Annotated in this window: 47 protein-coding genes (1 of these 47 cut by a window edge); 31 read left to right on the top strand and 16 right to left on the bottom strand. The window is 65.3% G+C overall.

Annotation, left to right across the window (positions count from 1 at the left end):
* The 4 genes from ACFVIV_RS12230 to ACFVIV_RS12215 all read left to right on the top strand — a co-directional run.
* Window positions 1-250: the 3' portion of a cupin domain-containing protein gene (locus ACFVIV_RS12230; protein WP_379195413.1), read on the top strand. The gene continues 110 nt to the left of window position 1, outside the view; the window shows 250 of its 360 coding nt (coding positions 111-360); its start codon lies beyond the left edge, outside the window; it ends in the stop codon at window positions 248-250.
* Between the two features lie 197 nt (window positions 251-447).
* On the top strand, window positions 448-855 hold the full coding sequence (locus ACFVIV_RS12225; protein WP_379195411.1) for a hypothetical protein: 408 nt from the start codon (window positions 448-450) through the stop codon (window positions 853-855).
* Between the two features lie 9 nt (window positions 856-864).
* Window positions 865-1572 carry a VIT family protein gene (locus ACFVIV_RS12220; protein ID WP_379195409.1) on the top strand — a complete coding sequence of 236 codons (708 nt, stop codon included), beginning with the start codon at window positions 865-867 and terminating at the stop codon, window positions 1570-1572.
* 59 nt (window positions 1573-1631) lie between these two features.
* The gene (locus ACFVIV_RS12215; RefSeq protein ID WP_379195407.1) at window positions 1632-2459 is read left to right on the top strand and encodes a hypothetical protein; all 828 of its coding nucleotides are present in this window, start codon (window positions 1632-1634) and stop codon (window positions 2457-2459) included.
* A gap of 78 nt (window positions 2460-2537) precedes the next feature.
* Here ACFVIV_RS12215 and ACFVIV_RS12210 read toward each other — a convergent pair whose 3' ends face one another.
* The 3 genes from ACFVIV_RS12210 to ACFVIV_RS12200 all read right to left on the bottom strand — a co-directional run bounded on the left by ACFVIV_RS12210 (window position 2538) and on the right by ACFVIV_RS12200 (window position 4855).
* Window positions 2538-3107, bottom strand: a complete 570-nt coding sequence (locus ACFVIV_RS12210; RefSeq protein WP_379195405.1) for a TetR/AcrR family transcriptional regulator — start codon at window positions 3105-3107, stop codon at window positions 2538-2540.
* Between the two features lie 129 nt (window positions 3108-3236).
* Window positions 3237-3839: a TetR/AcrR family transcriptional regulator gene (locus ACFVIV_RS12205; protein ID WP_379195403.1), complete on the bottom strand. Its 603-nt coding sequence runs from the start codon at window positions 3837-3839 to the stop codon at window positions 3237-3239.
* An 8-nt stretch (window positions 3840-3847) separates the two neighbouring features.
* Window positions 3848-4855, bottom strand: coding sequence for an NAD(P)-dependent oxidoreductase (locus ACFVIV_RS12200; RefSeq protein WP_379195401.1), 1008 nt, complete (start codon window positions 4853-4855; stop codon window positions 3848-3850).
* Window positions 4856-5407: 552 nt separating this feature from the next.
* Between ACFVIV_RS12200 and ACFVIV_RS12195 the strand changes: the two genes are divergently transcribed.
* Together ACFVIV_RS12195 and ACFVIV_RS12190 are read left to right on the top strand one after the other, a co-directional pair.
* Window positions 5408-6475, top strand: coding sequence for an alpha/beta hydrolase (locus ACFVIV_RS12195; protein WP_379195399.1), 1068 nt, complete (start codon window positions 5408-5410; stop codon window positions 6473-6475).
* A 214-nt stretch (window positions 6476-6689) separates the two neighbouring features.
* Complete coding sequence (locus ACFVIV_RS12190) at window positions 6690-7184, top strand: hypothetical protein (RefSeq protein ID WP_379195397.1); 495 nt, start codon at window positions 6690-6692, stop codon at window positions 7182-7184.
* A 132-nt stretch (window positions 7185-7316) separates the two neighbouring features.
* Here the strand turns inward: ACFVIV_RS12190 and ACFVIV_RS12185 are convergent, their stop codons facing one another.
* A complete protein-coding gene (locus ACFVIV_RS12185; RefSeq protein WP_379195395.1) occupies window positions 7317-9536 on the bottom strand; it encodes a SulP family inorganic anion transporter in 2220 nt (739 codons plus the stop codon).
* 416 nt (window positions 9537-9952) lie between these two features.
* Here ACFVIV_RS12185 and ACFVIV_RS12180 point away from each other — a divergent pair, with 416 nt between their 5' ends.
* From ACFVIV_RS12180 to ACFVIV_RS12170, 3 genes are read left to right on the top strand one after another with little or no spacing between them, the layout of a single operon-like run.
* Window positions 9953-11209, top strand: a complete 1257-nt coding sequence (locus ACFVIV_RS12180; protein ID WP_379195393.1) for a CaiB/BaiF CoA transferase family protein — start codon at window positions 9953-9955, stop codon at window positions 11207-11209.
* Window positions 11210-11214: 5 nt separating this feature from the next.
* A complete protein-coding gene (locus tag ACFVIV_RS12175; RefSeq protein WP_379195391.1) occupies window positions 11215-12006 on the top strand; it encodes an enoyl-CoA hydratase/isomerase family protein in 792 nt (263 codons plus the stop codon).
* A 48-nt stretch (window positions 12007-12054) separates the two neighbouring features.
* Complete coding sequence (locus ACFVIV_RS12170) at window positions 12055-14298, top strand: acyl-CoA dehydrogenase family protein (protein WP_379195389.1); 2244 nt, start codon at window positions 12055-12057, stop codon at window positions 14296-14298.
* A 198-nt stretch (window positions 14299-14496) separates the two neighbouring features.
* On the opposite strand, the gene ACFVIV_RS12165 is transcribed toward ACFVIV_RS12170, so the two are convergent.
* Entirely contained in the window at window positions 14497-15954 is a 1458-nt protein-coding gene (locus ACFVIV_RS12165; RefSeq protein ID WP_379195387.1) for a GDSL-type esterase/lipase family protein, read from the bottom strand.
* Between the two features lie 133 nt (window positions 15955-16087).
* On the opposite strand from ACFVIV_RS12165, the gene ACFVIV_RS12160 reads away from it, so the two are divergent.
* The gene (locus tag ACFVIV_RS12160) at window positions 16088-16927 is read left to right on the top strand and encodes a hypothetical protein (RefSeq protein WP_379195385.1); all 840 of its coding nucleotides are present in this window, start codon (window positions 16088-16090) and stop codon (window positions 16925-16927) included.
* Window positions 16928-17248: 321 nt separating this feature from the next.
* Here the strand turns inward: ACFVIV_RS12160 and eccB are convergent, their stop codons facing one another.
* Entirely contained in the window at window positions 17249-18733 is a 1485-nt protein-coding gene (gene eccB, locus ACFVIV_RS12155) for a type VII secretion protein EccB (RefSeq protein ID WP_379195383.1), read from the bottom strand.
* A 127-nt stretch (window positions 18734-18860) separates the two neighbouring features.
* Here eccB and eccE point away from each other — a divergent pair, with 127 nt between their 5' ends.
* From eccE to eccCa, 4 genes are all read left to right on the top strand, one after another.
* On the top strand, window positions 18861-19922 hold the full coding sequence (eccE, locus tag ACFVIV_RS12150; RefSeq protein ID WP_379195381.1) for a type VII secretion protein EccE: 1062 nt from the start codon (window positions 18861-18863) through the stop codon (window positions 19920-19922).
* 159 nt (window positions 19923-20081) lie between these two features.
* Window positions 20082-21566 (top strand): type VII secretion integral membrane protein EccD, encoded by a 1485-nt coding sequence (gene eccD, locus ACFVIV_RS12145; RefSeq protein WP_379195379.1) that lies wholly within the window; start codon window positions 20082-20084, stop codon window positions 21564-21566.
* On the top strand, window positions 21563-22930 hold the full coding sequence (gene mycP / locus ACFVIV_RS12140; RefSeq protein WP_379195377.1) for a type VII secretion-associated serine protease mycosin: 1368 nt from the start codon (window positions 21563-21565) through the stop codon (window positions 22928-22930). Before eccD ends, mycP begins: the two co-directional genes overlap by 4 nt.
* Window position 22931: 1 nt before the next feature.
* A complete protein-coding gene (gene eccCa, locus ACFVIV_RS12135) occupies window positions 22932-26972 on the top strand; it encodes a type VII secretion protein EccCa (protein ID WP_379195375.1) in 4041 nt (1346 codons plus the stop codon).
* 74 nt (window positions 26973-27046) lie between these two features.
* Here the strand turns inward: eccCa and ACFVIV_RS12130 are convergent, their stop codons facing one another.
* From ACFVIV_RS12130 to ACFVIV_RS12105, 6 genes are read right to left on the bottom strand one after another with little or no spacing between them, the layout of a single operon-like run.
* The gene (locus tag ACFVIV_RS12130) at window positions 27047-27550 is read right to left on the bottom strand and encodes a YbaB/EbfC family nucleoid-associated protein (protein WP_379195373.1); all 504 of its coding nucleotides are present in this window, start codon (window positions 27548-27550) and stop codon (window positions 27047-27049) included.
* A gap of 19 nt (window positions 27551-27569) precedes the next feature.
* On the bottom strand, window positions 27570-28370 hold the full coding sequence (locus ACFVIV_RS12125; RefSeq protein ID WP_379195371.1) for an ESX secretion-associated protein EspG: 801 nt from the start codon (window positions 28368-28370) through the stop codon (window positions 27570-27572).
* Window positions 28367-29278: a PPE domain-containing protein gene (locus ACFVIV_RS12120; RefSeq protein WP_379195369.1), complete on the bottom strand. Its 912-nt coding sequence runs from the start codon at window positions 29276-29278 to the stop codon at window positions 28367-28369. Before ACFVIV_RS12120 ends, ACFVIV_RS12125 begins: the two co-directional genes overlap by 4 nt.
* Window positions 29279-29329: 51 nt before the next feature.
* Window positions 29330-29635 (bottom strand): PE family protein, encoded by a 306-nt coding sequence (locus tag ACFVIV_RS12115; protein ID WP_379195367.1) that lies wholly within the window; start codon window positions 29633-29635, stop codon window positions 29330-29332.
* Window positions 29636-29658: 23 nt separating this feature from the next.
* Window positions 29659-30843, bottom strand: coding sequence for a hypothetical protein (locus ACFVIV_RS12110; protein ID WP_379195365.1), 1185 nt, complete (start codon window positions 30841-30843; stop codon window positions 29659-29661).
* A gap of 5 nt (window positions 30844-30848) precedes the next feature.
* Complete coding sequence (locus tag ACFVIV_RS12105; RefSeq protein WP_379195363.1) at window positions 30849-31160, bottom strand: type VII secretion target; 312 nt, start codon at window positions 31158-31160, stop codon at window positions 30849-30851.
* Between the two features lie 314 nt (window positions 31161-31474).
* Here ACFVIV_RS12105 and ACFVIV_RS12100 point away from each other — a divergent pair, with 314 nt between their 5' ends.
* Genes ACFVIV_RS12100 through ACFVIV_RS12045 form a run of 12 tightly spaced genes read left to right on the top strand, consistent with a single transcriptional unit; the run spans window position 31475 to window position 47421 of the window.
* On the top strand, window positions 31475-31771 hold the full coding sequence (locus tag ACFVIV_RS12100; RefSeq protein WP_379195361.1) for a WXG100 family type VII secretion target: 297 nt from the start codon (window positions 31475-31477) through the stop codon (window positions 31769-31771).
* A gap of 54 nt (window positions 31772-31825) precedes the next feature.
* The gene (locus ACFVIV_RS12095) at window positions 31826-32119 is read left to right on the top strand and encodes a WXG100 family type VII secretion target (RefSeq protein WP_379195359.1); all 294 of its coding nucleotides are present in this window, start codon (window positions 31826-31828) and stop codon (window positions 32117-32119) included.
* Between the two features lie 44 nt (window positions 32120-32163).
* Window positions 32164-33018, top strand: a complete 855-nt coding sequence (locus tag ACFVIV_RS12090; RefSeq protein ID WP_379195357.1) for an ESX secretion-associated protein EspG — start codon at window positions 32164-32166, stop codon at window positions 33016-33018.
* A complete protein-coding gene (locus ACFVIV_RS12085; RefSeq protein ID WP_379195355.1) occupies window positions 33018-33983 on the top strand; it encodes a hypothetical protein in 966 nt (321 codons plus the stop codon). Before ACFVIV_RS12090 ends, ACFVIV_RS12085 begins: the two co-directional genes overlap by 1 nt.
* Window positions 33984-34039: 56 nt before the next feature.
* Window positions 34040-37165 carry an amino acid adenylation domain-containing protein gene (locus tag ACFVIV_RS12080; RefSeq protein WP_379195353.1) on the top strand — a complete coding sequence of 1042 codons (3126 nt, stop codon included), beginning with the start codon at window positions 34040-34042 and terminating at the stop codon, window positions 37163-37165.
* The gene (locus ACFVIV_RS12075; RefSeq protein WP_379195351.1) at window positions 37158-38705 is read left to right on the top strand and encodes a hypothetical protein; all 1548 of its coding nucleotides are present in this window, start codon (window positions 37158-37160) and stop codon (window positions 38703-38705) included. Before ACFVIV_RS12080 ends, ACFVIV_RS12075 begins: the two co-directional genes overlap by 8 nt.
* The gene (locus ACFVIV_RS12070; RefSeq protein ID WP_379195349.1) at window positions 38695-40206 is read left to right on the top strand and encodes a hypothetical protein; all 1512 of its coding nucleotides are present in this window, start codon (window positions 38695-38697) and stop codon (window positions 40204-40206) included. Before ACFVIV_RS12075 ends, ACFVIV_RS12070 begins: the two co-directional genes overlap by 11 nt.
* A 23-nt stretch (window positions 40207-40229) precedes the next feature.
* Entirely contained in the window at window positions 40230-40577 is a 348-nt protein-coding gene (locus tag ACFVIV_RS12065) for a hypothetical protein (protein ID WP_379195347.1), read from the top strand.
* On the top strand, window positions 40570-40923 hold the full coding sequence (locus ACFVIV_RS12060) for a YbaB/EbfC family nucleoid-associated protein (protein ID WP_379195345.1): 354 nt from the start codon (window positions 40570-40572) through the stop codon (window positions 40921-40923). Before ACFVIV_RS12065 ends, ACFVIV_RS12060 begins: the two co-directional genes overlap by 8 nt.
* The gene (gene eccA, locus ACFVIV_RS12055; protein WP_379195343.1) at window positions 40920-42725 is read left to right on the top strand and encodes a type VII secretion AAA-ATPase EccA; all 1806 of its coding nucleotides are present in this window, start codon (window positions 40920-40922) and stop codon (window positions 42723-42725) included. The genes ACFVIV_RS12060 and eccA overlap by 4 nt, the downstream gene beginning before the upstream one ends.
* Before the next feature lie 33 nt (window positions 42726-42758).
* Entirely contained in the window at window positions 42759-43076 is a 318-nt protein-coding gene (locus tag ACFVIV_RS12050; protein ID WP_379195341.1) for a hypothetical protein, read from the top strand.
* Between the two features lie 46 nt (window positions 43077-43122).
* On the top strand, window positions 43123-47421 hold the full coding sequence (locus tag ACFVIV_RS12045; protein ID WP_379195339.1) for an ADP-ribosyltransferase domain-containing protein: 4299 nt from the start codon (window positions 43123-43125) through the stop codon (window positions 47419-47421).
* Between the two features lie 92 nt (window positions 47422-47513).
* Here ACFVIV_RS12045 and ACFVIV_RS12040 read toward each other — a convergent pair whose 3' ends face one another.
* The gene (locus tag ACFVIV_RS12040) at window positions 47514-49289 is read right to left on the bottom strand and encodes an FUSC family protein (RefSeq protein WP_379195337.1); all 1776 of its coding nucleotides are present in this window, start codon (window positions 49287-49289) and stop codon (window positions 47514-47516) included.
* Between ACFVIV_RS12040 and ACFVIV_RS12035 the strand changes: the two genes are divergently transcribed.
* Both ACFVIV_RS12035 and ACFVIV_RS12030 read left to right on the top strand, forming a co-directional pair.
* A complete protein-coding gene (locus ACFVIV_RS12035) occupies window positions 49267-50148 on the top strand; it encodes a BTAD domain-containing putative transcriptional regulator (RefSeq protein WP_379195335.1) in 882 nt (293 codons plus the stop codon). The genes ACFVIV_RS12040 and ACFVIV_RS12035 overlap by 23 nt on opposite strands.
* 228 nt (window positions 50149-50376) lie before the next feature.
* Window positions 50377-50742, top strand: coding sequence for a hypothetical protein (locus tag ACFVIV_RS12030; protein WP_379195333.1), 366 nt, complete (start codon window positions 50377-50379; stop codon window positions 50740-50742).
* Between the two features lie 58 nt (window positions 50743-50800).
* On the opposite strand, the gene ACFVIV_RS12025 is transcribed toward ACFVIV_RS12030, so the two are convergent.
* The 3 genes from ACFVIV_RS12025 to ACFVIV_RS12015 all read right to left on the bottom strand — a co-directional run bounded on the left by ACFVIV_RS12025 (window position 50801) and on the right by ACFVIV_RS12015 (window position 53425).
* On the bottom strand, window positions 50801-51868 hold the full coding sequence (locus ACFVIV_RS12025; protein WP_379195331.1) for a lipase family protein: 1068 nt from the start codon (window positions 51866-51868) through the stop codon (window positions 50801-50803).
* A gap of 255 nt (window positions 51869-52123) precedes the next feature.
* A complete protein-coding gene (locus ACFVIV_RS12020; protein ID WP_379195329.1) occupies window positions 52124-52456 on the bottom strand; it encodes a WhiB family transcriptional regulator in 333 nt (110 codons plus the stop codon).
* A gap of 162 nt (window positions 52457-52618) precedes the next feature.
* Window positions 52619-53425, bottom strand: coding sequence for a hypothetical protein (locus ACFVIV_RS12015; RefSeq protein WP_379195327.1), 807 nt, complete (start codon window positions 53423-53425; stop codon window positions 52619-52621).
* A 325-nt stretch (window positions 53426-53750) separates the two neighbouring features.
* Between ACFVIV_RS12015 and ACFVIV_RS12010 the strand changes: the two genes are divergently transcribed.
* The 3 genes from ACFVIV_RS12010 (at window position 53751) to katG (ending at window position 57630) form a co-directional block, all read left to right on the top strand.
* Window positions 53751-54386, top strand: coding sequence for a TetR/AcrR family transcriptional regulator (locus tag ACFVIV_RS12010; RefSeq protein WP_379195325.1), 636 nt, complete (start codon window positions 53751-53753; stop codon window positions 54384-54386).
* A gap of 260 nt (window positions 54387-54646) precedes the next feature.
* Window positions 54647-55336, top strand: coding sequence for an MIP/aquaporin family protein (locus tag ACFVIV_RS12005; protein ID WP_379195323.1), 690 nt, complete (start codon window positions 54647-54649; stop codon window positions 55334-55336).
* A 71-nt stretch (window positions 55337-55407) separates the two neighbouring features.
* Window positions 55408-57630 (top strand): catalase/peroxidase HPI, encoded by a 2223-nt coding sequence (katG, locus tag ACFVIV_RS12000; protein ID WP_379195321.1) that lies wholly within the window; start codon window positions 55408-55410, stop codon window positions 57628-57630.
* Window positions 57631-57671 lie beyond the last annotated feature (41 nt).

The raw sequence follows: 57671 nt of genomic DNA, 5'->3' as shown, positions 1-57671 counted from the left end.
GGTGCTATGGGAGGGTCCCACCGGCGCCATGGGCGGCGTCTGGCAGGTCGAACCCGGAGTCTTCACCTGGGAATTCCCTGCGGATGAACTATTCGTAGTTCTCGACGGTAAGGCCACTATCGAAGTCGAGGGCGGCCCTGTTTTGACGCACGGCCCCGGTGACATGGCGATCTACGCCGCAGGTGACCGCACGGTCTGGAGAGTTCATGAGACTCTGCGCAAGGTCTTTCACATTTCTGCGTCGCGCTAGCCGGAGTGCGCGCAAACCGAATTTGCGGGTGCAAAGTGATGGGAATTACTATGTTTCACAAGGTCGCAAGCTTCGCGGGGATCGGTAAGAGGGCTGCGGCAGGTGCGGCGCTATCTATTCTGATAGCAGCCGCGACTTCGGTGGCTGTCGTTGCTCGAGCAAACGCAGAGCCCGTAGGGGGTGGATGTTACGGCGGGATGTTGAACCAAGACTTCCATGACCCCGACCCGGCCTTCTCCCTGGGAAGCTTCGGCGGGCTCGCGACCCGGGTCAGCTACGAGGGAACACTGCAGCCTTGCGCCAGTCCTGTGCTGCCCGGAATTACCGCAGGATCTATCAACCTCACCGGCCCCGTGAATAACGGCGATTCGCTCGATTATCCCTTCGGAGGTGCGATCTCCTGGTCGAATGGGCAGCGCAGTGAAGTCGCGGCGCGCGTCTACGGCGGGGCCGGTCAAACCAAACCAATTGACCTCAGAGTCCTCAACGGGCCGGGTGCGGGAAAACAGATGCGAATGATTATCGAGGCATCCTACCCGAATAGCTCGAATCAGAGAAATGCGGGTCCTTTCCTGTTCCCGGTCATCAGCGCATTGTTCGAATAGCGGAGTCGTATGTGCATTCTGCATGTCGGTGAGGCGCATACGGCCGGGGTCGCGACGCGGCTGAACTGGCTGCGTGCGGCTGTGCTCGGCGCGAATGACGGCATCATCTCCGTGGCGGGCATCGTGGTGGGGGTCGCCGCTGCGACAGCATCTCGGGGTCCGATCCTCACTGCCGGTATCGCCGGCCTCACCGCCGGTGCGGTTTCCATGGCATTGGGCGAGTACATCTCGGTCAGCACCCAGCGCGACAGTGAATGCGCACTGTTAGCGAAGGAGCGCAGGGAACTGGAAGAACAGCCCGAGGCGGAGATGGACGAGCTCGTGGCCATCTACCGCGACAAAGGCCTCACCGCGGAAACCGCGCGGCGCGTGGCCGAGGAGCTGACCGCGCGCGATGCTCTCGCCGCGCATGCGGAAGCGGAACTGGGCATTGATCCGGACGAGCTGACCAACCCCGTGCATGCCGCCCTGTCGTCGGCGCTGTCCTTCACCATGGGCGCGTTGCTGCCGCTGTCGGCGATTCTGCTGACCACTCCAGCCCTTCGAATCCCGATAACTTTCGCTGCTGTGCTGGTTGCATTGGCGGCAACCGGCTGTGCCGGCGCATACCTCGGAGGTGCGTCACCTCTGCGGGCGACTATCCGAGTGATTGCCGGCGGTGGAATCGCTATGGCGATTACCTATCTGATCGGCCATCTTGTCGGGATTGCCCTCTGACACGTGCCGTGGCGCGTCCTTGCGCTGGAGACAGCCTTCTGTTCGCTAGTCTGCCTCCCATGACGCGTGCATGGCGTATGAGCGGCATACTCGCCGCGGCGTTCGCGATGATCGTGATCGGATCTTCCGCTGTTGCCGTGGCCGAACCCGATCGATCGGATCCGGAGCCGGGATTTTGTGAAGGCGCTGAGCGAGATGCATCGCTGCTGCGTGATCAGGAAGGCGTGCTTGCTCGTCTAGGTCGGCTCACCACATTGAACAATTGGGGCGACGTGCTCGCACTCGCCGCGGCGGGATGGAGCCTGCCGACGCATCTGCATGTCAACTTCGAGAATCTGGGTCTGGCGATCGCCCGACCGAACGCCCTCATCGAGACGCAGGCCCGGGCGGGCAATCCCGGTATGGTGGTGTACCGGGCGCTGGCCGACACTCCATTGCCCGAGCATATTGATCCGTACACCCCGAACTTCCCCTATGTGCTGATCGGCTGGGCGCACGGATTGCAGTACACGCCCGGGGTATATCCGACTTCACCGGATTTTTGCATCAGCAAGGAAGACTGGTTCGTGCACGAACAGGGTGTTCATACGATCCCGGATTGGGGATTCGTGGCCGAGCCCCCGCAGGAGGACTATCTCGGTCAGAGCCCGGGTGATCTGTTTCCCTTGCCCACCAAGGCTTTCGGCCCAACGCATGGCCGTTTCTGGGATGTGCACCTGTGGCTGAATCCGGAGGGCGGTGTGCCAGGGACGGGTATCGAGCGGCCTTATGATCGCATTCCTGGTGCGGCGATGCCCGAGGATGCATTCTTCTTCCCGGACAAGCGGGTCTACGAGGACGATTCAACGCCCGGTTCAGCCGTGGATCACCCTGCGCACCATCATTGATCGCGGTGATGTGCCCGCCGATGTGATGGATGAATGTCGGGCATGCGCGGCCTGTGCGGCGAGACGAAACGCAGGCCGTCAACGCAGGGTGTGTCGCAGGACGCGTTCGACCGCGTCGGCGGTAGGCGGCGTATCGGCCACCGCCTGGATGAATATTCCGTCGATAGCTGCAAGCGTCGCCTTCAGCGCTACTTGGTCGGTGGTCCAGCTCGCGACGATAGGGCGCATGACTGTGATCCAGCGATACGCAGTCGGACGCAACTGAGATTTCCGGCCTGCGAGCAGGTAGAGCTCATAATCGACGATGAGTCGTTCGCGATTCTCTCGCGTGTAGTTCTCCGCGAACTCCGCGAACTCCCGCACCCCGGGTGCATCTCCGAGCCGAGCGGCAATTTCGTCGGAGAACTGCTGCAGGCCGGTCTCGATCACCGCATTGAACAGGTCGCGGATGGTCGGAAAGTAGTACGTGCCCGCTGTAGCGGGCAAGCCTGCCTCCTTGGCAACCGCCCGATGCGTGAGTGCTGCCACGCCCTCGCGCTCGGCGACCCGCAAGGCGGCGTCCAGTAACTGCTGTCGCTTGCGCTCTCCGCGGGCGAATCGCCCGTCGACTCTCGGTGCCAGCATTTTCTGGTGTGCTTCCGCCGCCATGGTGACTCCTGCTCGTCGACCTCGTCGCAAACTAATTGAACGTATGTCAGACTATCGCACATCATGACGGTTGCCAGGGGATCGCAGCGCTTCGGGGCGCGCTCGGGAGAACGCGAAATCGGCACGTAACTATGGGCTTCGATTGAGCAGCCATCCCAGCAGGGCGGCAAGGTCGTCGATTTCGATCTGACGTGGCGTGGTGCGCGGCTCCGCGAGCAGAGGTAGTCGCATGCCATCCAGGGTCGCCGCCAGCAGACGTGCGGCTCGATCCGGTGCGGGCGCGCCGGCCTCGGCGAGGGCGGTGGCCAATATGTCGACGAGCGACTGCTCCCACTTGCGACAGATCGGCGCGAGTTCGGGCTCCCTGGCGATCTCCAGGTAAGTGCTGAACATCGTGAGAATCCACTGGTCGGGATCGTAGAGCAGATTCAGCAACCATTTCGACAGGTGCACCGGCGAAATGGTTGCCAGATCCGACTGTGCGCGCAACTCATCGAAGGCACGGCTGGTCGCGATGGCGTCACGCTTCGCGACTTCCCCGCACAGTTCTCGAATCAGATGGGTTCTCGTCGGAAAGTGGTACGTGACCGAGGCGATCGAAACGCCGGCCGCTTCGGCGACGGCACGGATGGTCACTGAGGGGATGCCCGTACGAATCACCCGAATCGCCGCCGTCATCAGCAACTCATATCGTTGCTTGCCGCGCGCACGCCTACCGTCGCTCTGTGCCACGCAACGACTCATTGCGCGCGGAACTGCTCGATCAAGCTGGCGTACCCGTCGTCGGATCGACCGCTGTCCATCGCCGCCACGGCCAATCGGTGAAAGTGGGCCGGCAGTGAGGGCTCGATTCCGCGACGATGCCCCTCCTGCAGGACGTGCTCGATGCTGTTGAGGTGGAAAAATACTTCTCCATGGGTGGGCGGGAATGTTCCCGTATCGATGTCTGCCGCGAAATCCTCGATCACGTGGCTCAACGCGCTGATCCAACCGGTGGCCAACGGAATGAACTCGGCGGCGTTCACTCCGGCGCTTTCCAGCAATGACTGGCTGTAAAGGTAGCCATTGAGGGTTCCCCACATCATGTTGAGCAGTGCGAGGTTGTAGACCGAAGCGATCGCCGGGTCGGGGCCCAGATATCGACTTCTGCCCGCCAGCGCGGACAACGTCGATTCGTGGGCTCGATATGTCGATTCAGAACCTCCGCTGTAGAGGATCAGCGCTTCGGCCCGGGTCGCGGCATTCTCGAACTCGCCGGGTGAGACCAGGACGGCGGCATTGAGATAATCCAGACCTCGTTGCTCGGCCAACGCGGCTGCTTCCTCGGCATCTGTCGAAGTTCCGGAGACGATATCGATCAGGCATACGCCGGGCCGCTGCTCACCGACTCCATTCAGTAGCCGGCGAATCGAATCATAGTTCGGCACGGACATGACGATGAGCTGCCCAGCTCGCATGGCCGCCTCGACCGTTTCAGCTCGCTCGACGCCGCGAGGCGGCTCCGCCGCCGAGTTTTCGTCCCACACCGAGACCTGGTGTCCGAGTGCTGCGAATGCTCCTGCGATGGCTGATCCCACCGCATCCAATCCGAGCACAGTTACCGGTACCGTCACCTGTCCATCCTTCCTTTTTCTATCGGAAATCAACGATTCGACAGGATCGGCGGTGACTACCGCCACGACGCCGATTCCGGCTGCACAGCACAGCACGCTTCTTCGGCTGATCATCGAATCTCGCTCCCGATTCACTGATTAACAGTACGTATGTATGTATTTGTTCTCGGGTGATGATCACCTCGAGCCGGAAGTCGCTGGAGAAGTTTTCTGATTCCAATCGAGGTGTCGCGAACCGATCGATCGGCGGGGCATGCCGAGTATGCCCCGCCGATCATGGTGATACCCGTAACAGGCACTTCTGAGTTGGCAGCTCTCGGATTTCGATGCCGTCGCCCAGGGGCTGATGCCAGGCAGTGGGTGCGCTGGATGGCCACGTGAGCGAATGTTGCGGATACAGAACACAGTGTTGCATATTGGTATGCATTCCGCAACGCTGATCTGTGTGGCGATTCCAACAGCTCCTCAGTTGTAACACTGAGTTTCGCAGGCTGACCGCATGCTTCACGCCGCGCCGAAGCGAGATGTCATCCCTGGTTAGTGTTGCTCATCCGGCAAGTATCGTTGCAGTATAGTGTCATCCTGCGGCGCGTCATGTCGCCGTCTGTCCCTGTGCCGCCGATCCGTCATCACGTGCAGTGATCGGAGCGCGGATTGCTCGCTGATATCTAGAGATGTGACGAACTGATGAGAAATGGAAGACCTCCCGGCCGACGATCCCGATCGGATCGGCGGAAGGCGGCGGTATTGGTCGCGGCTGGTGTGCTCATGTCCCTCGGGGGTGGTGGAGTCGCGTCCGCCGTGGACGATTCGACAACTTCTCCGCAAAGGTCGTCACCCACCGGATCGCATATTGTCGAGGCCCGCACCAACGATGGCCGCAACTTCTGCGTAGATGTTTATTCGGCGGCGATGAACAGGATTGTCCAGGTCGAAGTGCAGCGTGCGCGAGCAGCAGGTCCGACGCCCATGTTGTATCTGCTGAACGGCGGTGGCGGTGGAGAGGATGCCGCGACCTGGCAACGCCAGACCGATGTTCTCGAGTTCCTCGCCGACAAGCAGGTTAACGTCGTCCAACTGGTTGGCGGGAAGTTCTCGTATTACACGGACTGGCGGGCGCCGGACCCCGTGCTCGGGGTGAACAGATGGCGTACCTTCCTGACCGAGGAGCTGCCGCCGCTCCTCGACGCTGAGTTCCGGGGTAACGGGCTGAACGCGATTGCCGGCGTATCGATGTCGGCGACATCGGCGCTCCAGCTCGCGATCGATCGGCCGGATCTCTATCGCTCGATTGCCTCCTACAGCGGATGTGCGCAAATCAGCGACCCCTATGGTCACTCCTTGGTCGCAACGGTGGTCGGCGTCGGTGGCGGCAATGTGGAGAATATGTACGGTCCGATCACGCATCCCGACTGGGCGGCAAACGATCCTTTCGTCCACGCCGACAGGCTGCGCGGGAAGAACATTTTCATCTCATCCGGAAACGGGTTGCCGGGAGGGCACGACACCCTTGGCGACCCGCACCTCATGGCTCCGGGTCCGGGCGGCTTGGCGAATCAGGTCGTCCTCGGCGGAATCATCGAGGCGGCTGCACACACTTGCGCCGTAAATCTCCGGAACCGCCTGCACGGCTTAGGAATTCCGGCCACTTACGACATCGACGGGAACGGTTCACACTCCTGGGGCTATTGGCAGGACATGTTCAAGCGATCCTGGCCAGTGCTCGCCGCCGGGCTGGGCCTGCCGATCCGATGATTTGCGGCACATGAACGGATGATCCGTCCCGATAGTGAGACGGCAGATCCCGGGCTCAATGCAGCATCAAGCGTATTTCGCGACCCGCTTGCACCGATCCTGTCTCAGTTTTGTCTTACATTGACTCATTACTGTATCGACAGCCCATGTTGGTTCGCGAGAGCGATCGACCCGGCCTATCGAATACCCACACACAACGAAGAAGAGATGAGTCATGTCCTACACACTGAAGCGCAAAGTACTGGCCGCGACGATGGTGGCCGGAGCCAGCCTGTCGGTCCTGTCCCTGCCTGTCGCGGCCAATGCGGCTCCGGGCAACGGTGGTTGTTACGGCGGCACTATCACTTCCGCCTCCTCCAATCCCTTCGCTCGTGTCTTGAGCGGTTCGTTCAACAACTGCACGATTCCCCTGATGCCCGGCGTCAGCGCCGGAACAATTCAGGCCGAATACCGGGGTGATCCGGGCCAGCAATTCTTCGGCCTGACGGATCAGCCCGCGGACGGCGTCATTACATGGTCGAACGGCGAACAGAGCCGAATCGCGGGTACGGTTGGTGCCCGAGTCAATATCTTTGCCTTCCAGACCCACGACATCTTCGACATCGTGAGCGGAGCCGGCGCCGGACGGAAGGTCACCATCACCTCCGTCCCCATCGACTCCCAGAGCCCCATTGCCGCGCGATCGGTGATTTCTGTGAACGTCGCTTGATTGCGTCGGCCGCCTCGGACTCGGATCAGCTCGTCGTTCCGCTCCACCCTCGATATGGGGGAGGGGAGCGACGACCTGTGCTTCCGGCGGACCCCGACGTGGCGGCTGCGAAATCCGGTACTGCGGGCGCGATCAGACTGAGTTCTCCGCTGCCGAACGGTTGTCGATCGGCTCGGCGATGCCGTCCGGATGAATCTCCAGAACGCGGGCCGTTGCGATATCGAAGAACAGCCCGTGCACGGCGAGCCCTCGCTCGTCGATGGCGCGCCGCACGACGGGATGCCGGCGTAGCGTCTCGACCTGCACCGCGACGTTCACCATGCCGAGCTGGTTCAGCTCGTCGTATCCGGCCGCGGCCGCGGCCGCGCCCACCGGATGTCCGATGAGGTAGCGCTCGACGCTGGGCAGCGCGTTGTCGAGCCAACTGTCGAGACTGGGGCCAGCCGAATCGCCGGCGAGCAGTGCCTGCATTGCGCCACACCCGGAGTGTCCGCACACCACCACGTTACGGACTGCCAGTTTGTCCACCGCGAAGGCCAATGCGGCCTCCATGGACGAGTCGGAGCCGTTGTCCGGCACGAGATTGCCGACGTTGCGTACGGTGAACAAATCTCCGGGACCACTATTGGTGATCACGTTGGGGACGATCCGTGAGTCGGCGCACGTGACGAACAGCGAGTCCGGATCCTGCCGGTGCTCGTCCAGATGCGGGCGCACGACGTGGGCATGGGTGTCGTGATACTTCGCGACTCCGGACGAAATGCCGTCGTTGGGACGATTGCGCCACGGTTCGAGGACCTCTTCGATGAGGCTTCTCAGTCGGCCGCGACGGGGCGGACCGGTCATGACATGCGCCCGCCGGGCGGTACCGAGCTCGACGAATTCGACCGTCCCAGAGGTCACCGTGTGCTGTCGGGCCCAGTCCTCGATCGCCTCGTACACAGCGTGATCGAGAAAGTCGACCGTCAGCTCGACCACTACGTCAACGCCGGGCGGAATCTGCGCGAGCTTCTCGGTCAGCTTGGGCAGGGCCAGGAAGGTGCTGGTGCCGTCCACGTACACGCGCCAGTTCCCGGAGTCGACGGCTTGCACCGTGGTCACGGACACTCGCACCACTCGCCACAGCAGCAGTGCGAAGGCCAGCGCCAATCCGATCAGCACGCCTTCGAGAAGATTGAGAAATACGACACCGCAGGCGGTTATCGCATAGACGGCCAGATCTCCGGTGCGACGGGCCAGGCGTATGTGGGCGAGCTTCACCAACTGGATCCCGACCACGATGAGCAACCCGGCCAGCGCTGCTTTCGGGATCTGCTGTACCACCGAGACGAGAGCGATCGCGAATATCAGGATCCAGACCCCGTGCAGTACTGCGGAGGCTCGGCTTCGCCCACCGGCCTGTACGTTGGTGGCGCTGCGCACGATCACGCCGGTGACCGGCACACCGCCGAGGAGTCCCGATACGACGTTCCCGACGCCTTGCCCGACCAGTTCGCGGTCGAAGTTCGTACGGGGCCCGGAATGCATCTTGTCGACGGCGACAGCCGACAACAGGCTCTCCACGCTCGCGATGAGCGCAACTGTGATCACGGTGAGAACCAGCGGCCCCCATTGTCCATCGGGCAACTGCGGCAGGCCGATGGCGCTGAACAAGGAACCATCGATGACCACCCGCGCCGGATTCGCGGGTAGCGCCAGCGACGCGAGCGTGGCAATGAGAATGGCCACGAGCGGGCCCGGGATCATGCGTGCCCGGCTTGGTGCGAACCGCCAGGCGAGCATGATGGCAATGACGATGAGGCCGATGAGGAAGTCGTCACCGCGCAGATTCATCAACTGCTCAGGGAGTTCCTTGATATTGCTGATAGCCGAGCTGCGCGACGAACCGCCCAGCAGTACGTGAACCTGCTGTAGCGCAATGGTAATGCCGATGCCGGCCAACATGGCGTGCACGACCACGGGCGCGATGGCCAGCGCGGCCCGCGCGATCCGGCTCGCACCGAACAAGATCTGCAACACACCGGCGGCGGCGGTGATGAAACAGGTTGTCTTCCAGCCGAATTGGTGGATCGACTCGGCGACGATCACTGTGAGGCCGGCGGCGGGACCGCTGATCTGAACCGGTGACCCACCCAGTAACCCCACGACGATGCCGCCGACGGCGGCGGCGATGAGGCCGGCGGCGATCGGTGCGCCGGATGCCAAAGCGATTCCGAGCGAGAGGGGTAGGGCCACCAGGAACACTACGATGGATGCTGGTAGGTCGTATCGCGCAATCGAATGGAGCCGATCGGCCCAGATGTCCTTCGATGAGCCGGCGCCCTGGCGTGCGCGATCCGCATCGACTGGCATTTCTCTCCTCGCATAGTCGCTGAATTCGGCCTCGGGTCGCGGCCGGGAGCGCTGGGCGGCGGACCTCATCCGGAAGCCCGAGCGAACAGGCCTCGCCGGCTCGCAGCGCGGGTGTGGCAACAGTACGTCGTCATGACTTGAAACTGCAACAATTTTCGGCGGCTTACCCGGCGATAAGGTCGATACGCGCTAGAGGCGTGATTCGAATGTCGATCATTGTGTTGCTAATATGGAACACGCGTAGGTTCTTGATTCCTTCGGATCGCATGCGCTGCTGCGGATTTCGCGTGTGTCCCTCCGACACATGCCCTCACAGGAAGGTGCCAGCTGTGTACACACACCAACATGATCGATCGAACGCAGATCGACGGATGAATTCCGCTTACGAGCGACTCATCGTCGAACGGGGATGAGCAGTGCGACAAGCACCATCTGACGCCGCTACGCCCGGCCCGCTCGACGGTCTGCGGGTAATCGAATTAGCGGGCGTGGTCATGGGCCCGCTGGCCGGGCAGATTCTGGGCGATCTCGGCGCGGACGTAATCAAGGTCGAGACTGTCTTCGGTGACGTGACCAGGCAGTATTTGCCGCGCCGCAATGATGACATGGGTTGGCTCGCGCTCAATCTCAATCGCAACAAGCGCAGCGTGGTCCTGGATCTGAGATCAGAGCGCGGCAAGCACGCGCTCGCCACCCTGTTGGAGACCGCGGACGTCTTGCTGACCAACCTGCGCCCCAATTCACTGGCTCACCTCGATCTGATGCCGGACGAGGTCACCGCCAAGTATCCCCGGCTCGTGTACGCCACCGCTCAGGGTTTCCGCAGCGGCAGCGGAGAAGAGAATCGAGCGGCATATGATGACGTGATCCAAGCCGAATCCGGTGTGGTGTGGCTGAACCAGCAGATGACCGGCCAGCCGTTCCTGCTGCCAACCCTGTTGGCCGACAAGGTGTGCGGGCTGGTGCTGGCGCAGTCGATCATGGCCGCGCTGTATTACCGGGCCACCCACGGCCGCGGTCAGCACGTCGAGCTGCCGATGCTCGACACCATGTTCTCGTTCGGTCTCATCGAACATGTGGGTGGTGCGGTCTTCGAACCACCGGCGGCCGCGTTCGGCTATTCCCGGGCACTCAGCCCCTTTCACAAGGCATTCCCGGTCAAGGACGGCGCGGTCTGCGTGCTGCCCTATGGCGACCGCAACTGGCATGACTTCTTCGCCCTCCTGGGGTGTCCGGATTGGGCGAACGATCCGCGCTTCGGAACCCGTGATGCACGAGCGAAGCACATCGACGAGCTATACGCCATGGTCGGTGAGCTGACTCGCCCCTTCACCACGGCGCAACTACTGGAAGCCTGTACCGAGCACGGCATTGCAGCCTCGCCGGTGCGGAGCCTGGATGAAGCCGTCGCCACCGACTACGTGCGCGACGGTGGGCTGTTTCAGGTGGCCGAACACCCGACCGAGGGACCGTATCGACTCATCGGCTCTCCAGTGCGGTATTCGAGGACTCCGGCATCGGTCCGGCGTCATTGCCCTCATATCGGCGAGCACACCGCGGAAATCCTCACGGAGATCGGGCTCGTCGCAACGGACCCGAGTAATCGTCCGGCCTCCTCGCCAACCGACTCAACCGACTCAACCGAATCAACCGAAGGGCACACCCGAAGGTGACCGAGATGACGAACCACGATCTTGTATCGGTGCAGCGCACGGCGGACGGCGTCGTTCTCCTCACGCTCGATGACCCCGACAAGCGCAACCCGATGAGTGCCGCCATGACAGCTCGATGGCGAGAAGTCCTCGAGCCGTTGCGCACCGATCCCGAGTTGCGTGCGGTGGTGGTCACAGGCTCGGGTCCGGCATTCTGCGCGGGCGCCGAACTCGACGAGCTGGACTCACTGTCGAAAGCCGGTCTGTTGGACAGCCGTCGCCGGTTGACGGCGCTCTATCGCGACTGGCTGGCCCTGCGAGAGCTGCCCGTACCTACGATCGCCGCGATCAATGGCCACGCGATTGGCGGTGGTCTGGCGCTGGCACTGGCATGCGACTTGAGGTACTGCAGTGAACAGGCCAAGCTCGGCTCCACCTTCGTGAAACTTGGCCTGCACGCCGGTATGGCAACCACCGCGCACCTGGTCGAAGCGGTCGGGTTGCAGCGAGCTCGCGAAATGCTCTACACCGGACGGCTTGTGACCGGTGCCGAAGCCGCGCGAATCGGTTTGGTTTTGGAGGCGCTACCGGCCGAGCACGTGGTAGCGGCCGCGCTGCGCGTTGCCCACGATATCGCCGCCGCGGCGCCGATCGCGGTTCAGCTCACCCGTGCGGGACTGCGCAATGGGCCGGTCGGCACCGAGCAGGGGCTGGCTTGGGAAGCGACTGCCCAACCGCTCACCACGATGACCAATGATTTCGCCGAAGGCATCACCGCGGCCCGCCAACACCGCCCGGCGACGTTCACCGGCCGCTGATTCCTACTCGTCGACCGTTCGTCAACTACGAATCACAGGAGATCAACCTTGGATCTATCGATCTTCCAGCTCCCCGAGGCCACCATGCCCGAGGAAACCGGCAACCTGCGCGCCGAAGTGCGTGCGTTCCTGGACAAGGAACGCGTCGCAGGTACCGTCCTGGGCCGTCCGGCCGCCTGGTTGTCCTCCCGGGACACCGAATTCAGCCGCCGCCTGGCAGCGCACGGCTGGATCGGCATGTGGCTACCGGAGGAGTACGGCGGTAAGAACGACGGCTGGCTCAAACGCTATGTCGTTCTCGAAGAGCTGGTCGTCGCCGGCGCCCCGGTTGCCGCGCACTGGTTGGCCGATCGGCAATCGGGCCCCAACATCCTTGCGCATGGCACAGACGAGCAGCGACGGCGTTACCTTCCTGCCATTGCCGAGGGACGATGCTTCTTCTCCATCGGGATGAGCGAGAAGGAAGCTGGTTCGGATTTGGCTTCGGTGCGGACCCGCGCGCAGCGTACCGAAACCGGCTGGCGCATTACCGGCACGAAGATGTGGACCGGATCCGCGCACGTCAACGACTATGCGATTGTCCTGGCGCGCACCAATGCCGACGTTGAGGACAGACATCAGGGATTGAGTCAGTTCATCGTCGATCTGCGAGCTCCCGGCGTGCGCACCGAACCGATTCACTTCCTTACCGGCGAGCACCGCTTCAACGCCTTCCACCTCGAAGGTGTGGAAGGCGGGCCGGACATGCTATTGGGCGGTGAAGGCGACGGTTGGAAGCAGGTGACCGCCGAACTCGCCTACGAGCGCAGTGGACCCGAACGTGTGCTGGCCACCACGCCGGTGCTGATCGCCTTGCTGCGCGAGCTGACCGATCGATCCGTCAGTGCCGAGCAGCAGGCCAGAATCGGGCGACTGGTTGCCAGATTGGTTGCGCTGCGGCACATGTCGCTGGGGGTGGCGACGATTCTGGCCGCCGGGGGCTCCACCGAGATCCAAGCCGCACTGGTCAAGGACCTCGGCACCCGATTCCAGGGTGAGCTGGTCGATGAAGTGCGCAATGTGCTGCCCGTAGCGCCGCGCGCCGACGCCACTCCGGGTTCCTATGCCGAGGTTCTCGGTTACGCCATCCGTTATCTCCCCAGCTACACCCTCGGCGGCGGCGCCAACGAGATCCTGCGCAGCGTGGTCATCAAGGGCATGGAAAAGGCGCGCAAGGCAGGCGGCGCCACGGAGCGTTCGCCCTGGAACACCGTTCTCGCCGACCATGACGCCGCTGCGACCGAGACCCTGGACCCGCGCACCGTGGTCACCACGGTGTGGCAGGCGCTGAACAAGCACCAGCCGTTGCCCGGACCCGACGTGGTCCCGACCGTCGCGGCCGCAATCGCTCGCGACGCCGGCTATCACGGCACGCCCGGGCCGATCTCCGAAACGCTGCTCGTCGCGCGGCCCATCCTCGCGGCCGCCGGGTTCGAGATTCCCCAGGGCCCGGTCGCTGTTGCGCACGCCGATCTCGACGTGCGCTACACCCATCCCGACCCCGACAGCTCGGCCGGCCCCTTCGGCGCGGAGGGGCTCGACAGCACACTCACCGTCAACGGCAGCATTCCCGCAGTCGCGTGGGGTCGTGCGGTCGACCAGATCCTTGTGCTCAGCACCGGGCCGCACGGCCCGATCGCCCTGCTTCTCGACCGCGACCAGTGCCGGATCCAGAAGGTGCGTGATCTCGCCGGCGAACCTCGTGACACTCTCGTTCTGGTCGATGTCGAGATTCCGGGGCGCCAGGCGCGACCGATCACCCAGGAGATCGTCGCTCAGGCCGAGAGTCGGGCCGCGATCGCCCGTGCCGCTCTCATCGCCGGCGCCGCCGAGCGCTGTGTGGAGCTCACCGTCGACTACACCGCCACCCGGCACCAGTTCGGTCAGCCGCTGAGCCGCTTCCAAGCGGTTCGCCAGGAGGAGGCTCTGCTGATCGGCGAGGTGGCGGTCGTCTCTTCGGCTGTCGACTGCGCGGTCAATGCGTTGGGCCGTGATCGCGACCTACAGTTCATCTCGGCCTGCGCCAAGGCGCAGGCGTCCGCTTCGGTCGCGGAGATCACCCGGATTGCGCACCAGCTCCACGGCGCGATCGGATTCACCGAGCTCAGTCAATTGCATCATGCCACCACGCGGCTGTGGTCGTGGCGCGAGGACGACGGTTCGGAACACCGGTGGGCTCGTATCGTCGGACAGCGAGCCCTCATCGCCGGAGCTGACAACTTCTGGCGTCTCATCACCGCAACCACGGACTGATATCAGTCACGGCCGCGATGCGATCCACACGCTCATCATGGGCAGGACGATCACGGGCCTGCGGGCCTTGACCGATCGTCCCAGAGTTGCTTGCCCCGCGGGCTGCCGCTGCGGAGTGGCCTGCGGGGCAAGCAGCCGGATTCGTTGTGCCAGGGCACCTCTGGGCGGGATGCGAATCCAGGGGATCCGCGGGTGTGCTCAACCGGCTGCGGCGTCGTTGCTGCACACGTACTCGGAAGCAGGGTGTTCGATGGCATCCTCGAGGCACTTCCCGAGACGCTGCTGGCCGTAGTAATTGGGGTGGAAGGATTCCTGCAGATCGCCCTGGGCCGTCGAGGACAGGAAACGGACCCATTCGGCGTCGGCGATGGCGGCTCCCTGAACGGTCTTCGGATTGCGGACCTCTCGGCCTTCCAGCGCATGGCTGAGATCGAGGAACTCGGCTCCCTGATCCAGTGCGATCGCCCGGATTTCCTGGCTGATCGCCGGGGTGACCACATCATGGAGCCACTTCATATCGCTCATGTAGAAGGGCGTGCCATTGATCAACGCCGTCACATATCCATCGCCGGGATCGCGAAAGCTGCCCGGTACGGGGGACGGATAGGACTGAATTATCAAGCGATAGCTGCTGTCCGGGTGACCAGCGCCGCGCATGGCGCCTCGGATACTGTCGATGGCCGCGACGATCGTGTGGCGCATGGCAGGAATCCGTTGCATCACGACGTCGTGCTGGCCTGCCCCACACGGTGACGTCGTACCCCAGTCCATCGCGCATGCTCGCAGGATGCTGGACAACTCCAGGTCGTTGCCGCCGATGGACAAGACCACGACACCAATGCGATTGGTCTCGGCCAGCGTCGCCAGCTGGGCACTCTGGGGTGGCTCCCCTTTGAATGCGGTGTCGACGATATGCCTGCTCTCCGCGCCCGAGCAGGCGAGATTGATGCTCTTGACGCCATCGCGGGTGGTGGATTCGCGGTGTGCGGCATCCAGGTCGGTGTGGCCGAATGCGCTGAACACCTCGGCGGAGTCCGATCGGTGACATCCACCGTATGTGGTGCCGTAGATCCTGAAAACGTCGTAGCCGGTTCCCGTCCAGGCGCGATCGGTGCCACTTCGTTCTGCGAACGGCTCGTTCGAATTGCCGGCCCACCGTCCGCCTTCACCGGATATGAAACTGTCACCCAAGGCCACGACGACCATTGGATCGCCCGGTCTTTCCGCATGAGCCATCGTGAGGGGCGCGGACCCCAGGGCGATTACCGACAGAAGCGCGAACGTTGCTCTCATACTGCTCTCGATTCGATTGCGGATGATCAACGGCCTGCCACCGCAGACATCGTATGGTTCAACGGATTCGCTCGGTGGCAGGCTGGGCGGGATCGACGAGGGTGTCGCGATTGACGAGGGCAGCGCCGCGACCATGGCGACCGGTTTCTGCGCGGGGCCGAGCGGAAGGCTCTCGCCGGTCAGCAAACGCAGTGTGGCGCGGGCATCGTCGGCGGACGTCGCCCAGGCCGAGCAGATTACCCGTGCTCGACCCGCAGCCCCGAGTGTCGCGTTCAGCGCCTGCGCGAGTTTCGTTGCAAATATCGAATGTGATGCTTCACATAAGAATCTCTTATGCAGCGCTTTGCGGCGTGGAATCTGCAAGCTTGGTGGAGGGCAAGCCTGATAGGGTGTTGCTAATATGCTACATTCTGTATCGTAGTAGCAACACCGTGGGGCGGGTTGTCTCGCCGCAGTCTGTCTAGAGATGTGACGAACGAATGAGAAGCAGAAGCCTGTGCCGGTCCGGGCGGCCTGGCGAACCAGGTCCTGCTCGGCGGACCCATCGAGGGGGAGTGATCTGGTGATATCGAGAACCGCGAACTGGCGTGCGCGCGCCTGGACTTTGCAGGCCGTGGCATACGTCCTCACCTTCGGCGCCCCCACCGTTGTCGCGCTCATCGTCCTGCTGACCCGGCAGCCGCCGCAGTGGCCCGCGGTAGCCGGTACGGCCTACGCGTGGGCGGGCCGGGCCTCGTTCGTCATTGCGGCACTGGCGCTTTGGGCGGCCTATCGATGGCTGGGCCTCAATGCGGCGGAACTCGGCCTACGCGCGAAGCGATCTCCGGCAGTGGGATTCCTGGGCGGTATGGGCGTCGCCTATCTGGCGCTGTGGCTCGGAATGCTGGCGATGTACGCCTTCCCGGAATGGGTTGCCGTACCGTCGTCGCACGGCAGCGCCGCGGACGCCATTGAATGGGCGGTGCGCGCGGGCGTGGTCGAGGAGTTGATGCTGCTCGCGCTGCCGATGGCCATCATGACGCGATTGCGATTGCCGTGGTGGATTCAACTGACCGCCCTGATGATCCTGCGGCTGCCGTTCCATTTGTACTACGGCCCGGCGGCGCTGGCACTCGTTCTGGTGTGGTGCACCATCGCATGGTTCGCCTATTCCAGAATCAAACTGATCTGGCCGTTCGTGCTCGCGCATGCGCTCTACAACCTGGACGCCACGGTAATTCCATTCGGCATCGGGCGTGTCGCCATCGGTTTGACGATGTTGGCGCTCGGCATCGCGGCTTTGATTTCACTCTTCCGATCGACCGATCGGATAACCTGCACGATGAACAAAAGATGAACCATGTCCTCCTCGATGAACGCGCGGTGCGAGGGTGATGCCGATACCGGCCAGCATGGCGTGCACGACGACCGGTGCGATCGCCAGTGCGGCCCGTGCGATTCCGAGCGAGAGTTGCAGCGCTACCAGGAACACTACGATGGACGCCGGCAGGTCGTTTCGTGCAATCGAACGCAGCCGATCGCACTCCTCGCGTAGTCGCTGAATTCGGCCTCGAATCGAGGGCAGGAGCGCTGGGCGGACCTCATCGGAAACCGAAGGCGGAGGCTCACGCGTCCTCGGCGCCTCGACCGTGTGGTGCGCTCGGAGATATGTTCCGGTTCAACGGGTTTGATCAGCGACTCGCTGGGCGGGATCGACGAGGGTGTCGCGGTTGACGAGGGCGGCGCTCCGCGACAGGGTGGGGCCGGGAACGAGCCTGCCCAGGATCTGCCACGGCGCCGGCTGTGGCGGACCGTCGAATCCGAGCATTTTGGCCGTGGCGGCGTCCGGGATGCCGTAGCGAACACCATTGTCCGCGACATAGAACAGGCTGTCGCGTCGGGTGCTGCCGGGCTCGATGCCGGTGGCCTGAACGTAGATTCCGGTGGTGGGCGGCAGATAGACCGAGTTGGCACTTCCATCCTGACCGGCCGCGACCATGTCGACCGGCTTCTGCGCGGGGCCGAGCGGAAGGCTCTCACCGGTGAGCAAGCGCAGTGTGGCGCGGGTGTTGTCACCGGCTGTCGCCCAGGCCGAGCAGATTACCGGTGCTCGATCCGCGGTGACAATGTCCGGGCGGGTGGTGGGGAACCATCCCATGGGGATGGTGTCGACCACCGGCGCGCCCTGTAACGCATCCGGCGGGACCGCGGTGATCTGTGCCGTACCTGTCGAGTTCGCATCGCGCAACACCTCGGCGGCGAAGGCGGAAATCTGCTGGATGCCCTCGGGAACAATGACGTAGTAGTCGGTGCTGTTGATGTGCTGGACCTCGATCACCGTGCCGATACGAAGCCCCCCGTAGCGCCAGACGCCGAGCCCGCCCACCTGCGGAATTTGGGGTGGGGCCAGGGGAGGGACGGCGACCGTCGAATCGAGCAGGCCCGCGCTCACCGGACGGGCGAGGCCGGGTTTGAGGCCGAGGGCCTCGGCCATGACCGGATCGGCGGGGTCGACCCGAGCGCGCTTGCCGTCGTAGAGCAGATAGGTCGTGGTGTCCCGGGTGACGAGCAGCGCCTGGTCCGGCCGGAGGCCGCCGCTGTCCGGACCGAGTCGCGGGGGAGCCGCGATCACCGTCGTCGTCGGTACCCCGGACGGGCCGGATTCGGCGGGGAGCGCATCGCACAGCGCCCAGTTGGACGCCGTGCCCGCGGGTCCCGGAAGCGCTTGCGGGGCACCGGGAATGCCCATGATCGGGCCGCGGGGGAGGCTCGCGAGCTTGGCATCGGCAATCGAGGTCGGGTTCTCGGCCGCGCCCGTGATCAAGCGCGCGGAAGCCAGATTCAGGACCGGATGCAGCTCATCGTGCAGCTTGACGTACAGGGCGCCACTGCTCTTTCCGACGAAGATGGTGCTGTCGCCGATCGCGCCTTGGGGGCGCACGAAGGCGAGGATGAGGCTGGTACAGGTGCCGAGGATGGCGAGGACGACGCCGATGGACAGCGATCGGGCTTGTGCCCGCATCGGGTCGTGCAGCATGCGCACATCGCGTTGCACCAATGCGTGGACCAGCCGGTGCACCAGAAATAGGTAGCCGTTCACCTGGGCTCGTGTCGTCCACTTCGCGGACGCGCCGAGTTCTTCGCGATTATCGGGCACAGGCATGCCGACCACATTACGCGGAAATTCTCTTTACCCGACTGCGGGGTTAGGCTGAATAATGCTCGAACGTCCCCTATCAAGCACACGGCAGAAGATTCTCAGGCCATAAATGATGCACTTACCAGCAAATATGCAGGAATCAGAGATCGACGCCTCCGGGCAGTTGTGGTTGCTCCGCGCCATGCCACTGCGAACGGTCGTTCCGGTGACGTTTCTCGCGATAGCCGCCGGGTTGAGTGTCTCGATGTGGTATTCCGCACCTCTCGCGGCCGGAGCCGGTGCCGCGGTCTTCCTGGCGGGCTCGGCGCGACGCCAGGATCGGAACGTGCTCGCGACCCTGGCGCAGGTCATCGCCTCGCCGTTTCGCGGGATTGCCGTGCCTGCCGTCGCGGAGCCGTTCGACGTTCCATTGGACAGCGGATCCCGCTCCGGCCGGGGTGCCTGCGGGCTGCGGTGGGACGGCGCCCACCTGGCCGCGATGCTGCACATCGACACGCGCGTGACCGAGAGCGGGGCAGGGGCGAGCGTGCCGCTATCGGATATCGCGAAGTGCCTGGTGCAGTTCGATATCCGGCTCTCGGCCGCCGATGTGATCGCGGTGGAGAACGGCGATGTCTGGCTGGTGCTGTGGCTGAGCCCGCTGGCCAATCGGGTGGCCGTCGACAATCGCGGGGGCGGTCATGACGGTGCGATCCGGTCGGCGGTCTCCGCCGCCCGCCGCGCCGCCCGCCGGCTGTCGGAGGGCGGGATCGCGGTGACGATACTGTCGGCGGCGGAAATGGCAAGGGCAATGGACCATCTCGCCGATGGCATCGATGCGGAATCGCTGCGGGAACGGTGGACGAAGCTGCGGTCGGAGGGGCGTACGCTGGTCAGCTTCGAGCTGGATCCGGACCGGATCGAGGCGCCTGTGCTCGATGAAATATGGTCCGTTCCAAGCCATTCGACCACCATTGTGGTGCGGCTGCGTCCGGTCCCCGCGCACTCCGCACCGGGTGCCGTCGGGGTGAGCGCCATGGTCCGGTTCGAATGCGACGGTCCGCTGTGGGAGCGGCGGCCGAATGCCCTGCGGCGATTGTCGGGGGCGCAGTACCGGGCCTGGCTTCGCAGTGTGGCGCTGGGGTCCCCCGATGTCCGCATGCCGCGCTTGCGCACGGTCGCCCGGGATCCGGCGAAACTGGCTTCGTTCTGATCGAGCAGCGATACGAGTGTAATTCGAATATCGCCGTCATTCGTTTGTCAGTGCTATATCAGTTATCTGTCAGCAATCCGTCATTGGTTTGCTACTCGTTTGCCGTGCCCATATAGTGCGAAGTGCTACCAGAAGTGTGTGAATTAATGGATTGGAAGCATGGCAGGCAACTCAACCCAGGCGGATATCGCGCCGGAATTCTGCCGAGTTTCGGTCGTCGGTCACCATACCCAGGTCGATCTGGCGCTCCCGGTGAATGTGCCCGTCGCGGCATTCATCGGGAATGTGGTTTCCCTCGTCGAGTCGCGGGTGGCGGAGGTGTCGCCGGAGGCCGCGGCCGATGAGGGCGCGGCGACCTCCGCGCCGATGAACTGGACGCTGGCCAAACTCGGTAGCGAGCCGATCCCGTCGCAGGCGAACCTGCTCGAGGCCGGAATATTCGACGGCGACCTGCTGGTGCTGGAACCGGTCGAGGCAGCGCCCGCGCCCGCGATGTTCGACGATGTCGTGGATGCCGTGGCGAGGCTGGCCGAGACCCAGTCCAGCAGATGGTCCGCCGCGGTCGCCTCGTGGGCCGGGGCCGTCACCGGTCCGATTCTGGTGCTGGCCGCCGCTGTCCTGCTGTTGACGGGGACGTATCCCCATGAGCCGGCGGTGGGGGCCGGTGCAGTGCTCCTCGGAGTGCCGGCGATGGGCGCGGCGATCATTGCCGCCCGGGTGACCAGGGCGATCGAGGTGTCGGTGAGCGCGTTGCTGTGCGCCCTGGCGTTGCTGTTCACCGGCGTGTTCCTGCTGGTCCCCGGCGACACCGTCGCCGCCGGGCTGCTGCTCGCCGCCACGACGACCTTCGTGGCGGCTGTTCTCGGCTATCGGCTCATCGGCGCGGCCACCACCCTGTGCACCGTCGTCGTAACGGTTCTGATCTGCACCGCCGCGGTGGCGGCGGTCGTATTGCTCGCAGGCGTCGCGCCGGGCAAGGCCGCGGCCGCCGTGACGGTGGCGGCGATCGCCTTGATCACGGTGGCTCCGCGCCTCGCCATCGGATTGGCGCGGCTGCCGGTACCACCGGTCCCGACGGTGGGCGCCGCCATCGATCCCGCCGATCACGCACCGCAACCCACCATCGAGGGCGTCGGCGCGATAGGCGCCACGGTGGTGCCCTCGGCGGCGGGTCTGCAACAGAAGGCGCGCCGGGCCGAGCAGTACCAGACGGGTGTGATCATCGCCGCCGTCGTCATTGCCGGAGTCTCCGCGATCTGGACGGTGGTCTCGGCGCACGGCGCCGGAGCGGATATCTGGCGGTGCGTGATCTTCGCGGCGGTGGCGGGGCTGATCCTGCGGCTGCGTGGCCGGACCTTCGCCGATCGCACACAGTTTGCCGTCATGGTGGGCGGCGGCTATGCGACCCTGCTCGGTATCGCCGCGGCGGTGGCGCTCGTCGACCCGGGCCTGCTGCTGGCGGCGGTGGCGTTCCTGCTGCTGCTCGCCGTTCTCGCAATGGCATTGGGAGTCGGCGGCCGGGCGGCGGAGCCGTCCCCGCTGGTGCGCCGCATGGGCGAACTCGCGGAATACCTCACGATCGTGGCGCTGGTGCCCTTGGCTTTCTGGGTCCTCGACATCTACTCCGCGGTCCGGAACCGATGAGCGGCAAGAACTTCCGATCCGGTGTCCGGCTCGCGGCCGTCATGGCGGCGGTCGCGACGATCTGCGGGCCCACGGCCGGGCAGGCCGCCGCCGCACCGCCGGATCCGGCCGAGCAGCGGACGACGTGTGCGGTACCGGTCTGGAACGGACCGCCATTGTCCGGGCCGCCGAAGCCGCAGAAGGCACTCGATCTGAGTGCGGCCTGGCTGTTCAGCCGGGGCGCCGGTCAGAAGGTGGCTGTCATCGATACCGGCGTCACACCGAATCCCCGGCTGCCGGGTCTGATACCGGGGGGAGACTTCGTCTCCACCTCCGACGGGACCGTGGACTGCGACGGCCACGGCACTCTGGTGGCGGGTGTGGTCGCGGGCCTGCCGAGCCCCGCCGACGGGTTCTCGGGAGTCGCTCCGGACGCGCGCGTCATCGCCATCCGGCAGTACAGCCTGGCCTACCAGGCGAAGAATTCGGCCGGGCAGCCGCCGCCGGGTCAGATGGTCCCCAATGGTTACGGCGACGTCCGCACGCTCGCGTCCGCCGTGCGCCGGGCCGTGACGCTGGGCGCCACGGTCATCGATATCCCGGGCTTCGCCTGCGGCGCCTCCACGGCCGCGCTCGACGACGAATCACTCGGCGAGGCAGTGAAATTCGCTTTCGATCACAATGTCGTCGTGGTCACTGCGGCCGGGGATGTCCGCAGTGACGGCGCCTGTCAGGCCCAGAACGACGCGGATGCCTCGAGTGTGGTCCGGACGGTTGTCAGCCCGGCGCGATTCGCGCCGTATGTCTTGCCGGTCGCCTCGGTCGACGCCTCCGGCGGGCCGTCGGCGTTCTCGTTTCACGGACCGTGGGTCGGGGTCGCCGCTCCCGGCGTCGATATCGTCTCGCTGAACAGCGCGCCGGGCGGCCCCGAATTGGCCAATGGCGTTCCAGGACAGCAGGGGATCGCTCCGATCGACGGAACCGCTTTCGCCAGTGGCTATGTCGCCGGTCTGGCCGCTCTGGTGCGCTCGGCGTTTCCCGATCTCACCGCGGGGCAGGTCATCGATCGCATCATCGCCACCGCGCACGCACCCGGCACCGGGCGGGACAATGCGGTCGGCGCCGGAATGATCGATCCGCTCGCCGCGCTGAGCGCGGAATTGCCCTCGGCGGCCGCGAGCGGGTCCATGGATCTGACCAGAGCCGTCGCGCCGCCGCCCGCCGCGCCATCGATCGATCCCTGGCCGCGCCTGCTCGCGGTCGCCGGTTCGGGCATTGCCCTGCTGCTGCTGGTGATCACGCTGGTCGCGTCGGCCCCCTACCGATCCGCGCGGGCGCGCCCGAGCGCGCGCGACGCCGATGATGTCGACCTGCTGGAGGCATGACATGACGACCGAGGGATTCATGCGCCGGGCGCGGATCGCTCCGCCGCGGGCGCCGGGCGGTGAGGTCGTTCTGGTGCCACCGCCGGAAGTCACCCGGCCGGCGCCGGTGGGCCTGCTGCTCAAACTCATGCCGCTGGTCATGCTGGTCGCCGTCATCGGAATGATGGCATTGTTCCTGACCTCGGCCAAACAGGCATTGAGCAATCCGATGAGCCTCATGTTCCCGCTCATGATGCTGATGTCGGCGGTCGGCATGTTCGCCGGTATGGGCCGCGGCGGACCGAAGAAGGCCGGTGAGCTCAACGAGGAGCGCAAGGACTACTTCCGCTATCTCGATCGGCTGCGCAAGGACGTGAACAAGACCGCGTCGGCGCAGCGGGAGACGCTGGAGTGGAGTCATCCCAAGCCGGATCAGCTGCGGTGGCTGCTGGGCACCAGGCGCATGTGGGAACGGCGGCCGAACGATCCGGACTTCGGGCATGTGCGCGTCGGTCTCGGGACACACCGGCTGGCCACCAAGATGGCGCGGCCCGAGGCGGGCCCGATCGAGGACCTGGAGCCGGTGTCGACGGTCGCCCTGCGGCGGTTCGTGCGGAGCCATTCGGTGGTTCGCGGGCTACCGACGTCGATCTCACTGCGCGCCTTCCCCTCGATCAGCATCGAGGGCCCGCGCCAGATTTCGCGGGGGCTGGTGCGTGCGATGGTGATGGAACTGGCCACTTTTCATGGACCCGATCACCTGATGGTGGCCGTGGTCTGCGCGGATCCGGGTACGGACTGGTCTTGGGTGAAGTGGCTGCCGCACGCGCAGCATCCGAATCGCTGTGACGGCATCGGATCCGAGCGCATGCTCTACGAGTCGCTGACCGAGCTGGAAACGGCGCTCATGGAACAGTTGCTGGAGCGCGGCCGATTTCAGCGCAATGCCGAGCCGGTCGCCGGGCGCGCGCATGTGGTCGTCGTGCTCGACAACGGCCGCGTCGGCGGCGCCGAACGGCTGCTCGCCGACTCCGGCATGGAATCGGTCACCGTCATCGATCTGGTCGCGGTCGGCACGCGCTCCCGGGTGCCCCGCGGACTGCAACTGGTGCTGACCGAGGGCATGCTCGCGGCGCGCTCGGCGAGCGGGGCGGAGCAGTTCGCCACGCCGGATCTGGTCGGCGAACCGGATGCGGCCGGTTTCGGCCGAACGCTGGCTCGTTATCGCATCGCGACGGCACCCCAGATCGTCAGTCTCGGTGATGAGAAGTCGGTGAATACCGATCTCATGGCGCTGCTGCAGATTCCCGACGCGGCAAAGATCGTGCCCGAAACACAGTGGCGCCCGCGCAGCGATCGAGAACGGCTGCGGGTGCCGATCGGCGTCACCCCGGACGGCACGCCGGTGGATCTGGATATCAAGGAGGCGGCCGAAGGCGGAATGGGGCCGCACGGGCTCTGCATCGGTGCGACTGGATCGGGAAAGTCGGAGTTCCTGCGCACGCTGGTGCTGTCGCTGGTCACCACCCACTCACCGGATCTGCTGAATCTGGTTCTGGTCGACTTCAAGGGCGGCGCAACCTTTCTCGGCCTCGATCCGCTGCCGCACGTCGCCGCGGTCATCACCAATCTCGAGGACGAGCTGTCGATGGTGGACCGAATGCGTGACGCGCTGGCGGGTGAGATGAATCGGCGTCAGGAGTTGCTGCGCTCGGCGGGCAACTTCGCCAATGTCACCGAGTACGAGAAAGCCCGCGCGGGCGGTGCGCCGCTCGATCCGCTGCCGGCCCTGTTCGTCGTGGTTGACGAGTTCTCCGAATTGCTCTCGCAGAAGCCGGATTTCGCGGATCTGTTCGTGATGATCGGCCGCCTGGGACGATCGCTGCGGGTCCACCTGCTGCTGGCGTCGCAGCGGTTGGAGGAAGGCAAACTGCGCGGGCTGGACAGCCACCTGTCCTATCGGATCGGCTTGCGTACCTTCTCGGCGGGCGAGTCACGCCAAGTACTCGGCATCACCGATGCCTATCATCTGCCGAGTGTTCCGGGCTCGGGCTACCTCAAGACCGACGCCACCGACCCGCTGCGCTTCAACGCCAGCTATGTGTCAGGGACCTATCGCGCGCCGCAGGGCGGGGCGGCGGGTCAGGTGAGCGGCGGCACGAATATCGGCAGTCCGCCGGTGCTTTTCACCGGCCAGGCCGTGGCACTGCCCGAGCGGCCCGGCGCGGCCGAGGCCGGAGCTCAGCTCGTGGAATTGCCGGACCTCGACGAGTTGGAGAAGGATACGGCCGACGGCGAGCCCGAGCGCACCCTGCTGCAGGTGGTCGTCGGTGCGCTGACCGGGCACGGGCGTCCCGCGCACGAGGTCTGGCTGCCGCCGCTCGATATCTCGCCGACCGTGGATATGCTGCTGCCGGAAGAAGAGTGGAGCGCGCCGGGGAACCGGCACGGCGAATTGTGGATGCCGATCGGTATTGTCGACAAGCCCTATGAGCAGCGCCGCGACGTGCTGATCGTCGATCTCGCGGGCGCGCAGGGCAATGTCGCGGTGGCGGGCGGCCCGCAGTCGGGCAAATCGACCGCCCTGCGCACGCTGATCATGTCCGCGGCCGCGACGCACACACCGGAGCAGGCGCAGTTCTACTGCCTCGATTTCGGTGGCGGATCGCTGGCGACGCTGGCGGAGTTACCGCATGTCGGCTCGGTGGCGGGCCGGTTGGAAGGCGATCGAGTACGCCGCACGGTGGCCGAACTGACCGGATTGATGCGCCGGCGCGAAGAACGCTTCATGGCTTTGGGCATTGAGGACATGCGCGAATTCCGGCGCAGGAAAAGGGAACTCGACTCCCTGACGGCCGACGAGCAGACCGCGGACCCGTTGGCGGCGGACCGGTTCGGCGATGTCTTTCTCGTCATCGACGGCTGGGGCGCCTTCCGGGAGGGATTCGAGGCGCTGGAGCCCGCCGTGAACGCCATTGCCACCCAAGGCTTGTCGTACGGCATTCACCTCGTCGTCTCCACCTTGCGCTGGGCCGATATGCGGGCGGTGATCAAGGACCAGCTGGGAACCAGAATCGAGCTGCGCCTCGGCGATCCGGCCGATTCGGAGATGCAGCGCCAGCTGGCCCAGCGGGTTCCGGTCGGACGGCCGGGACGCGGATTGGCGCCCGGGGGCCTGCAGATGCTGCTGGCGCTGCCCCGGCTGGACTCGATCCCGGATCCGCAGACGCTGTCGGAGGGCGTCACGGCCGCCCGCAAACAGCTCGTCGAGATGTACGGTGATCGCGGTGCGCCGCCGGTGCGCATGCTGCCCGCCAGGCTCATGCGGTCCGATCTGGTCGCCGCGGCCCTCGCGCACGGCGAGGTGCTGGACCCCTTGCGCGTGGCCGTCGGCATCTCCGAATCCCAACTCGCGCCGCTGGTACTGAATTTCGGTCAGCAACCGCATTTCATGGCCTTCGCGGATGTGGAATGCGGTAAGACGACACTGCTGCGCGCCATCGTGGCCGGAATCGTCGAACATTCGACCGCCGAGCAGGCGCGGATCATTCTCATCGATTACCGGCGCACTATGCTCGGCGCGGTCGAGGGTCCGCATCTGGCCGGTTACGCATCGAGCGCGCAGGTGGCGGCAGGTGCGATCAAGGAGGTCGCCGGTTATCTCGCCAAGCGGCTGCCCGGACCGGACATCACCCCGCAGCAGCTGCGGGAGCGCAGCTGGTGGAGCGGACCGGAGATCTATGTGGTGGTGGACGATTACGATATGGTCGCCGCGCAGAATCCGCTGATGCCGCTGGTGGAGTTCCTGCCGCAGGCGCGCGACGTCGGCCTGCACCTCATTGTCGCGCGGCGTTCCGGCGGCGCCTCGCGGGCTTTGTTCGACCCGGTGCTCGGGCCGATGAAGGACATGTCGGTCGATGCGCTGCTCATGAGCACGCCCAAGGACGAAGGCGTGCTGCTCGGCGATGTGCGCCCGCAGCGTCTGCCACCGGGGCGCGGCACGCTCGTCTCCCGCAGCAGGGACAAGGAGATGATCCAGATCGCCTATATGCCACCGTTGTGAACCTCCCGCGATGGGGGCAGGACGGAAACGCCCTGGGAGCCGGATACCGGTTCCCAGGGCGTTTCGTATTGGGTCTACCAGACCGAATCGTGGATGTCGGAGACCGAATCGTGGTCGTGCTCCGCGCGAATCGCGGTATCGCCGTAGTCGGCCGTATAGGCGGCGGCGAGCCGGTTGCGCTCCGGCGAGCCCGGCGGTGCGATCGACGCGCGTTCGGGGCGTAGGAAGAACTTCCCCAGATCGGGTGCGCCGTCGACGTATTCGCGCAGATCGGGTGGGCGTGGCCGATCCGCCATGAGTTCCGCTGTCCGGCGCGCGATCTCGGCGGCGGCGTCCTGTGCGGCGGCGGTCACAGCGCGCGCGATCTCCGCCGGAGTCAGCTCGTCGATATCCTCGGCCAGCCGGGTTTCGACAATGGTGTTGTCCGCGTTCACGGTTACCGTCACGCGCTTGTCCGCGGCCGAGGCAGTGGCCGTGAGCAGCAGCCGCTGCCGTTGCAGCCGCCGCGCGGACGCCATCTGCTTGTCGGCGAAATCGAGCAGATCGTCCAGCTGTGTCTTCATAACCTCATTGGTCATATCGCCTCATTACCGTCTCCTACTGTGAATCCGTTGTCGGTGGCAGCCATCGGCCTTCCGGAAGCGTCTCGATCAGCATCGAGATCGATTGCCGCAGCCGGTGATCGCTGCCGGGTGCGAAAGTGGACCAGACCCGGCCGTCTGGTGCCAGGCTCGGGCTCGCGACAATACGACCGGCGTCGGTGTCGTACACCGCGACGGCGCCCCGCGACCTGGTCGCGACGCCATCCCGGTGACCGTAGGCGACGATCTCCGCACAACCTCGGCAATGCCGCATCGCGGTCGCGAATTCGAGCGCTTCCCGCTCGGAGAGGCCGATCCGGCCCGCGGGGTGGGAGTACCCCCGGGACAGCGTGTCGAGGTATTCCTTCAGTTGTGCCGATGGCGCGCTGAAGCAGGGGATGCGCGCGCCCGGTTTCGTGCCGAGCGCTGTGCGGAACGGTGCGGCCAGGGTCGCCGGGTCCGCGTCGGCGTAAACGGTGTGGATTTCGGTCCCGAGCTCGGATCGAATGGCCAGTGCGTGCTGGAAGCCTTTGCGCGCCAGGCAGATTCGCCGGATACCGGCGTCCGAGTAGATATGCGCGATCAACCGGCGCTCCGGCAGGGCCAGGATATGCAGCGCCGCTGCCAGGTCGGCGACCGGATTACCCTCGGGGTCGAGGCTTCCGGAGCCGATCAGCTCGTCGATCGCCGCGTGTTCGGCGTCCCGCTGGCGGCGGGCCGATTCGTGGTGCGGCGTGACCGTCAGGATCCCCGGAAGCGGGTGCGTGCCGGTGATTTTCGCGACGGCGAGCAATTGAGTGTCGGTGAGCGTCGTCACGACGCCTCCGCTGCGGGCGCGGACGGAGCCGTCCGGGTAGCTCCGAGGGTCGCGGGCACCGTGTGCATCGAGCCGAGGCCGAGCCGATCCGCACCGGCTTCGGATCCGATCGATTGCCCGGACTTGTCGTGCGCCGCGACCGCACCGCTCGGGGCCGCGGCGGTCGTGGCCGGCGGTGCGGCGGCAGGGGAGAGCAGCGGTGCCGCGTCCGTCGCGGCGGGGCGCGCCGATGGTATCGCGGCGTCACGGTATGCCGCGGCCGAGGCGGGGACCGGCGCGGGTGCGGCCAGGATTTCCGAAGCCACGGAGGTGGTCGGGCGGAAGGGACGCGGTGCGCCCGCGGGCTCGGACGCGGTGATCACCGGCGGCGGTTGCTGCTGCCATGGCGTGGCGAGGGGTGCCGCCGCCGCCTCGTAGTTCGACATGACCCGCGCGGCATGGGTCGAAGCCGTTCCCGCAACGGTATTCAGGGCATCGGCGAGCCCGATGAGCGGACCGCCGAGCAGCCGCTGCCCCAGCAGCCCGTGCTCGAGATCGGCCACCGCGTCCAGCGGCGAGCCGTCGGGCATGGTGCGCCGGGCCGTTTCGTAGGCGTCGGCTTGTCCGGTGGCGCGGTCCGCGTTCGCCCCCGCGGCGATGGCGGAATCGGCGAGCCAATTACGCAATACGAGTAGTCGCCCGCTGGCTGACTCGCCGGTGTCCGACTGCCAGGCGCGGCCGATCTCGGCCACGATCGCGCCGAACTCCGTCGCGGCGTCATGGCAGGCCGCCGCGAGATCGGCCCAGGCCGCGGCGGCCGTATGAAGCGGTGCGGCCCCGGGGCCCGTGTTCAAGTCGGCAATGAGCCGTGCCGTGGGCCTGGCGTCCCACAGCACCCCGGTGAATCCGTTGTCGTCTTGGCCAGTCATATCGATCGCTCACTCAGCTCGGAGGAAGTTGCCGGTGCGGCTGCCGCGGGCTCAGTGCGCCCGCAGTGCGGCCGCGGCGCCATCCTCGGTTCGCTCGACCGTTCGCGACGATCGATGCAGCGCCGCCGCGATCGTGCGCAGCTCACCGAGGCAGGTGCGGACATCGTCGAGATAGGAAGAGGCCACCGTGCCCAAGGTGTTCGCGGCGTGCACCGATACCTCATCGGCGCCAGCGGGCGGGGGACGCAGCCCGGGGGCCGCGGCCCGCAGCCGCTCGTCGAGCTGACACGCCAGCCGGTCGATACGGGCTGCGGCGGCGCGCAGCCGTTCGGGATCGACAGTGATCGTGGTGCCCACGATGGCTCCTTTCCTGTGCGGTGCTAGGTCCATCCCGTTTCGCCGACGGTCGGATACGCGAGTCCGGCCACCTCGCCGACGATTTCGCGGCCGTTCTCGGCGGAGGCGGCATTGTGCGCGCCCCGGCGCGCCTCGTCGGTGGTGAGCACGGTTCCCGAACCCGATCCGAGAGCGCCCGGCGCCATCGGCATCGGTTCCGCGAGGGATTCCGCCACCGGTTTGCCGGTCGCGCTGACCGGCTCCGCGACCGGACGGCCGGCGATCTCGCGGGTCGTGACCGCCCCGCCGCCGTACGCGGTGAGCCGCCGCGGCGGCTCACCGGTGAGGGGCGACGGCACCGCGGGTGGTGCGACGGGCATATCCAGCGGCGCCGGCGGGTCGGGCGCGGAAATGGTGGACAGTGCCGGGGTGTCGGGCGCCGCGCCGAACTTCGCACCGATATCGGCGAAGGAACCGGCGGCCTGGCCGAGCACCGAGGTGGCCTTCTCGGCGACGGTCAGCATTGCCAGCAATTGCTCGGCCCGCGGCGCCTTGGTGAGGGAAACCGGCAGTCCGGCCGTGGCCATCTCGCCCGCGTGCACACCGAGCTGGACGTGCGTGGACGCGGTCACGGCGGCGGCCCGGCCGCCCGCTTCGGCGCTCTGCTCCACCAGCAGCGCTTGGCCCACCGGTGTGACCAGGGTGGGGCCGAGCCCGATCGCCGTCGCGATGTACTCGGCGATAATGCCCGCCACCTGGGACGCGCCCATCGCCACGGTCTGTGCGGCCGAGCCCAGGACGCCGGAGATGTGTCGGCCCTGGGCCATCAGCTGCTCACTGTTACGTTGTGAGTCCTGATTCTTCTGCTTGAGATTGTCGGCCCCGTCGCCTTGCAGCAGCGAGTAGCCCATGATGCCGAGCTCGGTAATGGTCATGATCATTTGCAGTGCGGTGCTGACGCCGCTGATGACCTGAGACGGATCGATCCGGCCGGGACCGCCGAGCTTGCCGGAGCCGAAACTGCCCAGCGCGTCGGTGAGGGGCTGCAACAAGGCCCGCGGATCGATGATCGGCAAGGGCGGCAGCCCCGGCAGCGGCGGCAGTGGCGGGGGCGGCGGTGGCAGCGGGGGCAAACCCCATTGCCGGAGCACGTCGTCGATCTGCTGAACCAGCGGATTCGGCGGCGGCGCGGGCGGATTCGCGGGACCGGCGGGTGGCACGGTGGCCATGACGGCTACGGGACGATCGCCGCGATGGCGGCCGCGGACTGGCGCTCAGTGGCCTCGTAGGCATCGGCCGCCCGCGCGGCCGCCGCCGCCGTGGCCGCGTGTACCTCGGCCAGGCCCAGCACCGACGAGATGTGGCTGGCCTGCGCCGGAACGAACGCCGCGAGGAACTCCTGCCCGATCAGCCCGAAGACCGGCACTGCGGCCGCGATATTCGCGGATTGGTCGATCGTGCCGGCGGCCGTGATGCGCGCGGCCTTCTCCGCGGCTAGTCCGGCGTATTCGCGCAGTACATCGGGGATCATATGGATCTCGTTCATTCGGAACCTCGATTCTCTGAGCAATCCAAACTCCGCTTTGTCTCAGTATTGCCGGGTGATTGCAGAAAAGCCATTCAATCAACTGAATGTCAGCTATCTGTCAGCCACTTGTCAATTCTTTGTACGAGAACTGCAAGTATCTGTGTCCATGCCTGAGTTTCTGCTGAGGAATTCGTCTTGCCTGGATGTTCAGCTATCTGTCTGCTACTTTGACGACAGGGGTGGAGCGAGTGGCCCGAAGGCGTTAAGTTTCAGCGCTCTCGCACTTGCGATTCTATGTTGTAATCACCCGTCACGGGAGAAGGTGTGAAGCTGTGAGTGGAATTCAGATCGATCATGAGGCGTTCCGCAAAGCTAATCAGCAGTACGGTGATGTAGTCCCGCAGATCCAGTCGACGGCACAGCGCCTGTCGCAGAGCGTGAACGCCGCGAGCAGCGGCTGGAAAGGCCAGGCCTACGGGGCGTTCTCGCAGGCGCACGAGCGTTTGAACGAGTCGATCACCAAGCTGCATCGCGCGCTCGACGAGGTCAATGTCTCGCTGGGGAAGTCGAATTCCCAGCTCGGCAACGCCGACGAGAATATCGGCCAGTCGTTCACCAGCCTGGCCTGATTCCATCCGGCTCGGCAATTCCCTATTTCTCTGTAGTACGAAAGGTGCGATCACATGTCCGACGTCATGCATTATGACTCCGGCGCCATCAATACCCTGGTGAGCGAACTCGATGCTCATCGGCAGGCATTCGAACAGCACGGACAGGATGCGAACGATGCGCAGAATCGCCTGTCCGCCGCCTGGCAGGGCGATGGGTCGGAGGCCTTCACGGCCGCCCATCGCAAATTGATGGGTGCGATCGGCGAGGTGCAGGACACCCTTTCACGCGCCGCCGCTGCGGTGCAGAACGCGCACGATAGTGCACATCAGGTCGACAAGCGAATCGGCGGCATGTTCGGGGCCTGAGCGCGTCATTTCTCAGCAGATCGGATAATCAGGGAGTTAATGCCGTGGGCAGGACATGGAGTTTCGGCGACGTAGAGCTGGTGGCGTTGTGGACGGCGGACAAACGGCGGGAATCGCTACCGCATCCGCTGACCTTCCTCAGCAACACACCCATGCTCGACGACTACGAACGCGAATTGTCGGATATCCGCGAGCGCATGCGGGATGTCATGGACGACGGATTCGGTGCCGTGCTCGATGTCCTGGCCCGGCCGGACGTCCGGATTCGGGTCGAGGGTTTCGACGGCCGGGATCCGGACGATCCGCGGGCGCGGGTGCGCCTCTATGCGGCGCTCACCGCGAAGCACTGCTATCTGATCCGGCAGCGGCCCGGGGCCACCATCTGGCACAGCGGCGGCTATGTGATCACCGAACACGAGGCGCCGAGCCTGAGCCGCGCGGTGTGTGCGGAGCTGCCCGAAATGCCCGCCGGGCGAATGGATCCGGTTCTGATGCTGCATGCGATCGATGACGAGCTGCCCGGCGTCGCCAATCAGGATATGGACTATTCCGGCGGCCGATCGGCCGTGAGCGTCGACGCCCAGGATTCGGTCGAGGATCGCGAGGCGGCGTTCATGCGCGCGCCCGCCACATACCTGGGAACGATCGAGATCGCTCAGGGGCATTCGATCTACGGTCCGCGCGGTATCACGTCGCGATGGGTGGCGTGGCGTGACCTCGAGGACGATGGCCGCTACGCCATCGCCGTCACCGCCCGCCCGTTGGCGGTCCCGGTCGACCGGACCCGCATGATCGCAATGATCGATTCGGCCATTGCGGATGTCCTCGAATCCGCGGACCGGGAATCGTCGCCCGGCCATTCCATCCAGCTCGACGATCTGAGTTCGGAGGCGATTTAGTGAGCGATGATCCGTACAACGATGCCATCGATGGCGGCACTACATTCGACAATGATGCCAAGTACGGCGATCTGAAACTCGAGGCGAGCGTCGCGCACAAATGCGCCCAGGCGTGCACCGATATGGCCGGAAAGCTGCTCAATGTGCAAAAGAAGATCGATAATCTGAGGCTGCCGGACAGCGCGCTGGGCGTCCTTCCCAGCGGCAATCCCACGCCGCCGTGGAAGACGTTCCTGACCCAGCACAAGACGGTGGTCGATCAGCTCGATTCCGCGTTGACCGGCCATCTCGCCACTGTGCGGGTGCTCACCAACGCCTTCGTCGACGCGGGCTTGGCCTATGCGAACAACGAAGAAGGCTCGGCGACCGATTTCAACGATATCGTCGTCCCGGACAAGGCTCCGACCGATGGGTCTGGTGCGTTCGTCAAGCCTCAGCCCACACCTACGGATCCGACCGGCGCAGATAACAGCAGTGTCGATGATCTCACCAATCGGGTAACCCTGCCCGCAGGCCGGGATCCGATGCGCTTGGACAATGCCGACTCCTACAACAAAGACGATCTGGTGAAGATCAAGGACACCGCCGACGGCAAGGCCGTGAACGGTGTCGCGGCCTATTGGCAATGGCTGGCGGATGAATTGGATCTGGTGTTCCAGGAGTTCTTGTCGAAGGTCAATGGAATATCGGATTCGGATTGGTCCGGTGTCGGTAAGGACACCGCGCTGAAGACGTGCAGAGATTATGTGAAAAATGCCGAGAAACAAACCAGTGAGATGCGCAGCATCGGCAAGTGGGACGGATACGTCGCGCAGTACATCGCGAAGGCGAAGTCGGATTACAACGATCTGGGCAAATGCTGCCAGGAATCCGGTCTGCGGAAGATCTACGAGGGATATCGGAAGCTCCTCAACGAAATCTACGATCGCCTGCCCGATATTCCGGTGTACGGAGCGCAGTCGTGACCGCCGCGATGTCGATCGGCTCGCCCGAATCGGGCGATTGAGGCATCGGCGATCGCATGGTTTCCGTATCCGACCCGACAGGTGAGCGTCCGGCGACGACCGCACAGGACGCACTGTGGCTGGCGCAAATGCTCGAGCCCGAGACATCCAACAATATCGCGGGATATCTCGATATCCGGGCCGCGGTGGACGTGCCCGCCATGCTCGACGCGATGGTTTCCGTCATCGACGAGGCCGAATCCCTGGCCTGCGTCTTCACCATGCGCGATGGTGAACTGACCACCGCTCCCTTGCGGAAGGCGCCCTGGCGGCCCGATTTCGTGGACGTCAGCGGTGACGAGGATCCGCAACGGTCCGCCGACGAGCTGCTCGCCGCCTTGGCGGCGAAACCGTTTCGGCTGGATCGCGATCGACTCGTCCACACCACCTTGGTCAAGATCCACGCGCGCCGCTGCTATCTGATATTCGTCTCACACCACATCGTGAACGACGGCGTGGGATCGGCGCTGCTGGGAAAACGACTCGTCGACGTCTATTCCGCTGCCGTGCACGGCCTGGAACCGCCGCCGAGCGGGTACGCCTCCGCCGACGAGATCCACCGGGAGTTCAACTCCTACCGCAACTCCCGGAGATACGAGCGGGATCGCGAATACTGGCGTGAGATCACCCGGCAGGCCAGGGAGCGGATTCGGCTTCCTGGTTCCGGACAGTCGAAGAGCAAGAAGACCATTCGCGCTTCCGCGATCGTGGACGAGCCCGCGGCTGATCGGATTCGTGCTCTCGCCGAGCGGCTCGGTGCCTCGTTGCCGATGCTGCTGACCGCATCGGCGTGCGTGCTCTTTCGCGGCCACCTGCGGCGGGAGAGCTTCTATACCCAAGTGGCCCTGTCGAATCGGCGCGGCGGGTCGCGCCGCACACCGGGCCTGTTCGCCAATCGCGTACCGCTGCCGGTGTCATTCGCTCCCCAGGTCTCGTTCCGGGAATTCTGCGCGGACCTCTCGCAACGCCTGCGGCGCGCCATCGTGCACGGGCGCTACCCGCTCTCGGAGATCAGTCGCGAAGCGGCCTGGCGCGGACCCGCCGCCTTCGGCCCCACCATCAGCGTCATGCCGGCCTTCGGAAGGCTCGACCTGCCCGGCGGAACGGTCGACATCGAACGGTTGTCCGGAACGGCGGACGAGTTGATGGCCACTGTCACTTACGATCCCAGCGGACACGGCAGCCTGGCTGTGCAATTCGATGCCGATGCCCGGTACTACAGCGAGGCCGACCTGGTCGCCTACGCCGAGCGCTGGCAGGTCGTGCTGGATGCGGTGGCGGCCGATCCCGATGCCCCGGTATCGGAGGTGGAACTGCTCTCCGCAGGCGAGCGTGACCGAGTTCTGTTCGCCTGGAACGACACCTGTATGGAGGTCGAGCGGCCGAGCGTCTGGGAACAGTTCACCGCGCGGGCGTCCGAAACGCCCGATGCGCTCGCGGTGCTCGACGCGGACGGCAGCCGATGCGGTTACGCCGAACTGGCGGCGCGGGCCACGCAGGTCATGGCGACCTTGCTCGACCGCGATATCGGCCCCGAATCGGTGGTGGCCGTCGTCATGGAGCGGTCGGCGGACCTGGCGGCCGTATGGCTGGGCGTGCTCGCGACCGGCGCGGCGTGCCTGCCGATCGACCCGGAATATCCCACGGAACGAATCTCCTGGATGCTCACCGACGCCGCACCGGCGGTCGTGATCTCCCATCGGGCCGATGCGTATCGGTTCGAGTCCGCCGAGGTGCTGGTTCTCGACGATCTGGTCGCCGATGTCCCGGCATCCGATATTCACGATCGGCTCGTCCGGCCGCGCCCGCAGAACTCGGCGTATGTCATCTACACCTCCGGGTCCACCGGACAGCCCAAGAGCGTCGCGGTCACCCACCGCAATCTGGTCAATCTGCTTGCGGTAACCGAACAATCAGGCAAGTTCGGGCCCGATGACGTGTGGGCCTGGGCGCATTCACCGGCCTTCGACGTCTCGGTCTGGGAGTTGCTCGGCGCGCTGGTGCACGGCGCGACCGTGGTCGTGGCCGGCCGCCGGGCTATCCGTGATCCGGATATGTTGTGGCGCTTGGTGGTCGAGACCGGCGTGACCGTGCTGAATCAGACGCCCTCCGCGGCGTATCGGCTCATCGAGGCCGCCGACCGGCTCGCCGTGCCCGCACCGTCGCTGCGCATGGTCATCTTCGCGGGGGAGGCGCTGTGCGAGAACCGGGTGATCGAATGGCCGAGCGGTGCGGACGGTTCGGCTCCGACGCTGGTGAACATGTACGGGCTCACCGAATGCGCGGTGCATCTGACCCGCGCGCAGGTCGGGGATACCCGGTCGGAGGCGAGTGTCATCGGTACTCCCATCGGGAACGTGCGCACCCTGGTGCTGGACGATCGGCTGCGGCCCGCGCCGATCGGAGTGGCGGGCGAGCTGTATATCGGCGGCGCGCAGGTGGCGCGCGGATATCGGGGCCGGCCGGGGCTGTCCGCGGCGCGTTTCGTGGCGGACCCGTTCGGTTCGGGTGATCGCCTGTATCGCTCCGGCGATCTCGCGCGGTGGACGCCGCGACGGGAGCTGGAATTCCTCGGCCGCGCCGACGAGCAGGTGAAGCTGCACGGATTTCGCGTCGAGCCCGCCGAGGTGCGCGCGGCTCTGCTGTCGCATCCGCGGGTGTCGGAGGCGGCCGTGGCAGTCCGGGACGCGGTCGGCCACGGAGCGCGGCGATTGGTCGGCTATGTGGTGGTGAATGGCCCGGAATCGGTGGACGCGCAGCAGATCCGCCGGTATGTGGGCAGCAGACTGCCCGAGTTCATGGTGCCGCAGGTGGTCCGGATCGACCGGATCCCTCTGACCGTCAACGGCAAACTCGATGTGTCCGGACTTCCGGACGTGGCGCCCGGTGGCGGCGCCCGCTATCGAACTCCGCACGGCCGGGCCGAGCAAACGCTGGCTCGATTGTTCGCGGAAGTACTGGGCGTGGAGCGCGTCGGAGCCGACGACAGCTTCTTCGATCTGGGCGGATCATCGTTGGCCGCTTCACGATTGACCACGCTGATCCAAGTGATGGCCGGGGTTCGGTTACCGGTGCAAGCCGTCTACGACCTGCCCACCGTGGCCGGTCTGGCACGCAGGCTGGAAGGAGCTCGGTATGAGTGACAATGCGTACAACGACCTGATCGACGGTGCGTACTCGTTCGACAATGATGTGAAGTACTCGGACCTGAAGCTCGAGGCGAGTGTCGCCCACAAATGCGCGCAGGCCTGTGTCGACGTCATCGGCAAATTGCTGAACGTCAAGGGACAGTCGCAGGGGCTCCGGCTGCAGCTGAGCAGTTTCGGAACTCTGATGGACGGGTCCACGGTGGTGGCCGCGCGCACGTATTTGACCCTGCGCAATCAGATCGCGGACGATTTCGCATCGGCCATCGACGGCCATGTCAATGTGATGCAGGTCTTCATCGAGTCGTTCGTGGATGCGGGGATGTCCTACGAACAGACCGAACAGCAATCGGCCACCGACTTCAGCGACATCATCGCTCCGACGAAACCGCCGTCCACCGGCGCTGGAGCCTTCGTCAATCCCGCGCCGCCGCCGACGGATCCGGGTACGGCGGTCCCCTCGCCCAAGGATCCGCCGGTCAAGGGACGCTCGAGTTTGCCGATCGACAATCCCGCGTCGTTCAAGTATCCCGATCTGCACAATCTGCAGAACACCGCCAATCCCAAGGGCGCCAATCAGGTTGCGCTGGCGTGGAAATGGCTGGCGAATGAGATGGATCTGATTTTCGACGAGTTCTCGGCGGATATCAATGGCATCTCCGACTCCGACTGGTCGGGACAGGGCAGGCAGGGCGCGACGAATATCTGCAATCAATACGTCACGCTGGCAAAACAGCAGACCGCCGCGATGCAGGCCATCGGCCGGATGGACAGCTTCATCGCCTCGCAGCTGGAGAACTTCCAGCTGTGGCCGTCGGATCCGAAGAATCTCGGACCGCTGCAGAAAAGATTCGAATCCGACTATCTGCTGGCGCTGCAATGGGTGTACGCCCGATTGCCTGTCATCGAGGCATACGGCTCCGGTGCGAACGGGCTCAACGCGACCGGCGGGAAGAAGTCCGATTCCGGTGACGGCTCGTTCGACGTGAACGTCCATGTCCAGGGCATCTCGGGACGCGAGGCCGGTGGTGGGCTCACCTTCCCGCGCGCCGGTGGCTCCGGGATCGGGCCGATACCGGATTACGGTGCGGCACAGTCGGGATCGATGCCGGTAGCGTCTCCGGTCGCACAGTCCGCCGGGGTGGGCGTCGATGCGCCGAACGGCGGTGGGGGCAGCGCCCCGCAGAACGGGTCCCCGTGGGTGGCCGCGGGAACCTTTCCGCGCGCCGCCCTTTCCACGCCTGCGCAGGACCGCGCGTCGAGATATCCGTCGATCGCACCGATGGGCGGGCGGACCACGGAACGTGACCGCCCGGACGAGACCGCGGTGTCCGCGCACGCGACGAACAAGGCGCCGTCCGATCCGCCGATTCCGTCTGTCGCGGGCGCCGCGGTGACCACGCCGCATGCGACCGGGCGCCTCACCGACGCCGACGGCGATCGTGAGCGCGTCGGAGTGGGCGCGGCAGCGGTGCCCGATGGCCGCCGCCGAGCGGACGCCGAATCGAGCGCGTCAGGGTCCGCGCATGGGCGGTGAACAGTACGACGGCGCCTATGACGACGCCAAGGCGTTCGACCGCAGTGCGAAATGGGGCGCGGTGCGCCTGGAGTGGCATGTCGCCCACAAGTGTGCGCAATCGTGCGTCGCGGTGGTGGGCAAGCTGCTCAACGTGCAAGCCCAGGTCGATGCCGTGCACCTGCCGCTGGACATTCTCGGCACGCTGGAGAACTCGGCCAATACCGAATCGGCGCGAAAGTATCTGTCCGAGCACAATGTCATTGCCGACGATTTCGGCAATGCGGTCGACTGGTATCGATCCGTCATGCAGCTGCTGGCGGACGCATTCGTCCGGGCAGGCAAGGCCTTCGAGAACAACGATGCCGATTCGGCGAAGAACTTCGCCGACATCACTGTCCCGGACAAGCCGCCGAGCAGCGGTGCGGGGGCATTCGTCGATCCGAAACCGCCGCCCGCCCCGCCGCCGCCCTACCATCCGCGGCCGGATGGCGGACAACAGCGCGAGCCCTTTCCACTCGACAATCCGGACAGCTACGGCTATCCCGATCTCTCGCATCTTCAGCAAGGCGCGAACCCGAAGGGCGTGAACCAGGTTGCGCTGGTGTGGGGCTGGCTGGCCAACGAGATGGAGGCCGCGTTCGGCGACTTCGCCGCGGAAATCACCGCGATCCCGCAGTCGGACTGGTCCGGCAACGGCAGGGAGACAGCGATCAGCGCGTGCACCGCGTACGTCGAACTGGCGAAGACACAGATCGCCGCCATGCGGCGCCTCGGTGATCTGGGGGGTTATGTCGCCTCCCAGGTGGCGCTCTTCCAGGCGTTTACGGGCAGCCGTAAGAATGTCAACGGCCTCCGGAGCGCCTACCGGAACAACTATTCCGAGGTGCTGCGGGACGTCTATTCGCAGATGCCGGATATCAAGACTCCGAGGCTTTCCCCCGACAAGAGCGGCACATTCGACTGGCAGAAACTGGCGAGCCTGCTCAGCACCGCAAGCCAATTGGGCAGTCAGGCGCAGAGCCTGATGCCCAAGGACACACCGAAGATGCCGGATATGCCGCCGCCCGATCTCCCGTCGGATGATTTGGGAACGCCGGATATCGGTGGCGGAGGCGGCGGCTCCGCCGGCGGTGGCGCGCCTTTGGGCGTGCCGGTGAGTTCGGCGCTGTTTCCCCGGGCGACGCCGCCCGCCTCGACCCCGTCGGCGACTCGGCCGCAGTCGCAGTCGCCGATGGCGGGCATGCCCGGTACCCCGGGCGGTATGGGCGCGGGCGCCGGGATGGGCCAGGGACAGAACTCCAAGCGCGCGCGATACCTCGATTCGGCCGAGAACCTCGAGGAGGTGCTCGGCGATTCCCCCGGAGCGGTCAAACCGGTGGTGGGCGGAAAGACGGCCCTGGCGGGAGCGGCCGAGGGCAGGCCGTCCAGCGGACCACTCGAGGAGCGCGAGAACGAACGCCGGCGCGAATCCGGCGCCGGCGGCGGCCTGGACTACTTCCGCGAACGCGCGCGGGCATAGCGGAGAAAAGGTGAGAGCGGATAGTGAGCGAGACAGCACCACCATCGGAGCCGATATTCACGACGGCGACGGCGACCTCCCGGGGAGGCGGAATTTCGGTTACCGCAACGGAATTGGGCCTGCCCATTGCCATGCGGCTGGATCCGGCCGAATTGTGGCGTGATCCAGCGGATCTGGCGGGCGACATACTCCGGGTGTGCCGGGCGTCGGCGCACCGGGCCGGTCTCGCGCGCCGGGAGCTGCTGGCCGGTACCGCGGGGCTCACCGACGACGTGCTCGACCTGCTGGGGCTACCCCGGCCGGGGGATTCGGACGCCGATGCGCCCGACGCCTACGAGCCGCGCAGCTGGCTGGAGCAGCCCGATGAATAACGCCATGAACGAATTGGTGCGCGAGCTGCACGAGCGTCTCGCGCGAATTCAGGAATTGAATGCGGCCATCGCCGCGATGCGAGTCCGGGAGAGTTCACCCGACGGTGTCGTCACCGTGGAGGTCGACGGCAATGGCGCCCTGCTCGATCTCGAACTGACCAGGGGTGTGACGGAATTGTCGGCGGGCGAGCTGGCCGCCGGCATTGTCGCGACCGCGGACAGCGCCGTACGGAAAGTGTTCGCGGAGCGCGCGGATGCGGTGAACGCGTTCAATGCCGGTGCGGCCGCGCTGCCCGCGAGCGCACCGGACGATCAGGCCCGGGCGAAGAAGGAGATGCCGCGGTGATGGATACACAGCAGGCGCAACGGGTTTTCAAGGCGGGCGTGCTCGCACTGGGCGTGGTCGTCGACGGTCAGCAGACCGCACCCGATCTCGACTACGCCAGGCGCGCGTTCCAGCGTGCCACCGAGCTGGACCCGGAAATGTGCGATGCGTGGCTGGGGCGCGCCGCCGCTGAGGACAAGTCCCGGGACGTGTTGTACAACCTGCGCCGGACCAGTGCGGTATCGCTGTATCGCGAACAGCAGCGACTCGGCTTGCCGCCGCGGACGCTGGCGGGCAGATTCCAGGTCGGCCGGTACCTCACCTACCGGTTGGCGACCTCGACCGAGATCTGGCTGGCCATGGCCTGCCAGCTGATCGACGAGGGGGAGTACGCCGAGGCCGAACAGTTGCTCGACGAGCTCGACCGCCGTCGGCGCAGCGAAGCGGTGGGCGATCCGGAGGCCGAGGACCGGATCTGCGCCTATGTGCGCGCGGTTCTGCATCTGACCGCCGAACGCTGGCCCGATGTCATGACGGTGCTGGTGAGCTCGGCCCAATGGCCCGATGCCTTCCTGGCCGCGGGCGCCCATGTCATGGTGGGCACCGCGTGCGCGCATCTGGGGCTGTTCGGTGAGGCCGTTCGCCGGATGGAATTGGCCGAGCAGGGGCCGATTCCCGCGGTGCGGCTGACCGCCATGTTCACGCGCGGCCTGTGCCTGCGCGAGATGGGAAATCAAGACGAGGCGCGGGCGCTGTTCGAGATGGTGTATTCGCAGGCGCCGGATTTCGAGGAGAACACCAGGGCGCTGCGTGATCCGGATTGCCGACTCGTGTTGACGACCCCCGAGCAGATCGACGCGCGCACCGATCGCTGGGATCCGGCCTCGGCGCCGTCGGTCGAGAGCAAGGAAGCCGAACAGCAGCGCGACCGAGCCGAGCGCATTCTGGCCGAGGCCCGCGTCGAACTGGAGGATCAGATCGGCCTGGCAGCGGTCAAGACTCAGGTGGAGAAGCTGCAGTCGACCGCGACCCTGGCCAAGATTCGTGCCGAGAACGGACTGGCGAGCGTGCCGCGCGGCCAGCATCTGGCGTTCACCGGTCCACCGGGGACCGGCAAGACCACCATTGCCCGTGTGGTCGCCAAAATCTATTGCGGCTTGGGCATTCTGAAGACCGAGAACGTGGTCGAAGCCAAGCGCATGGATTTCGTCGGCGAGCATCTGGGCAGCACCGCGATCAAGACCGACAAGCTCATCGACAGCGCTATGGACGGTGTGCTGTTCATCGACGAGGCGTACACGCTGGTCCAGACGGGTCTCTCCGGTGGCGACGCCTTCGGCCGCGAGGCCGTGGACACCCTGCTGGCGCGAATGGAGAACGATCGCGACCGGCTGGTGGTGATCATCGCCGGATACGACGGCGAAATCGATCGACTCTTGGCGGCCAACGACGGCCTGGCATCCCGATTCGCCAAGCGCATCAAATTCGCCTCCTACACCGCGGAGGAGCTCGGCCAGATCGGCTGTTACATTGCCCGAAAACGCGATTCGGTCGTCGCCGACGATGCCCTGGCGCTCCTCGTGGAAACCTGCGCCGAGCTCTACGGACAGCAGGACGTCGACCAATCCGGCCAGCAACGGCGCGCCATCGACGTCGTCGGCAACGGCCGCTTCGTCCGCAATGTGATCGAGGCGGCCGAGGAGGAACGCGAATACCGGCTCGCCAAGGACGACAGCATCGACCTGCGCGCCCTGAGCCCTGACGCGCTCATGCGCATCGAAGCCTGCGATATGCGAATCGCATTGTCGAATCTGTGCCCCTAATCTTCGTAGTCTTTTCGAGAATCGAGAGTGATCATGGCGAAAAACGTCTCCGCGAATATGGACGATATGCGCAGTGCCGCAAAGCAGCTCGCGCACCTGGCGGACAATATCGGACAGGTCGCAACCTCATTGGAAACCTCCCTGGCCGCCGTGGGCACCCCGTGGGGCGATGACAAGCCGGGCATCCAGTTCGCCGAGGGTGAGCACGGTTACCGCAAGCGGCGAGACGGCCTCTGCGAGGCCGGCCAGTTCAAATCGAAATTGCTGCACGAGTTCGCCGACATGCTCACCAAATCCGCCGACGCCCTGGACCGCAATGAACAGGGCTCCACCGATCGGCTCGCCCGATGACGGCGGCGACCATCGTGATCGGCTCCCAGGCGGCAAGGACGGCCCGATGAGCATCGTGATTCCCGAGGAACTGCAATGGGTGTCGTGGATCGCGGGCAGCGAATGGCCACAGGGCGACGAGGACAAGATGTTCGAGCTGGCCGAGGTCTGGTACGCGAAGGCCCGCGACCTGAAAGCCCTCGTCCCCGACGCCAAGGACGTGGTCCGCCAAGCCGAGGCGTTCTACACCGGCGATGGCGCGGTAGAAGTCCGCAAACAGCTGGAAGCCATGATCTCCGGCGACGGTTCCCTGGAAACCCTGGCCGACAGCTTCACCGCCCTGGGCGACCAAGCCAAGGCCACCGGCACTCAAATCGAGTACGCAAAACTCCAAATCGTATATACCCTGGCCACTTTGGCGGCGCAGCTCATCGAGGCGATAGCGACGTTGGGTGCCACATCGGCCGAAATTCCCGCCGCCGAGGCCGTCGCCCAATCCACCGTGCGAACAATCGCGAAGAAGCTGATCACAGCCATCGTGGAGCAAGCGGCACAAGCTGCCGCAGTGGAATTCGTAATCCAGGAGTACCAGATCCTGCGCGGCCACCGTGACCACATCGACGGCAAGCAACTGGGCATGGCCGTCGCGAGCGCCGCGGTGGGCGCCGCGGTGACCACCCCGATCGGCATGGGCGCCGACAGCCTGATGAGCAAGGCCTTCGGCGAAGCGACATCGGCCTGGAGCCGGGTGGGCCGCAGTTTCACGAACGGCGTGGTGACCGGCGTAGCGGGACAAGGCGCCGGATACGCCTTCAACAGCGCGGTAGAGGGCGAATGGCAGGAATTCGACCCCCGCAGCCTCATCGGTGTCGTGGCCCCCGCGGCGATCGGCTCGATCGGCTCCATCAAGGAGCCGCCCAAGACCGCGACCACAGGCGGTGCCGAGGAGCCGAGCGCGGAAGCAGAATCGTCCAGCGAGCCGCAGGTTCCCGAGGTGAACGCACCGGTCGAGGAAGGTGTGAGATCGAGCGGATCGAACGCTGACGCTTCGGAAATCGAGACGACAACGCCGGAGACTCCGGGGCACGAGACAAACACGTCGCATGACGGCGAAGCGATGACGGAAGGCGCTGGGTCGGCCTCGGCCTCGCCGGACGAGCCGTTGGCGAGCTCGGCCGAAAGCTCACCAGGTGAAGTCGACGCCGTGTCGCCATCGGTGTCCTCCTCCCCGGAGCCGTTGGCGCAGCCAGCGGAAGCACCCGAGCCCGCATTGGGGGAGAACCCCTCGAGCAGTGGTGGTTTGGCCTCTGCGGGACCGGAGCCTGCCGTGCCGGCATCCGGAACAGCCAACGCCGGGGGTGTCGGGGCGACATCGGCAGCGGTCACGACCGAGGGATCCGCGATTCGTTCGCACGTGCCGACCGTCCAGCCCGAAGGCGGAGCCGTGGCGCGCGGCGGGCTCACTGGACGTCCGGCCGAATTCCGTGCCCAGTCCTGGCCCGGCGCGACTACCCACGAGGTCCAGCGCCCGGAGTCCTTGGTGCGGCCGGCCAGTGCGAGCACGAATCTCGATTCCCCTCGCACCGAAATCCGAACCACCCCGCGCGAGACCATGGCTGGTCATGAGGCGGCGGTCACCGGCACGACCGAGCAGGCGAATGTCGCCAAGGGTTCGGCCACCGCTCGATCCGCGTCCGACGCCTTCGGGGAGAAGTCGTATCCGGATGAGCCTGCGGCCAAGCGTCCGCGTGTGGACATCGCCGCAAGCGAGACAGCGAGCGAGCGGCGAACCGCGGGTTCGCCGGGTGCGGCGGAAACGCGAATGGAATCGAGCGCGGCAAAGGTCTCGGAGGCGGCGGTTCCAGCGGGCACGACCTCCGGTGCCGCCACTTCTTCGCGTGGTGAGAATGGAGCCGGTCCGGCGGGGAAGCCGGACGCTTCCGCTGCCGGCAAGGGCTCCGCGACTGTGCGATCCGAAGCATTCGGGGAGAAACCCCAAGCCGGTGAACTCGCGGCCAAGCGGCCACGCGGCCAGGCCGTCGACCCTGGAATGCCGGAGGAAACACGGTCGACCGCACATGCGGATGCGAGGGTCGGCACGGAAGCCGCTGCCGCGACCGGAACCGACTCGACGGCTCTGGCGGAATCCGTGAAGGTGGAGTCGAAGGCAGCCGAAGCGAATCCCCCCGGGGAATCTCGTGAGATCGATTCGGCCGCACAGCCGGTCACGGCGCTGGAGTCGTTGGCGATCCCAGCCGATTCGACTGCTGCACCTGCGGAATCGGAGGTTTACAGCGTCGATGAGGGTCATCGGCCCGACGATTCGCTGGTGCAGCAGGAGCACGAATCCCTCCCGGAGCAGCCGTATTCCGATGAGGACGGTTACTCGCTGCTGGGTGATGCGGCGTCGTGGGATGATGCGGAGCCGCCAGCCAGGCCGATCGATGAGGTTGGCTGGTCCTCGGAAGAGTCGCTGGTATACGCCGAGTACGGCGGGCCGGTGGATCACGCGACTTCGGCTACTGCCGTGGAATATCCGATGGAGCGGGAGGTCGATGCTGGTGAACTCGGAAGCGCTCGGGCCGAAGAATTCACGAAACTAGGTGCCGGACAGGATGATTCAAGTACAATACCGGCCGATGGCGAGTCCGGGCCTCTCGCCGAGGCCGCGGGTCCCGATGCCCTCGTTTCACAGATCGAGCGTGGCCTGACGCCCCCGCACGAACCTGCTTCCCCGCATGGCGGCGATCCGGCCGATGAGCACGAAGCGCTGGTCCGGGAGCAGGAGAACAACGACCACCACAACGTTGCGACCGAGTCGATGATTGCCGAGTCGTGGTCGACGGGGCATCAGCAGTGGATATCGACGGAGCGGGCTTACGACGACGCGCTATGGAATCACTCCGGTGTGAGCCGTAGTGGCCTTCGGGCCTTGGGACTCGAGACGGCGGGCGACCACCCCATCGTAGCCGAGCGCGGCGGTGACCTGCGGGCGTGGAAATTCACCGACAATGAAGGGAAACTCGAGTTCGCGCAGATTGATACGTTGGTCAGGGAGAACAAGCGGTTCTTGTACAACGCACTCACAGACTCCGAGCGCGGTGCCCTGTCGGTGTACACTGGTCCCGCCTATACCAAGATCAATGCGGTGTTCACCGGCCGTGAGGTCAATCCGACGCCGGAGATCAAAGCGCTTGTGGCCAACCTGGAATCGGCGTTCGCCAAGTTCCACGAATACAATCCGAACACTGAATCGATGACCCTCGCGCGTGGGTCGCGCGTTCCCCTTGAATGGAAGGGCGACACAGCCGCTTTCCTCGATACCGTTTTTGCACCGGGCAGCAGAGTGGAGATAGGTCAGGTTACCTCTTTCAGTACCAGTAAAGAGGTCGCGCTGTTGTATTCCAATCCCAAGAAGGGACCCTCATATGTGACGGTGATCAGAACCCACGACGGGATACCGGCGAAATCGTTCAGTCAAGCCGGAGCACTGGACGAAGTCATCATCCCGCCCGGTACGTGCCTGCGGAGTGTGCGGGTCGATCATCGCGGCATCGGCGATCGACCAACGGTGTACCTCGTCGCGGATGACCTGATTACCGCGGAAGAGGGGCCGGCGGTAACGCATCGAATCGCCTTCGACCAGGCGCCGTCTACGGCCATCCCGCAATTCGATCACACTTTCCCGCCGGCGAGTCTCAATGCTGACCAGTGCGCGAGTGTGAGCCGCAGTGGCCTTCGGGCCTGGGGCGCCGAGACCACCGAGGACTACCCCATCCTCGCTGAACGAGGCGATGACCTACGGGCGTGGGAATTCACCGATGAGGGGGGAGAGCTCCAGCTCTCGGATCTCACGACCTCGGCCGAGGCGAATCAGGCATTCCTCGACGATGTGCTGACCGACTCCGAGCGGGAATCCGTGCGGAGATATGCCGAGGCGGGCCAGGTGAGCGGAGGATTGGAATCGGCATTCGCGAAGTTCCATGAGCACAGCCAGAATCTCGAGCCGATGACGGTCATGTCCAGTGCGGCCGTGCCGCGGGGTTGGGAGTACGAAGAATTCTTCGATGCCGTCTTCGCGCCGGGCTCCAGGGTGGAGATCGCGGACGTGACCGCATTCAGCACCGACCCGGAGGTAGCGCAGAGGTATGCCGATCACGCAGAGAGTCCGTATCTGATGGTGGTCAGAACCCGAGATGGGCTGCCGCTCCTGGGTTTCGGTGACAACAACGAGGTGATCATTCCCCCGGGAACACACCTGAGATGTGTGATGGTCGATTACGAAGGCGTCGACGATATGACGACAGTCTACCTGGTAGCAGAGGATCTGGTCGCAAATGATTGGGACTCTCGGGCCGCTCAGTAACTCACCGAAATGTTGCAGTTCTCCGGCCCTCGAAAGGGGCCGAATCTGGCGTAGTTCGGCAGAGAAGCTGAAATTATCCCGGTCTGGAAGGTTCACGGCGCGGCGTGCCTGATGGCTGTTTCCCATTGTTGCGGGTTGGGGAACGGGTGTGTGGGTGGTTCGCGCCAGCAGGCGGCGAGGAGATCGTGGCCGAGGCGGAGCAGTTCGGTGTGACGGGACCAGTGGCGTGCGGTCCAGGTCGGTTCGTTGGTCGCGGCTGTGATGCCGCAGTCGGCGGCTGCGACCAGTTCGAAGCGCAGGTTGGTTCGCAATGTCGCCACTTCCGCGGCCGTGAGCGGGGATTCGTGCAGTGCGGTCAGCAGGGCGGTTGCGGCATGTGCGACACGGGTGTCGGCCCACAGCAGTTGGCGGCGATGCGCGCGCGGGAGGATCATCCACAGGATCGCGATGCCGACCATGATTCCTATGGTGGTCTCTATCGCGCGCGCTCCGATCAGTGCGGTGAGTGATATGGCGGGATCACCTGTTTCGGTGACGAGTAAGGCCAAAGTCGTGACGAACACAACGCTGATACCGTAATTCTGCGGTGCGGTCCACACGGTCAACAGCAGCAGTGCCGCGACCACAGCGATCGGGATCAGATCCGTGGGAATGACGGAGTCGAGCGGCTCCACGCGTTGCAGCAGTATCGAAACGCAGGCGAAGAGCGCGAGGCCGGCGAGGGTCCCGAGAAATCGGTGAATCCCTCGCGCGACGGCCTGCAGGCGTGGCAGGCCCTCATGGACCACCACTGCCGCCGCGAAGATCGCCCAGTGGGGTCGGCTCAGGCCGAGGGCCACTGCGATGCCGCCGCTCGCCAGACACGCTGCCGCAACCCGGATCAGGGCGGCCGTCGCGGGGGAGTCGCGGTGCATGGAGCGGCGCAATCGACAGGCGCCCCGCGGTATTCGCGGTCCGTACGGGGGCGGCGTCACGGCCTGCTGCGGGAGGGAATCGATTGCTCCTGCGCCGCGTCGGTAGGCGGCGGCCAGGTCATTGACCAGTGCGGGATTCGGCTGTCGATCCGGCGGAGTCGAATCCCGAATGGCTTGACCGGCCAATAGCAACGCCTCATCGGCGCGCTCGCGTCCGGTGGCCGCCCTCCCGAATTTCTTTGCCGCGGCGGCGAATTCGTCGAGAGCCCGGACCGCTGCCGCCACGGCCTCTCGTTCCGGTTTGGTTCGGTCCCGCAACCATCCCGGCGCGATGCTCACCAGGGCGCCACCTACGCCGAGCACCGCGCTGCCGACAAGCATTGGTACGGAGGTGCCGGTGCGCACGAGAACCCAACCGACAGCACCGGAAACAATGAGGAAATACGCGCCGGGCCCCGCGATCCGATTCGCGGTGACCGCGAAGGCTCCTGCCGCGCCTATGGCCGTGAGCAGTGCTGTTTCGACCAGTCCCGGAAGCGCTCCGCCCAGTCGCAATCGTCCGACGACCCACCCGGCAGCCGCGGCCATCGCGAAGATCGCAACCAAGGCCGCGCCCGCTCCGATCATGATTCGCCAGCGCACGCGGTACGGGGTCCGGCCACCGAACAGCATTGCGGACGCTCCCTGCGCGGTGAACACGGCCAGTTGCGGAGCCCCCAACGCGACTGCCGTAGTCGCCGCCATCAGGAAGGCCAGTGCGAACTGAACGGACGCGGCGAGTGACCCGGTCGGCGACGTACTTCCGCGCAGCAAATCGTGCAAGCGAGGCTGGTTCGGTAGCGGCGCGACCCGATCGCAATCATTGTCGGCCATGACCACCATCCACCGTCGTTCGCCGGGCAAGCATGTACACTCGATCCATTGTCGGGAAATGCTGTTGCAATATGGCACCATGGTAGTGGTGGGAGCCCTCTCGCGGAGCGAGGGGTGTGGCGTGTATCGATCCGAGTTCAAGGAAAGTGTGTTCGAGATGTGCAATGACGGTGCGCGGGTGGATATTGGCGTGCTGGGATCGCTTGCCGTGACCGTCGGCGGAATGGCCGCCAACATACAATCGAGGCGAATGCAGACGATTGTGGCGCTCTTGGCGCTGGAGTCGGGGACCGTGGTCTCCTATGAGCAGCTGGCTGCTGAGCTGTGGCCTGCGAAGGTGCCGTCCAATCCGCGAAATGCACTACAGGCCAATGTGACTCGCATTCGCCGCCTGATTTCTCCACTGCCCGATCTGATTCGCACCACGCGTGGCGGCTACGTCATGGATGTGCCGCGGGAATGCCTTGACTCCAACAGATTTCTGACTCTGCTGTCCACCGCGTCGAAGTACGTGAAAATCGAACCGGCGCAAGCGATTCTGCTATTGGAGAGGGCTCTCGGGCTGTGGCGGGGGGACGCGCTCTCGGGGGTGCGTGAGAGTCCGAGGTGTAGTTCCGAGGCCGCCTATCTGGAGGAGCGCAGGATCGCTGCGTGGAATGACCTCGAGTCCGCTCGGCTCGTGGTTGGTGACGAGTGGCAGGCGGTGGCCGAGCTTCGCAAGCTGGTTCGGACCTATCCGCGGCAGGAGCGACTTGTGGAGCTGTTCATGCTTGCGCTGTACCGCGTCGGCCGTCAGTCCGAGGCGCTCGATGTCTACCATCGGGCCCGGCGGCTGCTTGTTGAAAATCAGGGCGTTCAACCAGGTCCCGCATTGGAGCGTATGTACGCCGGGATCCTGGAACACAATCCGCCCGACGATTGGTTCTGCAGCGCGGCGTGAGTCCGGGCGCGCCCTGATGTGTCGTGGATCATGATGCCGCGACTTGATCAGCGTGTTGCAAAATTGGTACGTTAAGAGTCAAATCAGCAACGTTTGCTGGTTGTGATCTCGGCATTGACCACCAATGCCGGGCGTTGGCGATTGGTCGTCGTCAGCGTGGCCGACGGAGCATCTTCCCTCATCGATGCTCCGTCGGCCTGTACCGATCCCTGAAGGAAATGAAGTCTCTTGAAGTTTCACAAGCCTCTCGTCATTGCGCTGCTGCTTGCTTCGCTGACCGCCGGCGCGGGAGCCGCGGGTGTCGCGGCCGCCGCGCCGCTGCCGCTGGAGCCGGTCGCCACCGATCCGAATGCGCAGAATCACGATCCGGTCGCCAATGGCGCGGCCGCCGGGCTGGGCGCCGGCGCGGCGCTGGGTGCGGGCAGTTCGGCCCTGTCGGCCGTGCCGCTGGCCATTCTGGTTCCGGGCCTGGGTTCGGCCGCTGGTGCCGTGAACATCGGCCTGGCCTCGCTGATCTACGGCGGAATCGGCGCGGGCCTCGGGGCAGCCGTGGGCGCGTTGGCGCCGCATGTCGTTCCGCAGGTGCTGCCCTAGTCCCGTTCCGCGACAACACTTATCGGCCTGCCCCGGCAACGGGGCAGGCCGATCGGCGTCAATGGCAGGTGGTACTCGCGGGAATTCCGTTGAGGCGGTCCGCGATCCAGTCGAGCGCCGCTCCGGAACCGGCGGTCTCGGCGCTGACGTGTTCCGTGCCGGGATATTCCACATAGGTGACGGGGACGCCCCGCGTGCAGTAGTCGGATACCAGGGCGCGGGTATTGGGGGTGATCGCGATCTGATCCTCGCCTGCCATCCACAGGTAGACCGGAGAATTCGGGGTGCCGTAGCGCCCGGCCTTGAGGGTGTCGAGGACGGCGACGACATTCGGATCTCCGAGCGGCCACACGCGGTCGACGGTGCGGTCCTGGACATAGGTGAAGGGGTAGGTGGCCAGCACCTGGGCCTGACACATGGTGGCGAGCTCCCGCTCGAAGTGGGGATCGAGGAAGTAGGAGGGGAGGTTGAGCTCCGGATAGGCGCGGGCCAGGCCGAAGGATGCCTGGTAATTGATTCCGGCGAACAGTCCGCCGTTCATCAGCGCGGCAGACGCGCCCATATCGGCGACGAGCCCGCCCGCGGCCGTGCCGACGAGGTTCAGCTCAGGGGCGTAGCCGGGGGCCAGTTCGGCAGCGAATTCGGCGCCGCGGGAACCGCCGGAGTAGCCGAATATCGCCGTGCGGGTGTCGGCGGGCAGGGCGGCGGGTGCGAAGTTCAGGGCGGCGCGAATGCCGTCGAGAGTGCTGCGGCCCTCGACGTAGCCTGCGGCAAATTGGTTTTCGGGGCCGAGATAGTCGGGGACCACGACGGTCCAGCCACGGTCCAGAGCTGCGCCGAGGTTGACCATTTCGCCGATCATTCCGGTCGAGGCCAGGTACGCGTAATCGGTCCGCAGCTGGTAGGAGGGGTTGCACGCGGTGTCCAGCACATCGATCCATGGCAGGAAGGCGAGTAGTTTCGGCGGACCCGACCACGCGGCGGCGGGTTTGATGATGGTCGCCATGGTGGTCCACGGCCTGCCCTTGGTGTCCTGGCTGACATATTTGACCTGCCAGGAGGTGAGCTGGGCGCTGGTCGGCACAGTGCTCACCGTGATCGGACGGCTGTCTACCACCTGTCCCATGTCGAGCCCGCTCAGCGAATCCGGTTGATCATAAAAGGGATCCAGGGCAGGCGCCGGCGGCCGTCCGCTCTCTGCGCTACCTGCTGGTGCGGTAATCAACCCGATCGAAGCCATTGCAATGGCAACTAGACAGCAAACTGAACGCCTCATGGCGCACGAGCTTATCGTTCCGGGAATCACGGCCATTTGCGACACACCTACGATCGATTTGATTGCGTTCGTTTCGGAAAGCGCGAGAAGGGACATTCCCAGGATTCATTGGTTGTTTGCCTTCGAGGCTGCTCCTTTGCCATTCGCGATCGCCCGCAGCGTCCGCCGCGCCTCGAAGCTCTGCCTGGACGAGTTCCCGTCGCCGAGGTCGACGGTTGCTACGACTCCATAGTTGATGCCGAGGCGGAGCGCTTCGGTGGCGCACTGTCGTAGCGCGGGGCACTTCCCGCACATCGAACGGGCGTATGCGGTTCGGGATGCGCGGTCGTGCCCGCCTGCGGGGAAGAATATTTCGGGATCGACGCTGTTGCAGGGGCGACGCCCAGACTTCGCGACGAACTCCGCGTCTCGAAAGGAATCAAGGTACTTCAGTGTCATTTTGGCGCCCTTCGGTGTCCGATTGCCCATTGCTGTTTCATATTAGCATCATCATGTTGCGCAATCGGATCGATGTTCGGAGCGTAATGCTTGGGACGGCGCATGACCCGTCATTGGGGTGATTCATATAACAAATACCATGTCGCGATAATGCAGCACTTGTCAGGTGCTGGACGGCGCCGCCTGCCGCTTCTCGGCTTGCTGTGATCGCGAGCGGTGCCCGGCCTCGCCGACGCGGTCGAATCGGCCGGGCTGCTCCCCTGGGAGGTGCGGCGCGGTCAGGAAATAGCCGATCAGGCCGGAAAGTGAGTAGAGGAAAATCATGCCCAGGGTCAGCGGCCGCATGGCCGTTTCGAGAAGGGCGGTCACAGTGTCCGAAGTGGCGTCGCCGAGGATCCGCAAGGCGCTCACGGCTATGCCGAGTAGTGCCGCCAATGCCAGTGGTAGCAAGGCTGTACGGATTCCGGTCGGTACGCGCACGGCGAGGATCGATAGAAGAATCGCAAGGTGGGCAACGAGGATCGGGAAAGTGGCGACATTGGAATAGAAGGTCGCGGGGCCGCCGAGGTGTCCCACATATTCGGTCGGGATCCGTGGGGCATCGGAAATCGCCCAGAGCGTCAGCATGAGTAGCTCGGCCGACACGACGCCGCGGATGACCCAATTGCGGAGGACGTCCAGTGACCATGCGTCGATGACAAGAATTCCGAGGTAACCAGCGGCGGTTGTGATCGACAGGTCGCCGAGCAGGATGGAGAAGTTGGCCAAGTGAGTATCGGCGGCGGTGTGCGCGGACAGCCACGTGTTCAGAAAGGTTGGCTGACCCAACATCACCCCGAGTGCCAGCAGTAGAAGGGCGACAGTGAAGGGGTGTGATCGGGGGGTGCTGCGCCACCTGGTCAGTCGCAGCCCGAGCACGGCTGTGGCGACGATTCCGCAAGCGATCTCGAGGGTCTTGATGCCGTTCATGTCGAATGTCCTTCCCCGATGCCGGTGCGATGCCGTCCGTGCGCCTATCGGCGCCCGATCGAACTCGTCATCCAGGGTCTATCGTGGGGCATACCTGTCTGGAAAACTCCGCTTCCGATTTACTAAACTGATAGTCTAGTTTCTGAAAAGGGTAACAGCTCTCCGGGCCGCGACGCGTCCTGCATTGCAGTGATGCTCATCTCTTCCCGGCCTCGCAGTTCAGGCAGGCGACTCCGGTGGCATGTCACATCGGCTAACGTTTGAAAAACTACTCGCATAGTTTCATTCGACTGAATGCATCCATAGAGCATCGAGGGGTACTGGTATGGCGATGCCCGAAGGGGAAGCGGGCCCGGCTCCACGGCGGGGTCGTCCACGCAGCGACAAGGCGCGCACGGCGATTCTGGCCGCCACCATGCAGCTGCTGCTCGAACGTGGCCTGCCGGCGATGAGCATGGACGCGATCGCGTCCGCGGCCGGCGTCAGCAAGGCCACGATCTATCGCTGGTGGCCGACCAAGGAAGCGCTCGCCATGGACGCGCTGTACGAGGTGTGGGCCGCCATACCGTCCGCGGCTAACACCGGGTCGGTCCGTGCGGATCTGCGTACGCTGCTCCGGCCCTGGTCGCGGGAAGCCGTGAGTCGGCCCTATGCGCGCATTCTCGCCGGCCTGCTGGTAGAGGCCCTGTCCAAGCCGGACTTCGGCGCCGAGTATCGGGCTCGTTTCGTCGAGCATCGCCGAGACCAGGGGAGGCTGATTCTGCAGCGGGCCATCGGGCGCGGTGAGATTCCCGCCGAGATTCGAATCGAGACCGTGCTCGATATGCTCTACGGCCCGATTTATCACCGGCTGTTGAATGGTCACGCCGTGATCGACGATGAGTTCGTCGACGATGTCATCGACACCGTACTCGCTGGAATCGGCGCGCGACGCAACGCCTCCGGCGAGACCGCGGAATAGCGAAGCTCTCCCTGGCGCACCGTGTTCCGGACCGGGTCCGGAGTTTCGACGCCGCGGTATCCAAGGCGCCCGGCGGCGCACGTTCACCAAAACGAAACTAACGGTTTCATAACGATCTGCACAAACCGTGGCGCGTCACTGTCGGCAGATCCGCACGTCGCGCGGCGGCCCTGCGTCGTACTGGCCGCACTGTTGTTGTCATCTGCCCAGGTAGCCTGGCTTTTACAAACAGTACGTTTAGTTTCGTAAAGGAGTCAGATATGACAAGCGCCAGTGTGGATGCACCGCCTCGGTGCACCACCTCGCACACTCGCGCGCGGGAAACGGCCCGCAAGCTCACCGTCGAGGCAATCGGAACGTTCTTCCTCGTGTTCACCGTCTGTTTCGCAGTTGCCCACGGCAACCCATTAGCGCCCTTGGCGATCGGCGCGGTGCTGGCCGTGATGATCTATGCGGGAGGGCACATCTCCGGTGGTCATTACAACCCGGCCGTCACTCTGGGCGCGCTGGTCCGCGGGCGCATCGAGCTACCGGTTGCGATCGGCTACTGGTGCGCTCAAGTGATCGCGGGTGTCGTGGCGGGCGTCGTCGCCCGTGCGCTCCTCGGCGCGAGCCCGGCTTCGCTGCATCCGACCGGACATGATCTGACAGCCGCGTTGGTCGTGGAGTTGCTGTTCACCTTCGCTCTGGTCTACGTGGTACTCAATGTCGCCACGAGTAAGGATCACCCGCAAAACTCCTTCTACGGTCTGGCTATCGGCGGGACCGTCGCCGCCGGTGCCCTTGCGGTCGGTCCGATCTCCGGAGGCGTGTTCAACCCCGCCGTTCTGCTCGGCGGCATGACCATGGGCATGTTCGGCGCGATCACGCTGCTCTACCTCATCGTCCAGATCGCCGGCGGTGTCATCGCCGGCCTGGCCTTCCGCTACCTCAATCCCGGTGACAAGTAAACGAATCGGCTCGGACCGCGCCGATACCGCGGCGAACAGGGCCGAATCCGTCTGCTCGAAAGGAAATACCCATGTCTGACCAACATCCGCCCATTGCGGAAACCGCTGTCGGCGGCTGTCCTGTGGCGCACGGCCGCCGCACCGCTCCGGCTGAGGGCGGCAACGCCAACCGTGAATGGTGGCCCCATCAGTTGAATTTGAAGATCCTGCAGAAGAATCCCGCCGAGATCAACCCATTCGGCTCCGACTTCGACTATGCCGCGGAGTTCAAGACCCTCGATCTGGCCGCGGTCAAGCAGGACATCATCGAGGTCATGACCACCTCGCAGGACTGGTGGCCCGCCGACTTCGGCCACTACGGCCCGTTCTTCATCCGCATGGCCTGGCACGCCGCCGGCACCTACCGCATCAATGACGGCCGCGGTGGAGCCGGCGCCGGCATGCAGCGCTTCGCGCCGCTGAACAGCTGGCCCGACAATGCGAATCTGGACAAGGCGCGGCGGCTGTTGTGGCCGGTCAAGGTCAAGTACGGCAAGCAGCTGTCGTGGGCTGATTTGATCGTCTACGCGGGCACTGTGGCGCTCGAGGACATGGGGCTGCCCATCTTCGGGTTCGGTGGCGGCCGCGTGGACGAGTGGGAGCCGCAGGAGGACGTGTACTGGGGTCCTGAGCACACCTGGCTCGATGACACCCGTTACACCGGCAAACGCGATCTGGAGAACCCGCTGGCCGCGGTGCAGATGGGCCTGATCTACGTGAATCCGGAAGGCCCCAACGGCAATCCGGATCCGCGGCTGGCGGCGGTCGATATTCGCGAGACCTTCCGCCGCATGGCCATGAACGATGTGGAGACCGCGGCGCTCATTGTCGGCGGCCACACCTTCGGCAAGACCCACGGCGCCGGCCCGGCCGATCACGTCGGCCCCGAGCCCGAGGCCGCCCCGCTGGAGGAGCAGGGCCTGGGCTGGAAGTCCAGCTTCGGCACCGGCGTCGGCAAGGACGCCATCACCTCCGGTCTCGAGGTGACGTGGACGTGGTCGCCGACCAAGTGGGACAACAGCTTCCTGACGATCCTGTACGGCTACGAGTGGGAGCTGACCAAGTCGCCGGCCGGTGCACATCAGTGGACTCCGAAGGACGGTGCGGGTGCGGGATTGGTGCCGGATGCGTTCGATTCGTCGAAGACGCACGCCCCGGCGATGATGACCACCGATCTGGCATTGCGCTTCGATCCGGTCTACGAGCAGATCACTCGACGCTGGCTGGAGCATCCCGAAGAGCTAACCGTGGAGTTCGCCAAGGCCTGGTACAAGCTCACGCACCGCGATATGGGGCCCAAGACCCGTTACCTGGGCGCGCTGGTGCCGGAGGAGACATTGCTGTGGCAGGACCCGATCCCGGCCCGTGATCACGAACTGATCGACGCCAACGACATCGCCGCGCTCAAAGCCCAGATCTTGGGCTCGGGTCTGACCGTGGCACAGTTGGTGTCGGCAGCGTGGGCGGCGGCCGCGTCGTTCCGCGGCTCCGACAAGAGGGGCGGCGCCAATGGCGGCCGCATCCGCCTGCAGCCGCAGGCGGGATGGGAGGTCAACCAGCCTGACGAGCTCGCTCTGGTGATCCGGGTGCTCGAGGGCATCGAGGAGTCCTTCAACGCGGCCCAGTCCAACGGCAAGCGGGTCTCTTTCGCCGACCTGGTGGTCCTTGGCGGTGCGGCCGCGGTCGAGAAGGCCGCCCGCGACGCCGGTTTCGCCATCGAGGTGCCCTTCGCCCCGGGACGCACCGACGCCACCCAGGAACAGACCGATGTGGAATCGTTTGCCGCCCTCGAGCCGAGTGCGGATGGATTCCGCAACTACCTCGGCGACGGCGCTCGCCTCTCCGCGGAGTTCCTGCTGCTGGACAAGGCCAACCTGCTGACTCTGACCGCACCGGAGATGACGGTTCTGGTCGGCGGTCTGCGCGTACTGGGCGCCAACTATCTCGGTTCCCAGCATGGTGTGTTCACCGAATGCCCGGGTGCGCTGAGCAACGACTTCTTCGTCAACCTGCTCGACATGGGCACCGAGTGGGCGCCGTCACCGACCGCAGAGGGTATCTACGAGGGCATTGATCGCGCCACCGGTGAGCAGCGCTGGACCGGCACCCGCGTGGATCTGGTCTTCGGTTCGAACTCGCAGCTGCGAGCGCTGGCCGAGGTCTATGCCCAGGACGATTCGAAGCGGAAGTTCGTCGAGGACTTCGTCAAGGCCTGGACCAAAGTGTCCAACCTCGATCGATTCGACCTGGTCTGAGAGCAATGACGGCGACCGGCCCACCGGCCGGTCGCCGTCAA

It is taken from the genome of Nocardia sp. NPDC127526 (assembly GCF_042672265.1).
Classification (GTDB): Bacteria; Actinomycetota; Actinomycetes; order Mycobacteriales; family Mycobacteriaceae; genus Nocardia.
The sequence above is the reverse complement of the archived record's forward strand: the minus strand, read 5'-3'. Positions and strand labels throughout refer to the sequence as shown.

What these genes read in the sequence shown, in the direction of transcription:
- ACFVIV_RS12130 (WP_379195373.1), bottom strand. Translation starts at nt 27,550, where the DNA reads ATGACCAATGAGGTTATGAAGACACAGCTGGACGATCTGCTCGATTTC.
- ACFVIV_RS12025 (WP_379195331.1), bottom strand. Translation starts at nt 51,868, where the DNA reads ATGGGACAGGTGGTAGACAGCCGTCCGATCACGGTGAGCACTGTGCCG.
- mycP (WP_379195377.1), top strand. Translation starts at nt 21,563, where the DNA reads ATGAGCGGCAAGAACTTCCGATCCGGTGTCCGGCTCGCGGCCGTCATG.
- eccE (WP_379195381.1), top strand. Translation starts at nt 18,861, where the DNA reads ATGCAGGAATCAGAGATCGACGCCTCCGGGCAGTTGTGGTTGCTCCGC.
- eccB (WP_379195383.1), bottom strand. Translation starts at nt 18,733, where the DNA reads ATGCCTGTGCCCGATAATCGCGAAGAACTCGGCGCGTCCGCGAAGTGG.
- ACFVIV_RS12110 (WP_379195365.1), bottom strand. Translation starts at nt 30,843, where the DNA reads ATGGCCACCGTGCCACCCGCCGGTCCCGCGAATCCGCCCGCGCCGCCG.
- eccCa (WP_379195375.1), top strand. Translation starts at nt 22,932, where the DNA reads ATGACGACCGAGGGATTCATGCGCCGGGCGCGGATCGCTCCGCCGCGG.
- ACFVIV_RS12185 (WP_379195395.1), bottom strand. Translation starts at nt 9,536, where the DNA reads ATGCCAGTCGATGCGGATCGCGCACGCCAGGGCGCCGGCTCATCGAAG.
- ACFVIV_RS12120 (WP_379195369.1), bottom strand. Translation starts at nt 29,278, where the DNA reads ATGACTGGCCAAGACGACAACGGATTCACCGGGGTGCTGTGGGACGCC.
- ACFVIV_RS12010 (WP_379195325.1), top strand. Translation starts at nt 53,751, where the DNA reads ATGGCGATGCCCGAAGGGGAAGCGGGCCCGGCTCCACGGCGGGGTCGT.
- ACFVIV_RS12105 (WP_379195363.1), bottom strand. Translation starts at nt 31,160, where the DNA reads ATGAACGAGATCCATATGATCCCCGATGTACTGCGCGAATACGCCGGA.
- ACFVIV_RS12215 (WP_379195407.1), top strand. Translation starts at nt 1,632, where the DNA reads ATGACGCGTGCATGGCGTATGAGCGGCATACTCGCCGCGGCGTTCGCG.
- ACFVIV_RS12095 (WP_379195359.1), top strand. Translation starts at nt 31,826, where the DNA reads ATGTCCGACGTCATGCATTATGACTCCGGCGCCATCAATACCCTGGTG.
- ACFVIV_RS12050 (WP_379195341.1), top strand. Translation starts at nt 42,759, where the DNA reads ATGGCGAAAAACGTCTCCGCGAATATGGACGATATGCGCAGTGCCGCA.
- ACFVIV_RS12225 (WP_379195411.1), top strand. Translation starts at nt 448, where the DNA reads ATGTTGAACCAAGACTTCCATGACCCCGACCCGGCCTTCTCCCTGGGA.
- ACFVIV_RS12175 (WP_379195391.1), top strand. Translation starts at nt 11,215, where the DNA reads ATGACGAACCACGATCTTGTATCGGTGCAGCGCACGGCGGACGGCGTC.
- ACFVIV_RS12015 (WP_379195327.1), bottom strand. Translation starts at nt 53,425, where the DNA reads ATGAACGGCATCAAGACCCTCGAGATCGCTTGCGGAATCGTCGCCACA.
- ACFVIV_RS12220 (WP_379195409.1), top strand. Translation starts at nt 865, where the DNA reads ATGTGCATTCTGCATGTCGGTGAGGCGCATACGGCCGGGGTCGCGACG.
- ACFVIV_RS12060 (WP_379195345.1), top strand. Translation starts at nt 40,570, where the DNA reads ATGAATAACGCCATGAACGAATTGGTGCGCGAGCTGCACGAGCGTCTC.
- ACFVIV_RS12040 (WP_379195337.1), bottom strand. Translation starts at nt 49,289, where the DNA reads ATGGTGCCATATTGCAACAGCATTTCCCGACAATGGATCGAGTGTACA.
- eccD (WP_379195379.1), top strand. Translation starts at nt 20,082, where the DNA reads ATGGCAGGCAACTCAACCCAGGCGGATATCGCGCCGGAATTCTGCCGA.
- ACFVIV_RS12070 (WP_379195349.1), top strand. Translation starts at nt 38,695, where the DNA reads ATGGGCGGTGAACAGTACGACGGCGCCTATGACGACGCCAAGGCGTTC.
- ACFVIV_RS12005 (WP_379195323.1), top strand. Translation starts at nt 54,647, where the DNA reads ATGACAAGCGCCAGTGTGGATGCACCGCCTCGGTGCACCACCTCGCAC.
- ACFVIV_RS12020 (WP_379195329.1), bottom strand. Translation starts at nt 52,456, where the DNA reads ATGACACTGAAGTACCTTGATTCCTTTCGAGACGCGGAGTTCGTCGCG.
- ACFVIV_RS12035 (WP_379195335.1), top strand. Translation starts at nt 49,267, where the DNA reads ATGCTGTTGCAATATGGCACCATGGTAGTGGTGGGAGCCCTCTCGCGG.
- ACFVIV_RS12080 (WP_379195353.1), top strand. Translation starts at nt 34,040, where the DNA reads ATGGTTTCCGTATCCGACCCGACAGGTGAGCGTCCGGCGACGACCGCA.
- ACFVIV_RS12195 (WP_379195399.1), top strand. Translation starts at nt 5,408, where the DNA reads ATGAGAAATGGAAGACCTCCCGGCCGACGATCCCGATCGGATCGGCGG.
- ACFVIV_RS12190 (WP_379195397.1), top strand. Translation starts at nt 6,690, where the DNA reads ATGTCCTACACACTGAAGCGCAAAGTACTGGCCGCGACGATGGTGGCC.
- ACFVIV_RS12045 (WP_379195339.1), top strand. Translation starts at nt 43,123, where the DNA reads ATGAGCATCGTGATTCCCGAGGAACTGCAATGGGTGTCGTGGATCGCG.
- katG (WP_379195321.1), top strand. Translation starts at nt 55,408, where the DNA reads ATGTCTGACCAACATCCGCCCATTGCGGAAACCGCTGTCGGCGGCTGT.
- ACFVIV_RS12210 (WP_379195405.1), bottom strand. Translation starts at nt 3,107, where the DNA reads ATGGCGGCGGAAGCACACCAGAAAATGCTGGCACCGAGAGTCGACGGG.
- ACFVIV_RS12075 (WP_379195351.1), top strand. Translation starts at nt 37,158, where the DNA reads ATGAGTGACAATGCGTACAACGACCTGATCGACGGTGCGTACTCGTTC.